At 62.9% G+C, this 43,186-nt stretch carries 31 protein-coding genes; 14 read left to right on the top strand and 17 right to left on the bottom strand.

The features are described 5' to 3' along the window. Positions 1-171: 171 nt before the first annotated feature. The 3 genes from HX869_RS23520 to HX869_RS23530 form a co-directional block, all read right to left on the bottom strand. Positions 172-1,761 (bottom strand): ABC-F family ATPase, encoded by a 1,590-nt coding sequence (locus HX869_RS23520; protein WP_008436174.1) that lies wholly within the window; start codon positions 1,759-1,761, stop codon positions 172-174. A gap of 162 nt (positions 1,762-1,923) precedes the next feature. Continuing rightward, the gene (locus HX869_RS23525; RefSeq protein ID WP_087692676.1) at positions 1,924-3,162 is read right to left on the bottom strand and encodes an MFS transporter; all 1,239 of its coding nucleotides are present in this window, start codon (positions 3,160-3,162) and stop codon (positions 1,924-1,926) included. Between the two features lie 540 nt (positions 3,163-3,702). Next, positions 3,703-4,089, bottom strand: coding sequence for a TIGR03067 domain-containing protein (locus HX869_RS23530; RefSeq protein WP_177042280.1), 387 nt, complete (start codon positions 4,087-4,089; stop codon positions 3,703-3,705). A gap of 400 nt (positions 4,090-4,489) precedes the next feature. On the opposite strand from HX869_RS23530, the gene HX869_RS23535 reads away from it, so the two are divergent. Next, the gene (locus HX869_RS23535) at positions 4,490-5,830 is read left to right on the top strand and encodes an LPS O-antigen chain length determinant protein WzzB (RefSeq protein WP_087692674.1); all 1,341 of its coding nucleotides are present in this window, start codon (positions 4,490-4,492) and stop codon (positions 5,828-5,830) included. Between the two features lie 262 nt (positions 5,831-6,092). Beyond that, complete coding sequence (gene lpxO, locus HX869_RS23540; protein ID WP_008436177.1) at positions 6,093-6,992, top strand: lipid A hydroxylase LpxO; 900 nt, start codon at positions 6,093-6,095, stop codon at positions 6,990-6,992. Between the two features lie 18 nt (positions 6,993-7,010). Here lpxO and ligD read toward each other — a convergent pair whose 3' ends face one another. Then, complete coding sequence (gene ligD / locus HX869_RS23545; protein ID WP_178903721.1) at positions 7,011-9,509, bottom strand: DNA ligase D; 2,499 nt, start codon at positions 9,507-9,509, stop codon at positions 7,011-7,013. A gap of 11 nt (positions 9,510-9,520) precedes the next feature. After that, positions 9,521-10,369 (bottom strand): Ku protein, encoded by an 849-nt coding sequence (locus HX869_RS23550; protein WP_003218456.1) that lies wholly within the window; start codon positions 10,367-10,369, stop codon positions 9,521-9,523. A gap of 196 nt (positions 10,370-10,565) precedes the next feature. On the opposite strand from HX869_RS23550, the gene HX869_RS23555 reads away from it, so the two are divergent. Both HX869_RS23555 and HX869_RS23560 read left to right on the top strand, forming a co-directional pair. Further along, positions 10,566-10,886 carry a hypothetical protein gene (locus tag HX869_RS23555; RefSeq protein ID WP_087692672.1) on the top strand — a complete coding sequence of 107 codons (321 nt, stop codon included), beginning with the start codon at positions 10,566-10,568 and terminating at the stop codon, positions 10,884-10,886. Positions 10,887-10,916: 30 nt separating this feature from the next. Then, entirely contained in the window at positions 10,917-12,077 is a 1,161-nt protein-coding gene (locus HX869_RS23560; RefSeq protein ID WP_178903722.1) for a PQQ-dependent sugar dehydrogenase, read from the top strand. Positions 12,078-12,203: 126 nt separating this feature from the next. Here HX869_RS23560 and HX869_RS23565 read toward each other — a convergent pair whose 3' ends face one another. Both HX869_RS23565 and HX869_RS23570 read right to left on the bottom strand, forming a co-directional pair. Further along, positions 12,204-12,683, bottom strand: a complete 480-nt coding sequence (locus HX869_RS23565) for a nuclear transport factor 2 family protein (protein WP_087692671.1) — start codon at positions 12,681-12,683, stop codon at positions 12,204-12,206. Positions 12,684-12,715: 32 nt separating this feature from the next. Beyond that, positions 12,716-13,267, bottom strand: coding sequence for a TetR/AcrR family transcriptional regulator (locus HX869_RS23570; protein WP_134326690.1), 552 nt, complete (start codon positions 13,265-13,267; stop codon positions 12,716-12,718). A 125-nt stretch (positions 13,268-13,392) separates the two neighbouring features. Here HX869_RS23570 and pssA point away from each other — a divergent pair, with 125 nt between their 5' ends. Beyond that, on the top strand, positions 13,393-14,736 hold the full coding sequence (pssA, locus tag HX869_RS23575; RefSeq protein ID WP_178903723.1) for a CDP-diacylglycerol--serine O-phosphatidyltransferase: 1,344 nt from the start codon (positions 13,393-13,395) through the stop codon (positions 14,734-14,736). Positions 14,737-14,830: 94 nt separating this feature from the next. Here the strand turns inward: pssA and HX869_RS23580 are convergent, their stop codons facing one another. From HX869_RS23580 to HX869_RS23615, 8 genes are all read right to left on the bottom strand, one after another. Then, the gene (locus tag HX869_RS23580; protein WP_178903724.1) at positions 14,831-15,286 is read right to left on the bottom strand and encodes a hypothetical protein; all 456 of its coding nucleotides are present in this window, start codon (positions 15,284-15,286) and stop codon (positions 14,831-14,833) included. Between the two features lie 131 nt (positions 15,287-15,417). Beyond that, a complete protein-coding gene (locus HX869_RS23585) occupies positions 15,418-16,626 on the bottom strand; it encodes an MFS transporter (RefSeq protein WP_178903725.1) in 1,209 nt (402 codons plus the stop codon). Positions 16,627-16,629: 3 nt separating this feature from the next. Continuing rightward, a complete protein-coding gene (locus tag HX869_RS23590) occupies positions 16,630-17,409 on the bottom strand; it encodes an ABC transporter ATP-binding protein (RefSeq protein ID WP_178903726.1) in 780 nt (259 codons plus the stop codon). A 26-nt stretch (positions 17,410-17,435) separates the two neighbouring features. Then, positions 17,436-18,503: an iron ABC transporter permease gene (locus tag HX869_RS23595; RefSeq protein WP_023658859.1), complete on the bottom strand. Its 1,068-nt coding sequence runs from the start codon at positions 18,501-18,503 to the stop codon at positions 17,436-17,438. Continuing rightward, complete coding sequence (locus HX869_RS23600) at positions 18,500-19,615, bottom strand: ABC transporter substrate-binding protein (protein WP_003218435.1); 1,116 nt, start codon at positions 19,613-19,615, stop codon at positions 18,500-18,502. Before HX869_RS23600 ends, HX869_RS23595 begins: the two co-directional genes overlap by 4 nt. Next, positions 19,612-20,463, bottom strand: coding sequence for a PepSY domain-containing protein (locus tag HX869_RS23605; protein WP_003218433.1), 852 nt, complete (start codon positions 20,461-20,463; stop codon positions 19,612-19,614). Before HX869_RS23605 ends, HX869_RS23600 begins: the two co-directional genes overlap by 4 nt. Before the next feature lie 5 nt (positions 20,464-20,468). Next, positions 20,469-22,697, bottom strand: coding sequence for a TonB-dependent siderophore receptor (locus HX869_RS23610; protein WP_003218431.1), 2,229 nt, complete (start codon positions 22,695-22,697; stop codon positions 20,469-20,471). 133 nt (positions 22,698-22,830) lie between these two features. Further along, positions 22,831-23,733 (bottom strand): AraC family transcriptional regulator, encoded by a 903-nt coding sequence (locus tag HX869_RS23615; protein WP_003218429.1) that lies wholly within the window; start codon positions 23,731-23,733, stop codon positions 22,831-22,833. Between the two features lie 352 nt (positions 23,734-24,085). On the opposite strand from HX869_RS23615, the gene HX869_RS23620 reads away from it, so the two are divergent. The 9 genes from HX869_RS23620 to HX869_RS23660 are packed head-to-tail and all read left to right on the top strand — an operon-like array spanning position 24,086 to position 41,640. Then, positions 24,086-25,738, top strand: coding sequence for a (2,3-dihydroxybenzoyl)adenylate synthase (locus HX869_RS23620; protein ID WP_178903727.1), 1,653 nt, complete (start codon positions 24,086-24,088; stop codon positions 25,736-25,738). After that, the gene (locus tag HX869_RS23625; RefSeq protein ID WP_003218426.1) at positions 25,731-27,479 is read left to right on the top strand and encodes an ABC transporter ATP-binding protein; all 1,749 of its coding nucleotides are present in this window, start codon (positions 25,731-25,733) and stop codon (positions 27,477-27,479) included. The genes HX869_RS23620 and HX869_RS23625 overlap by 8 nt, the downstream gene beginning before the upstream one ends. Further along, positions 27,476-29,233, top strand: coding sequence for an ABC transporter ATP-binding protein (locus HX869_RS23630; RefSeq protein WP_003218423.1), 1,758 nt, complete (start codon positions 27,476-27,478; stop codon positions 29,231-29,233). The genes HX869_RS23625 and HX869_RS23630 overlap by 4 nt, the downstream gene beginning before the upstream one ends. Beyond that, positions 29,223-32,630, top strand: a complete 3,408-nt coding sequence (locus tag HX869_RS23635) for a non-ribosomal peptide synthetase (RefSeq protein WP_178903728.1) — start codon at positions 29,223-29,225, stop codon at positions 32,628-32,630. The genes HX869_RS23630 and HX869_RS23635 overlap by 11 nt, the downstream gene beginning before the upstream one ends. After that, entirely contained in the window at positions 32,627-38,050 is a 5,424-nt protein-coding gene (locus HX869_RS23640; protein WP_178903729.1) for a non-ribosomal peptide synthetase, read from the top strand. Before HX869_RS23635 ends, HX869_RS23640 begins: the two co-directional genes overlap by 4 nt. Then, on the top strand, positions 38,047-39,135 hold the full coding sequence (locus tag HX869_RS23645) for a saccharopine dehydrogenase NADP-binding domain-containing protein (protein WP_023658858.1): 1,089 nt from the start codon (positions 38,047-38,049) through the stop codon (positions 39,133-39,135). Before HX869_RS23640 ends, HX869_RS23645 begins: the two co-directional genes overlap by 4 nt. Then, entirely contained in the window at positions 39,132-39,911 is a 780-nt protein-coding gene (locus tag HX869_RS23650; RefSeq protein ID WP_003218418.1) for a thioesterase II family protein, read from the top strand. The genes HX869_RS23645 and HX869_RS23650 overlap by 4 nt, the downstream gene beginning before the upstream one ends. Positions 39,912-39,923: 12 nt before the next feature. Continuing rightward, positions 39,924-40,238, top strand: a complete 315-nt coding sequence (locus tag HX869_RS23655) for an isochorismate lyase (RefSeq protein ID WP_003218417.1) — start codon at positions 39,924-39,926, stop codon at positions 40,236-40,238. Further along, a complete protein-coding gene (locus HX869_RS23660; protein WP_003218416.1) occupies positions 40,231-41,640 on the top strand; it encodes an isochorismate synthase in 1,410 nt (469 codons plus the stop codon). Before HX869_RS23655 ends, HX869_RS23660 begins: the two co-directional genes overlap by 8 nt. A 47-nt stretch (positions 41,641-41,687) precedes the next feature. Here the strand turns inward: HX869_RS23660 and efeO are convergent, their stop codons facing one another. Together efeO and HX869_RS23670 are read right to left on the bottom strand one after the other, a co-directional pair. Next, the gene (efeO, locus tag HX869_RS23665; protein ID WP_003218415.1) at positions 41,688-42,506 is read right to left on the bottom strand and encodes an iron uptake system protein EfeO; all 819 of its coding nucleotides are present in this window, start codon (positions 42,504-42,506) and stop codon (positions 41,688-41,690) included. A gap of 27 nt (positions 42,507-42,533) precedes the next feature. Beyond that, positions 42,534-43,186: Dyp-type peroxidase (locus tag HX869_RS23670; protein WP_178903730.1), on the bottom strand; the 653-nt coding region annotated here is incomplete at its 5' end.

Genomic DNA, 43,186 nt, shown 5'->3' on the forward strand with positions numbered 1-43,186 from the left:
CTTTAGCGAGGCTGCGAAGGCGGCGGCATGGTCAATAAAGATGTTGCCTGGCACACCGCTATCGCGGCCTCGCTAAAGCTCGACGGCTCCCACAGAAAAGCAGAGCCATATCCCAAAAAAAAGCCCCATCACACTGGACGGGGCTTTCGCATTTCAAACTACCGGCGGCTCTTAGAAAACCACACCCTGACTACGCAGGTAATCGTCATAAGTCCCGCTGAAGTCGATCACCCCACTCGGGCTCAGCTCGATGATGCGGGTGGCCAGGGACGACACAAACTCCCGGTCATGGCTGACAAAGATCAGCGTACCCGGGTAGTTCTCCAACGCCAGGTTCAGCGCCTCGATGGACTCCATGTCCAAGTGGTTGGTCGGCTCGTCCATGATCAGCACGTTCGGCTTTTGCAGGATCAGCTTGCCGAACAGCATGCGACCTTGCTCGCCACCGGAAATCACCTTCACCGACTTCAGGATCTCGTCGTTGGAGAACAGCATGCGGCCCAGGGTACCGCGAACCACTTGCTCGCCTTCCTTGGTCCAGCGGCCCATCCAGTCGAACAGGTTGGACTCGTCTTCGAAGTCCGAAGCATGGTCCTGGGCGTAATAGCCCAGTTCAGCCGCGTCGGTCCACTTGACCGTACCGGCATCCGGGGTCAGTTCGTTGACCAGGGTACGCAGCAGGGTGGTCTTGCCGATACCGTTCGGGCCAATGATCGCCACGCGCTCGCCGGCTTCAACCTGGAAGCTGAAGTCCTTGAACAGCGTCTTGCCGTCAAAGCCCTTGGCCATGCGATCGACGATGACCGCCTGGCGGTGCAGCTTCTTGGTCTGGTCGAAGCGGATGAACGGGCTGACGCGGCTCGATGGCTTGACTTCGGCCAGCTGGATCTTGTCGATCGCCTTGGCACGGGAAGTGGCCTGCTTGGCTTTCGAGGCGTTGGCCGAGAAGCGGCTGACGAAGGATTGCAGCTCGGAGATCTGCGCTTTCTTCTTGGCGTTGTCCGACAGCAACTGCTCGCGGGACTGGGTCGCCACGGTCATGTATTCGTCGTAGTTGCCCGGGAACAGGCGCAGCTCGCCGTAGTCCAGGTCGGCCATGTGGGTGCAGACGCTGTTCAGGAAGTGACGGTCGTGAGAGATGATGATCATCAGGCTGTTACGCTGGGTCAGGATGTTTTCCAGCCAGCGGATGGTGTTGATGTCCAGGTGGTTGGTTGGCTCGTCGAGCAGCAACACTTCCGGATCGGAAAACAGCGCCTGGGCCAGCAATACACGCAGCTTCCAGCCTGGTGACACTTCACTCATCGGGCCGTTGTGCTGCTCGATGCCGATACCCAGGCCCAGCAGCAACTCACCGGCGCGGGATTCGGCGGTGTAGCCGTCCATCTCGGCGAAGTCGGTTTCCAGCTCGGCCACGGCCATGCCGTCGTCTTCGGTCATTTCCGGCAGCGAGTAGATGCGGTCGCGCTCGGCCTTGACCTTCCACAGCTCTTCGTGACCCATGATCACGGTGTCGAGTACGGTGAATTCTTCGTAGGCGAACTGGTCCTGGCGCAGTTTACCCAGGCGCACGTTCGGCTCCAGCATGACCTGGCCGCCCGACGGGTCGAGGTCGCCACCGAGGATTTTCATGAAAGTCGACTTGCCGCAACCGTTGGCACCGATCAGGCCATAACGGTTGCCTGCGCCGAACTTGACCGAAACGTTCTCAAATAGCGGCTTGGCGCCGAACTGCATGGTGATGTTAGCTGTGGAGATCAATTACTTTACCTATCAATAGCTTGGAGTGCGCTAATTTGAGCCGGGCCCATTTTGTGGCCCAGGCCAACGGGCATACGTCGGCAGCGACATCAAGGCTTGGGGCCCAGTCGCTGAGCAGAAAAATGGGTGCATGTTGGAATTTGGCGCGCATTGTCGCATATGTCAGGCGGGAGTTGTATGGCGCTGCACGGATGGATTCGCCCGAGTCTCCGGCATTGCCACCCACACCAGCCCCAATGCGACGGCCGCCACGCCGGCCAGGGTCAGGAACGCGGCGTTGTAACCCGCCCACTGCACGACAAAACCTGCCAGGCTGCTGCTCAAGGCCGCGCCGAGGCCGAATGCCGTGGACAGCGCGCCCAGGCTGACATTGAAGCGTCCGGTGCCCTGGGTGAGGTCTTTGACGATCACCGGAAACAGCGCGCCGAACACCCCGGCGCCGACCCCGTCAAGCATCTGCACCGCCACCAGCCAATAAGGATCACTGGACAGCGTATACAACACGCCCCGCAGCGGCAGGATCATGAAACCGGCGAGCAGCAACGGCTTGCGCCCCCACACGTCGGCCTTCACGCCCACCAGCCAGGCCACCGGCACCATCACCAACTGGGCCGCGACGATGCAGGCCGAGGTCAGCGGCGTGGCCATCTGCAGGTTGATCTGCGACAGCTTCTGGCTGACCAGCGGCAGCATGGCCGCATTGGCCAGGTGAAACAGCGCGCAGCAGATGGCAAACAGCATCAAGGGCCTGTTCGCCAGAAGCACGGCCAACCCCGACGGTTGTTCATGGCCGGTGCCATGCGCAGGGTCGAAACCCCGTGCGACTTCGTGGTCGATTGCCTGGGCTGACACGCAGCTGACCGCGATGACACTCGCCGCAGCCATGACTGCCATCAGATAGAACACCGCCACCGGGCCGAACAGGTAGGCAAATCCACCGGCGAGGAGGGCCGCCACCGCGTTGCCGGCGTGGTTGAAGGTTTCATTGCGGCCGGTGCGCCGGGTGAAAGCGCGCGGCCCGGTGATCCCGAGGGAAATCGCCGAGATGGCCGGCGCAAATACCGAGGCCGCCGCTGCACTGGCCGCCTGGGTCAGCGCCACCAGGCTGAAGGAGCTGACGAAGGGCAGGAGCAGGCAACTGGCAGTCACCAGCAGCGCGGCGATCACGATCACTGCCCGTTTGCTGCGGGTTCGGTCAATCAATGCGCCGGCCGGCGTCTGGGTCAGCAGGGCCGCGATGCCGGCCAGGGTCATGACCACGCCGATGCTGGCGGGGTCCCAGTGGTGCACGGCCAGCAGATAAATCGCCAGGTACGGCCCCAGTCCGTCACGCACGTCCGCCAGGAAGAAGTTCAGGCTGTCCAGGGACAGGGTGTTGCGCAGGTCAGAGCGAGTGGCCATGGCACGGTCTTCAGGCAAGAGGTCGGTAGCAGTAGTGACCCATGGCATGAAGGTATAGTTTCTGAAGGCGGCGTTGCACTCGTATGGCAATACAAGCAAAAACATTTACAAAGTGGAGCCATTTGCATCGAAAAATAGCGCTGATCGAGGCTTTTTCAGGGCTTTTTATTGTTAACAGTTGAACATCCAATAAGCCTGGCTTATTTTCCGTCCGTTCGCCCTACAGTGAAGGCTCTTTACCGGTTCAAGGATGGCGAGGCTTTCGGTGTAGGGCGGACTTCTTTTGTCGCAATGACCGGAACATATTGGAGACGCAATGGACATGCTGTCAGCCCAGGTATCAAAACCAGCCCGCTCAACTGCCCCGTGCTACACCCTCACCGCCATCAAGCGCCCGTGCTGATTGGCTGCCGTGCAGGCAAAAAAAGGCCCGTGGGGTAACGGGCCAAGGTGTTCACTGGAGTAGGTAGCCTTCACCCTATAGGTCAACAAGTGAAGGGCATGTGAAAACCATGTCGCAGGAACGGATGTATCTCCGTGTCAGGGTTTGCGCACGAACGTGCGCATGGTTTGCCCTGGGCCGGTACTGAAGCGGGTAGGGCGGGGCATGCCCTCATCTGCCGCAATAAACACGAAGTGATCACCTTCCAGCCGGTAACTCGCGGGTAACTGCTTGCCGGCATCCTCTCCCATCGAGTCAACCCAGGTAATGCTTTTGGGTGCCGTGCTGGCATCGAGCGTGAAGCTGCCTGCCAGTAAAACCTCGCCGTCGACCGTCACCACCTGGAATTGATCGCCCGAGATTGTCGTGATCGCGCCCGGCGCGCTGTGTTCATCCGTGGGATTGAGCACACCATTGTCTTCCAGCGCCGTTTGTTCCCATGCCCCCTGGAGCGCCTGGAAATCCGCATTTGAAGCAGGTGTCATATAAATTCCTTTTTGGTTAAAAAATGAGCAGTCAATACCTTGGTGTGTAGATGCCTGACGGATAAGCTGAATCGATTTTGTGAGAATTGTCTGGTTTCTCATTGTTGCGTACGAATTTTCCCAGTATTCACGGGTATTTAGCGCCATTTTGTGCGTTGATTCGGAAACGGTTCTTTACAAGTTCGTCTACGCTCAGCACCAGGGTAGGGGCTCCTGCGTAATCTGAACGAAAACAATCTACGGTGATGTGGGATTTTTCCATGACCGAGGTGGTCCGATGACCATCGGTAGACCGTTCGTGTCTTGTGTACAGGGCGTTGTCCCTGATTTTCAAGCGGCCATTCAGTATTTGATGAATATGTGTGACCGCTGACTGTCGACTTTTTAAGGTGCATCAGTTTTGAATAAAACTCCTCGGCTCCACGCTCATGCGGCATCGGACGAAATTGATCTGTTTGAACTGTGTCATGGTATCTGGCGGCAAAAGAAGTTGGTGCTGGGCTGTACGATTCTGGCAGGGGTGCTGGGGGCGGGCTACGCTTTTCTGGCCCCGCGGGAGTATCAGGTCAGCAGTGTGCTGCGCCCGGCTGCCATCAATGAGCTGGATGCTCTGAACCGCTCCGAAGTCTATAAGTTGCCGCCGGCCGACGCCCTGAACAAAGTGGGGGCGCAACTGGACTCATACGAAGCGCGCCTGGGGTTTTTCAAGTCCCATGAGGACCTGTTCAAGGCGTTCCAGAAAACCGGGCAAAGCCTCGAGCAGAGTTTCGAAGAATTCAATCGAAACTCCATCAACCTGAGCCTGCCCGATCCCAAGAAGTCCGACTCCCTGAGCAGCTATATCAAGCTTGAGCTGGAATACCCGGCAGACATCGACGGGGTAGCGATTCTCAACGGCTTTGTAGACTACGCAATTGATTCGGAACGTGCCCAAGTCGGTGCTGACCTTAAAGTGATCGTCAATAACCGCTTGAACGAACTCAAGGGCAAAATCGACGCGGCGCGCTCCAATTACGAAACCGACAAGGAATCGAAGATTGCCAAGCTGCTTGAAGCCGACAGGCTCAAACGGGCCAAGCTGGAGGACGAACTGGGTGCCCTGCGCTTACAGATGAAAATGGAGCGCACGGACCGGCTGGCAGAGCTGGCGGAGGCCATTTCCATCGCCAAGTCGATGGGCATCAAGACCCCGACCACTCCTTCTTCCATGGCAGATGCCTCGCGTAGCGGCTCGAATCAAGTAATGCGCACCGAGGTCAACAACCAGAAAATCCCGCTGTACTTCCTCGGTACAGAGGCGCTTGAGGCGGAACGTGCCGCGTTGCAGGCGCGTACCAGCGACGACTTTACCAACAGCCGCATTGCACAGATTGGCAAAGAGTTGCAGATGCTGGAGGTCAACCGTGAAGTGGAGGTGCTGAAAAATCGCGGGAATGAAGACATTTTCTTGCAGGATGTTGAACCGTTACGAGCGGAAGTCGCGCGTTTGCGAGGCCTGAATATCGACATGAGTGGCCTCAAGCTGGTAACCATTGACCGTCGTGCCCAAGAGCCGCTGAGCCCGATCAAGCCCAAGAAAGCCCTGGTTATGATACTGAGCCTGCTGGCAGGGTTGACCGTGGGTGTACTGATTGCGCTGGGCCGCCATCTGCTGGCACGACGCGAAGCCGTACCCTACTCGGAGTTGGATGAATATCGGCTTTCTCTGCGTACACGCAAGGATGACGAACCGAAAAGCTGACGCCTTCAGCAGCGGGCAGGCCGCCCGGCAAGCCCGCTGCTGCTCTTCCTGGCACACTCACTGGACACCTTTTCACAAATCTTGATTAACCTTTGGTTACAAAGTGTGGCTAAAATAGCTGCCAATGGCCACGACCGGATTGTCACCCAGCCGTTCGTGTTGCCGGTTTTGTGAATTGTGATTTCAGGTGCTGCATCTTCAATCCTCGGCCGTTGTGGGCACGCGGGAGCAGCCTGTTCTCTTCTGACTTGTGACGAATACCTTGAAACTCATCATTGTTGCTCTCTACGTTGCCTCTATTGCGTATGTCCACCTGCGTGGCCGGGTGCGCCACAAGCTGGGGCGCCAGCTCAGTGATCACTCGACCTTCCTGGCTCCGGTGAACTGCTTTCTCTACCTCTTTTCCAAACTGCCCAGCCGACCGTACCTGTCCCCCAGCGACTTTCCCGACCTGAGCCCGCTTCAGGAGCATTGGCAAGAGATCCGCGAGGAAGGCCAGAACCTGCTGCGCGCAGGCGAGATCAAGCGCTCCGACCAGTACAATGACGTGGGTTTCAATTCGTTCTTCAAGTCGGGCTGGAAGCGTTTCTATTTGAAGTGGTACGGCGACAGCCATCCTTCGGCGATGAAGCTGTGCCCGCGTACCACCGAGCTGGTGCAAAGCATCGGCTCGATCAAGGCCGCGATGTTTGCCGAGCTGCCACCGGGCTCAAAGCTGGTACGCCATCGTGACCCGTATGCCGGTTCCTACCGTTACCACCTGGGCCTGGACACGCCCAACTCTCCGGGCTGCTACATCAACGTGGACGGTGAAAACTACTACTGGCGCGACGGTGAGCCGGTGATGTTTGACGAGACCTTCATCCACTACGCCGAAAACACCACCGAGCAGAACCGGATCATTCTGTTCTGCGATATCGAACGGCCGATGAAGTACCGCTGGGCGGCCGCGTTCAACCGTTGGTTCAGCCGTAATGTGATGGCTGCGGCCGGTTCGCCCAACGATGCCGGTGACAAGACCGGCGGCCTGAACCGTGCGTTTACCCGCCTGTACAAGATTCGCCTGCGGGGCAAGGAGTTGAAGAAACGCAACCGCACCCGTTACTACCTGGAAAAGTGGGCGATCTTTGCCGGCCTGGCCGCGATCTTCATCCTCATCTGAACCGGGCAGCGGAGCGCATCAGCCTGGCGGATGCGCCCCCAGCTTCTCCCACATCTTCTTGCTGATCTTCTGCCGATTGGCATAACCCGCCCACGGGTCCTTCTTCAAACCCTGCAAACGCTCGTGCAGGTTAGCCACCGTCCATTGTTGGGCGCTGTGCAAACTCTTCAACTCATCACGACTCACCGGTACCGATACCGGCAGGCCGGGCCGCGCCCGCACCGAGTAGGCGGCTACCGTGCTGGCGCCCCGGGCGTTGCGCAGGTAGTCGATGAAGATCTTGCCCACGCGATTCTTCGGGCCCGAAGTCGCGGTAAAGCGTTCAGGCAACTGCAGCGTCATGAACTGGGCGATGGCCTTGGCGAAGGCTTTTACCGAGTCCCAGCCGTCGCGGCGCGCCAGCGGCACCACCAGGTGCAGGCCTTTGCCGCCGCTGGTCTTGACGAACGCTTCAAGCCCCAGTTCATCGAGTACCGACAAGGTCAGTTGCGCCGCTTCAAGCATGCTTTTCCACGGCAGTGCCGGGTCCGGGTCGAGGTCGAGCACAAACAGGTCCGGGGTTTCAATCTTGTCAGCGGTAGCGCCCCAGGTATGCAACTCGACGGTACCCATCTGCACGGCACCGATGAGCGCGGCCGGGCTGTCGATTTCCATCAGCCGCGCATGGCCCGGGTCCAGGGCCTGGTCCAGTTGCTTGATATTCGGGATCGCCAGGCGCTCGGAGTGCTTCTGGAAAAACTGTTCGCCGGCAATGCCTTCCGGTGCCCTGAGCAAGGACACCGGCCGGTTGCGCAGAAAGGGCAGGAGCCATTCGCTGATGCCCTCATAGAACTGTGCCAGTTGCAGTTTCTGTGTAGCGCTCTGGGCATCGATGACTCGGTCCGGATGGGTAATCCTGACCCCAGCCACGGCGCCGGTGCCCGCCGTCTTTTTGCGGGGTTTTTCCTTCAGCGATTTGGCCGTCCGCGGCTGCTCATGCACAATCTGCTCCGCCGGCTTGTCGGTGCGCAGCCCGACAAACGCCGCCTGGCGCACCACACCTTCGCGGGTCCATTCGGCAAATTGCACTTCGCCCACCAGCTGCGGCTCGACCCAGTGCACGCCGCGTGCCTCGGCACTGGTCAGGGGCTTGGCCAGCGGTGAAGTCTGGCGTTCCAGCGTCTTCAACTGTGCACTGATCTTTTTCAGCGCGACCTGATCGAATCCGGTACCTACGCGCCCGGCATACACCAGGCCGCTGTCATCATTGACCGCCAGCAACAGCGCGCCAAACCCGCTGCGCGAACCTTGCGGGCGAGTGAACCCTACGATCACGAATTCCTGGCGCAGCCGGCACTTGAGCTTGATCCAGTCCGGGCTGCGCCTGGAAACGTACGGGCTGCCGGCACGTTTGCCGATCACGCCCTCCAGCGCCAGGTCGCAGGCACTCTCGAAGATATCCCGCTGGTTGGCAGCAAAGGACTCGGAGAAGCGCAGCAGCTTGCTCTTGCTGCGGCTAACCGCGTCCTTCAGTGCGGTGCGGCGCTCTTCGACAGCGGCTTCCCGCTGGTCGCGGCCGTCCAGGAACGGCGCATCGAACAGGTAATAGACAATGTCCAGGCTGCGGCCGATATCAAAGGCGTTCTGCAGCGCCTGGAAATCCGGCAGCCCGTCGGCGTTCAGGCTGACCACCTCACCGTCAAGCCAACTGTCCTTGAGCTTCAGGGCTTCCAGGGCCTTGGCCTGGCGTGGCAGGCGATCGGTCCAGTCATGGCCATTGCGGGTGAACAGCCGAACTTCGCCATCGCGAATCCGCGCGAGGATGCGATAGCCGTCGAATTTGATCTCGTACACCCAATCGCCTTCCGGTGCACGTTCCACCAGTGTCGCCAGCTGTGGCGCGAGTTGATCGGGCAGGGCGGTTGAGGGCTTGCGCCTGGCTTTCTTCGGCGCTGCGGGCTTTTTCGCAACCCCCACCGTTGCGTCGCTCAGCACGCTTTTCGGTTCAGCCTGGACCACATCGTAGTCAGCCACCGGGCGTGCCTGCTGATCGTTCTCCTTGATCAACAACCACTGCTCCTTATCGCCGCTGCCCTTGAGTCGGGTGCGCACCAGCGTCCAGTCGCCTGCCAGTTTTTCGCCGATCAGGCTGAACTTCAGCTTGCCGGCCGCGTAGGCCTTGTGCGGGTCATCGTGGGGCTGCCATACACCGCGATCCCACACGATCACATCGCCAGCGCCGTATTGGCCTGCCGGAATGCTGCCCTCGAAACTGCCGTAGCCCAATGGATGATCTTCCACATGTACCGCGAGGCGCTTCTGGCTCGGGTCGAGGCTTGGGCCCTTGGGCACCGCCCAGCTTTTGAGGACGCCGTCGAGCTCCAGGCGAAAGTCATAATGCAGGTTGCGCGCATCGTGCTTTTGAATCACGAACGACAGGGCATGCGCCCGGTTCCTGGCGCGAGGCGCACTGCCGGCGGGTTCGGCGGTCACATCGAAGTCGCGCTTGGCGTTGTATTCACTCAGGGGCTTGGCCATGGCGGTCTACCTCATGAAGCCTTGCTGGTCTTTTTCGCGGCAGGTTTCTTGGCTGCAGCCTTGGTCGCGGGCTTGCCGGCCAGGCTGCGCTTGAGCAACTCCGTCAGGTCGATCACGTCCGCAGATTTGCGCTCGTCGACACCTTCGCTGGATTCCACGTCTTCGATCTTGCCGGCCTTGGCCTTCTTCGCCACCAGCGCCATGATCTTTTCCTGGAAGCTGTCGCGGTATTCGTCCGGCTGCCAGTCGGCACTCATGTCTTCCACCAGACGCTTGGCCATGTCGAGTTCGCCCTTGGCCAATGTCGGTTTGGTCACGTCGCTGCCCAATTCCAACTCGTCCAGGCCACGCACTTCGGCAGGCCAGCGCAGCATCACCAGCACCAGCGCCGACTCCAGCGGCATCAGTGCCGCCAGGTGCTGCTTGGTGTGCAGCACCACGTTGGCCAGGGCGACCTTGCGGGTTTTCTTCAGGGTTTCGCGCAGCAGGGCATACACCTTGCCGCCGCGCTTGTCGGGGGCCAGGAAGTAGGGCGTGTCGATGTTCTGCAACGGGATCTGGTCGCTGGCCACAAACGCGATGATTTCGATGGTCTGGGTGGACTTGGGGTGGGCCGAGCGGATTTCGTCTTCGCTGAGGATCACGTAGCGACCTTTCTCGTAGGCCACGCCCTTGACGATATTCTCCTTGGTGACTTCCTTGCCGGTGGTCTTGTTGATGCGCTTGTAACCCACCGGGTCCATGCTGCGTTTGTCCAGCCAGTCGAAGTCGACGCCCTGGGAGGACGTGGCCGAGACCAGTGACACGGGGATGTGCACCAAGCCAAAACTGATTGCGCCTTTCCAGATAGCCCGTGGCATGTCGGTATTCCTGAAGTGTGTGGTCTTCAGGTGACAGGGCGGATTCGGCAAAAGTTTCCCTGGCCAGCCGGCTGGCACCAGGGTTTCAGACAGATCGTGTTACACCTGATGAGAAACTATTTAGTTACCAACGCCGAACCCAAGGCGTAGCGTGTTATCGAAAGCACGTATTACTTGCGCCCAGAGAGGCTTTGTCATGAACACCCGTTTGCGCAACCTTGCCGTATTGGCGTTGGGCCTGGCCTTGAGTTCGTTGGCACAGGCGCAAAACCTGCCCGGCAGCAGCAACAACCCCTACAACGGCCCCATCCACCAGGCCAACCCCAACAGCATGCAGGGCACCCAGCCCAACGCACCGGCTGCGCGCGGCACCTACATCCCGCCGGCACAGCGGCCGCCGACCCTGCAAAACGGCGGTATCGGCAACAGCGTCCAGCGCCGTGACGGCGCGCAGACCCCGCCGGCTATCCAGCCCAAGGCTCCCACCCGTGACGCCAATGGCAATCGCGGCGATTGAGTGTGTAAAGACGACAAGGAAACCCACCGTATGCTGTTACGCAAAACCCTTCTAGCGACCTTCTGCGCCGCTGCCTTGCTGCCCCTGGCGCTGCCTGTCTCGGCGGCCGCCACCCAACAGTTTCCCAGCGAGCAAGGGAGTATCACCGTCACCCCGATTGCCAAGGGCCTCGATCACCCGTGGGCGGTGGCGTTCCTGCCGGACAAGCAAGGCTTCCTGGTCACCGAACGTCCCGGCAACCTGCGGTTTGTCAGCCCGGAAGGCAAACTGTCCGCGCCCCTGAGTGGCGTGCCGAAGGTGTTTGCCAAAGGGCAGGGCGGCCTGCTGGACGTGGTGCTGTCGCCGGACTTCAAGGAGGACCGCCTGGTGTACCTGTCCTACGCCGAGGGCGGCGGCACTAATGGCACCGCAGGCACCGCAGTCGGGCGTGGGCGCTTGAGCGATGACCTGAGCGGCCTGCAAGACTTCAAGGTGATCCTGCGTCAGGAGCCCAAGCTGTCCACGGGCAACCACTTCGGCTCGCGGCTGGTGTTTGACCGCGATGGTTACCTGTTTGTGACCCTTGGGGAAAACAACGACCGCCCCACCGCCCAGGACCTCGACAAGCTGCAAGGCAAAGTGGTGCGGATCTTCCCGGACGGTCGTATACCTGAAGACAACCCCTTCGTCGGCCAGGAAGGCGTGAGGCCGGAAATCTGGTCCTACGGCCAGCGTAACCCCCAGGGTGCGGCACTCAACCCGTGGAGCGGCACACTCTGGGAAAACGAACATGGCCCGCGCGGCGGGGATGAAATCAACATCATCGAGCGGGGCAAAAACTACGGCTGGCCCCTGGCAACCCATGGCATCAACTATTCCCTGACGCCGATTCCCGAGGCCAAGGGCAAGACAGTCGGAGGCACCGTTGCACCGCACCACGTCTGGGAAAAATCCCCGGGTGTGAGCGGCATGGCGTTCTACGACGCCGACCGGTTCAAGGCCTGGCAGCACAACGTGTTTATCGGGGCATTGGTCAGCCAGGAGTTGATTCGCTTGCAGTTCGATGGGGACAAGGTCATCCACGAAGAGCGACTGCTGGGCGGCCTGAAAGCGCGGATCCGCGATGTGCGCCAGGGCCCGGATGGTTACCTGTATGTGCTCACGGATGAAGATAACGGCGTGTTGTATCGGGTGGGTTTGAACCAGGACTGACGGATACGGCAAATACCAATGTGGGAGCGGGCTTGCTCGCGAAAGCGGTGGGTCAGTCGCTGGAGATGTTGGCTGAGCCATTGCCTTCGCGAGCAAGCCCGCTCCCACAGTTGTGTAGCGTCGAGCCTACAACCCAAGCTCCGACAACCCCGGATGCTCATCCGGACGCCGCCCCAGCGGCCAGTGGAACTTGCGCTCGCTTTCCTTGATCGGCATGTCGTTGATGCAGGCAAACCGGTTCGCCATCAAGCCGTTCTCGTCAAACTCCCAGTTCTCGTTGCCGTAGGAGCGGAACCAGTTGCCGGAGTCGTCATGCCATTCATAGGCATAGCGCACCGCAATGCGGTTGCCGGTAAACGCCCACAACTCCTTGATCAACCGATAATCCAGCTCTCTGGCCCATTTGCGGGTCAGGAAGGCCTTGGCCTCTTCGCGGTTGTGGGCGAACTCGGCGCGGTTGCGCCATTGGGTATCCAGGGTATAGGCCAGGGATACCCGTTGCGGGTCCCGGGAGTTCCAGCCGTCTTCGGCCAGGCGAACTTTTTCAATCGCCGACTCACGGGTAAACGGCGGCAACGGCGGGCGTATTTCTGCGTTGGATGACATGGGACGGCTCCTTAACAGGTTTAAAAGTCAGGTCAAAGTTGCAATAGGGTTCGCGCCATGGATTGCGCATTATCGGCAGCGGTGGTGTCGCCCATCACCAGGGCAACGGTAATGGCGCCATCAATCAGGATCAGCAGGTGCGCGGCCTGGCGTTCCGGGTCGGGGGTGCCATGTGCTTGACACAGTTCGAGGGCGTACTCGAACAGTTTCTGTTTATGGGCCTTGGCCAGTTGGCGCACCGGGTTGTGCGGGTCGCCGGTCTCGCCGCTGGTGTTGATGAAGGCGCAGCCGCGAAAGTCATCGGAGCCGAACCAGGTTTTCAACGCGCTGAACACACCCAGCAGGCGCTCGCCCGTGGTGGAGTGGTGTTCAACTTCGTTGCGCAGCCACTGCATCCAGCGCTCGTCGCGGCGTTGCAGGGCGGCAATCACCAGTTCGTCCTTGTTGGCGAAGTAGCGGTAGACGCTCTTTCTGGAGACGCCGGCGGTTTTCACCAGAAGATCCATGCCGGTGGCAGCGATGCCATTTCGGTAGATCAACTTTTCGGTGACGTCGAGGATAATGTCGCGAGTGATATCGTTCATGGAGATTACAGTAGAACGATCGTTCTCCTTGGTCAATTAATTATTTTTAACCCTGGGCGGGAAGACCTGAGCCAGCCCATGGTGTAAGCTCTGGAGTCCTTCGGATTCGACCCATTGCGAGCCCTATGCCGTCGTTATTCAAACGCTCCCTGTTGCCCAAGCTGCGCGGTTTTCCCCTCACGCCCGACGCGATCGAGGTGCTGTCCGGCGCCGCCGAGTACCGCCGTTGCCTGCTGGAGAAAATTTCCCAGGCCACCCAGCGCATCTACATCGTAGCGTTGTACCTGCAGCAGGATGAGGCGGGGCAAGAGATCTACGACGCGTTGCACGCTGCCAAGGCCGCCCGGCCCGGGCTGGATATCGTGGTGGTGGTCGACTCGCTGCGGGCCCAGCGCGGTTTGATCGGTGCCGGCAAGCAACCGGGCAACAGCGCCTGGTACCAGGCCATGACCCAGTCCCACAGCACCGAAGTGCCGGTGTACGGCGTGCCGGTGCAAACCCGCGAACTGTTCGGCGTGCTGCACCTCAAGGGCTTTGTAATCGATGACAGCGTGCTGTATAGCGGCGCCAGCCTGAATAACGTGTACCTGCACAAGTTCGACAAGTACCGCTATGACCGTTATCACCTGATCCACAACAAGGCGCTGGCCGACTCGATGCAGCACCTGGTGGAGCACGGCCTGGTGGCCGCCAAGGCGGTGCATCGCCTGGACCTGCCCAACCCGCCGACCACTCGCAGCCTGCGCAACGACATCGGCGACCTGCGCAGCCGCCTCAAACACGCGGTGTATGACACCTCGGCGGGGCAGTTGCCCAACGGCAACCTGACGGTCAGTCCGTTGTTGGGCGTGTGCAAGAACAACCCCCTGAGCCGGGTGATCTGCGAGCTGATTGCCAGCGCCCAGCACCAGCTGACTATCTGTACGCCGTACTTCAACCTGCCGCTGCCGGTGACCCGGGAAATCAACCGCGCCCTGGCGCGCGGGGTGAAGATCGACATCATTGTCGGTGACAAGACCGCCAACGACTTCTACATCCCGCCGAGCGAGCCGTTCAAGGTCATCGCCGCGCTACCGTACCTCTACGAAATCAGCCTGCGTCGCTTCGCCAAGCGCCACCAGCGCATGATCGACAGCGGCCAGTTGAACCTGCACCTGTGGCGCGACGGCGACAATACCTATCACCTCAAGGGCATGTGGGTCGACCAGCGCTACACCTTGCTGACCGGCAACAACATCAACCCACGAGCGTTTCGCCTCGACCTGGAAAACGCCTTGCTGATCGATGATCCCAAGGGTGAGTGGGTAGGGCCACGGCGCACCGAGCTTGCCGAGATTTTCCAGCACACCTCGCGTATTGAGCGCTACCAGCAGCTGGAAACCCTGATGGAGTACCCGGCGGCCGTCGGCAAGTTTTTGCGTCGGGTCAGCCGGGTGCGGATCGAGCGGTTGTTGTATCGGATTTTGTAGGGCCGTTGCAGGCGTTCCGACGTATCCGGGTCGACGCTGGCCATGCTGGTTTGGGTACTGCAGACTGGCTCTCACCGCCTGGATTTGACGGCATCTATTGTTTGGCGCTGTGGTCGACATGCCTGACCAGTAAATTATCAAGGTCAAATTTGTCGGCCTGGTCTGTTTGAGTTTCAAATCGAAAAGTGATTCTCAGATTGAGCCGGTTGCCGTTTTTTTTTGCTGTGGGAAGGGGAATTGTGACGCCAATCCAGTGATTGTTCGGTTGGAAAACACTGGACGATTGCTCAATTTCCGCCAGCCTGACGATGAGGCGAGCGGGTGTTTTTGATCTGAATTGGAAGTTGAGTAAATACTCCTGGCCTTTAATAAAGCCGAATTGCTTTTGTATGCGAATAGCACTGCCAGTTTCGAAGTCGGATGAAAGATAAAACTCCAGCGGATCATTGGGCGATTGCTGCACAAACTTCGTGGTGCCCGGGACGGTCTCGGTCCAGTCGTTCCAGTTTCTATTTTCAAATGTAGTCAGATCGTACAGTTCATTGCTCATGATTTTTGCCTCAAGATTGAGGGGGCTTATTCATCCAAGCCCGGTATTCGATGAGATTCCAATACATTCAGACTGTCTACTGTCAGAAATCACAGGTAGGTTCCCTTGGGTTTTACTGCACCCTGTGAGTGTCAGACCGGTTGCCGTGCCGCCGGCCAGCACGCGATCAACAGCAGCAGCGCCGCCGCCACCAGGTAGGGCAGGCGAGGTTCGATCGCGTAGATCAAGGTCCCGGCCAACGGCCCGACCACCACGCCCAGGCCTTGGGCCGCACCCACCGAACCTGCCGTGGCGCCTTGCTCCGACGCATCCACCGCATTCGCCGCCAGCGCCGCGAAAGACGGGAAGATCCAGCCCATGCCGGCCGCGGACACAAAAAAGCACAGCCACAGGATCCAGGCCGTATCAGCGAACATGCTGCCGGCAAATCCCAGGGCTGACACCACCGCACCGATGCGAATCATCCGCAGCGGCGGCCACTCCAGTTTGCGCACTACCAGTTGCGAACAGATCAACGCCAGCCCGACCATGGTCAGGGCGATACCGGCAGTTTGTGCCGCATCGGCCGGGTTCATCTTCAAGCGATCCAACGCGAAAAAACCCACGGTTATCTGCGCGATCGACACACACAGCATCGCGACAAACGCCACCACCAACGGTCGACGCAGGCGTGGGTCCGAGAGGTTGACCGGCTTGGGCGGCTGCTTGAGGTGCAGCTCCTGGCGCGGCAATTTGGCCAGCAGCAACAAGAATCCCAACAGCGGTAACACCGCCATCGCATAAAACGGCAGGCTCAGGCTGTGACGCGCCAACAGCGCAGCAATCGCCGGGCCCAGCACCAGGCCGCAGGCGTTGGCGGCGCCCAGGGAAGCCATGGCCTTGGCGCGGTGCTCAGGCTCAATGTTGTCGGCCACCAGCGCATAGCCGCCCACCGGTATCGCAGCGTAGAACACGCCGATCAGGCCACGACCCAGAATCAGCCCGATAAACGCCAACATGGCCGATGGCAGCAGTTGCAGGGACGCATCGATAAACACGCACAGCGCCCAGTAGGCCAGGGTGAAACCACCGGTGCCCAGCAGCAGCACACGGCGCCGGCCCAGTCGGTCACTGGCCTGGCCCCATGGACGAGCCAGAAGCATCCAGATCACCCCGGACACGGTGACCGCCGCACCTGCCTGCCAGGTGGCCAGGCCAAGCACCCGAGCGATCGGGCCAATCAGCGAGACAAATGCCATCATCGCCATGGTGCAGGCCATGTTGGCCAACAGCAGCGGCCTCAGGTTGAATGGGCGGTCAGTGTGCAAAGTCGCGAGTGCAGCGTCTTGGGAGCTGTTCATCGGTTATCCAAGGGCAGGAGAAAAGGGCAGTCGTGCATCCACCATCACCAGCGGGCGGCCATGCACCTGTTCCAGGCGGCCACTCACACCATAGACGTTTTTCAGCAACGCCTGATTGATCACCACTTGCGGTGGCCCGGCAGCGGCCAACTGACCGTTGTGCAACACCACCACCTGATCACTGAAGCCCAGGGCGAGGTTGATGTCGTGCACCACCACCAGGGTGATCAGGTTGCGTTCGCGGGTGGCCTGGGTGATGGCTTCCACCACCTGGCACTGGTGATACAGGTCCAGGGCGCTGGTGGGTTCGTCCAGCAGCAACACCCGAGGCTGGCGCACCAGGGCCTGGGCCAGGCCCACCAGTTGGCGCTGGCCACCGGAAAGTGCATCGATCGGGCGGTCGGCGAGGGCGGTCAGGTCGAGGTCGGCGAGGATTTTTTCCACGCCCTTAAGCACCGCCGGGCTCGGCCGCCCAGGCGCAAAACCCGCGCCGCGATGGCCGGCCATGGCCGCACTCAGTACCGCTTCGAAGGCGCACAGGCGCGTACGCTCCGGCAGGCTCTGAGGCAGGTACACCACTTGTTGCGCGCGCTCGACTTGCGGCAGGCGATTGAGATCGACACCCTCCAGCCAGATCTGGCCGTGCGCCTTGTGCAGCCCGGCGATGCCACGCAACAAGGTCGACTTGCCGGCAGCGTTGGGGCCGATCAGCGCGGTGATGGTGCCGGGCAGCAACGCCGGCAGATGAATGTCCTGCAGCACGCTGCGACTGCCGTAGTGCATGCTCAACGCTTGTGTGCTTAATCCGGTCACAGAGCACCTCGGCGGTTACGCATCACAATCGCCATGAAGAACGGAATTCCCACCAGTGCGGTGACAATCCCCACCGGAATCAACACGCCGGGCATCAATGCCTTGCTGGCAATCGACGCCATCGACAGGATCAAGCCACCGCTGAGCACGCTCGCTGGCAGGAACAAGCGGTGATCTTCACCCACCAACAGCCGCGCGATATGCGGAGCAATCAGCCCGATAAAACCGATAGTGCCGACAAACGAAACCGCCAGCGCCGACAGCAGGCTGATGCGCAGCAACGACAGCACCCGCAGGCGGCCGACATCAATCCCGAAACTGCGGGCGCGTTCCTCGCCCAGGGTCAGGGCAGTCAACGCCCAACTCTGACGCAGGGAAAACGGCAGGCACAGCAGCAACGCCGCAGCGAGGATCGCGAGCTTTTCCCAGGACGCCCGGGCCAGGCTGCCCAGGGTCCAGAACACCAGTTGCTGAAGGCTGTCCTGGCTCGCCACAAACTGCAGCAGTGCCACCAGCGCATTGAACGCAAACACCAGGGCAATCCCGAACAGCACCAGGCTCTCCACACCAAACCCACGCCAGCGTGCCAACAGATACAGCAATGCCACCGATGCCAGTGCGAACAGAAAGGCGTTGGCCGAAATCAGGTACTGCGCCGGCACGCCAGGAATGCCCATCCCGAGCACAATGGCCAGGGCTGCACCGAAGGCGGCGGCGGCGGAAACGCCGAGGGTGAACGGGCTGGCCAGCGGGTTATCCAGCACCGTCTGCATTTCGGCGCCGGCCAGGGCCAGTGCCGCGCCCACCAGTACCGCCATCAACGCGTAAGGCAGGCGCACATTCCATACGATCACCGCCTCCACCCGCGGCATCGAAGCCGGGTCCCACAGCACTTGCAACAGGCGCGTCAGGCTCATGCCGGAAGGCCCGGTGGTGATGTCCACCGCCAGGGAAACCACCAATGCCAACGCCAGCGCCGACAACAGCAATACCCGTCGTCCATGGCGGTGGCGATAGCGCTCACCTGCGCCATCGGCGCTCGCACAGGCTTGCACCTGCGTCACGGCACAAGGCTCGTGGTGAATACGCCGCTGGCCGGAATTGGCATAAAGCGCCGGTACAATTCGGCTCGGGTCTGTTCCGGATCCAGGTCGGCGAACAACTCAGGATGCAGCCACTTGGCCAGGGCCTGCACTGCGATCAAGTGTTCCGGCGAGTCATAGAAAATATGCCAGAGGCCATGCACGTTGCCTTCACGTACCGCCCGCAGTTCATTCAGCGGCGCGCGCTGGGACACTTGCTTGAGGCTGTCGTTGGCCTGCTGCGGCGTGGCCGAATAGCCGAGGGTCACACCGCCCTGGCCGTGGCCGAATACGCCGGTGGCGACGTACACATCCGGATCGCTGGACAGAATGTATTCGACGTTCAATGTGCCGATCGGGCCGGGAATGCGCCCGTCGGCGATGTTCCGGCCACCCGCGAGCTTGATCATTTCCCCGAAGTTGCCGGTGCCCGGCGAACCACAGCAATCCTGCAGGCCGGCGAGCATGTCGATGAAGATCTTCGGCCGTTTTACCGTCCCGGCCTTGGCCAGGGTATCGGTGACCTTGGCCAGCGAGGCCTGGTAAAACGCGATGTAGTCCTCGGCTTGTTGATTACGGTCCAGAGCCTTGCCCAGCAGGCGCATGCTCGGCACCGTGTTGCTCAGCGGATGGTCGCTGAAGTCGACGAAAATCACCGCCACGCCGGCCGCTTCCAGCTGCTTGACCGCCTCGCTGTCGGGGCTCGGGCCATGGCCGCCGCTCAAGGCCATGATCGCCAGGTCCGGGTGTACCGCCAGGGCCTTTTCCACACTGAAGGTTTCGGCGGAGGTGCCGCCTACCAACGGTACGTTGTCGGCTTCGGGAAAGTGCTTCTGGAACGCGGCGTAACCCTGCACGTCCAGGCCGCGAAAATCCCCTTGCCAGCCGGCGATGCGGGTAAACGGGTTCTTGCCTTCAAGGAGCGACAGCGAGTAGATCATCCGGCCTTCACCCAGCAGGATATGCGAGACCTTGTCCGGTACGTCGACCTTGCGCCCCGCCAGGTCGGTGACGGTGTGGGCGCAGGCCAGGCCGCTCATTAACAGGCCAAGACCGAGCAGCAGGCCGCGTTGCAACAACAGAGGGTGTTTCATGAACAATTTCCTTGAACAGTTGGGCGCACGTGGCGGACGCGTTTGCGCCACCACAACAACAGCCCGGTGAGATAGAGCAGCGGCAATGCCAGGCCGCAAAGAAAGGCCAGGGCCGCGCCGGGCAACCCGAGCAACAGGTGGCCGTGGGCGGCGGAGAACAGCGGTTTGATCGCGGCGGGGTTGGCGAAGAACCAGTCGGGCCGGGCCAGCCAGGCGCCGCTGCCGGCAATCACCGCCAACGGCAGGCACAGCCAGGCGGCTGCGACGTTGTGCCATTCCCGCAGGCGGCGCAGGCCCTGGCTGCCCGGGCGCAAGCTGGCGGCTTTCCACCAGCTGCGCCGCCCCGGCCACCACAGGTACAGGCCGCTGCCCACCGAGCCCAGCAGCACCAGGCCACAGGCAAACAGGGCGACGGCGCCAATGGGCGGCGGCAACAGCAGTGCCCGGTGCAGCGCCACCAGCTTCGCCAGCCACAGGTCATCGAACACAAAAAATGCCCGTGGCTCGGCACTGTAGGGATCGATCATCGCAATGCCGATGCCGGGCCGATCCTCCAGGGCTCCGAAGACGATCGCGTTGTCCGATTCCAGGAAACCCTGGCGCGGTTTTGCGGCGCCAAAGACTTTCTGAAATTGCGGGTAGGCACCCAGTGCCGCGCTGATCCACTGCGCGTCATCCAGCAGTGCGCCGTGTTCAACCGGAGCCAGGTCCAAGGCCTGGCTGCCGACCTCCCAGCGCAGGATCGGCCCCTTGAGTTCCAGCAGCGCACCGCTCAAGCCAATCAGCGCCAGCAGCAGGCCGACGCTCAGCGCCAGCCATCGATGCACACGAAGCCACCACCCACGCATGGCAGTTACCAGCGATAGCGCAGGCTGGCGATGACACTGCGGTCATACCCGGCACTGCAGCTGGAGAGGGAGCAGCCTTCGTAATAGTGCTTGTCGGTCAGGTTGGTGGCATTCACCGCCAGGCGCAGGCCCTTGGCCGCCGGGATCAGCTTGTCGAAATCGTAGTGCACCGCCGCGTCGAGCAAGGTGTAGGAGGGCACGCTCACAGTGTTGGCAGCATCGGCCTCGGTGGAACCGATATAGCGTACGCCGACGCCAAATCCGAGCCCGGTGAGCGGGCCAAAGGGCAGGGTGTAGTCAGCCCACAACGACGCCATTTTTTCCGGGGTGTCGGTGGGGCGGTTGCCTTTTTCCAGCGGGTTGTTGCTCTTGCTGACTTCGGCGTCGTTGTAGGTCAGGGTTGCCAGCAGGTCCAGGCCCTTGGCGAGGCTGGCCTTGCCTTCCAGCTCCACGCCGCGCACGTTGACCTCACCGGTCTGCACGCTGTTCAGCGGGTTGCTCGGGTCGGTGGTCTTGACGTTCTGCTGGGTCAGGTCGAACAGCGACAGGGTGATGTAGCTGTCGATCCCGGGCGGCTGGTACTTGATGCCGACTTCCGACTGCTTGGCGGTGCTCGGTTTGAAGCTGGTGCCGTAGAAATCAGTGCCGAGCACCGGGTCGAACGAGGTGGCGTAGCTGATGTACGGCGACAGGCCGTTGTCGGCCAGGTAAACGAGGCCTGCACGGTAGGTGAACTTGTTGTCGTCCTGCTTCTGCCCGGTGTCGGTCAGGCGGTTGTCGGTGCGCGCACTCGAATGATCCTGGCGACCGCCGACGGTCAGTACCCAACGGTCGTTGAACGTCATCTGCTGCTGGGCGTAGAGCCCGGTCTGGTCGGCGCGCTGCAAGGTGCTGGCGAACGGGGTGTTCGGCGCGAACACACCCCCGTGCACCGGGTTGTAGATGTCGATCGACGATGCCGCGCCGCCGTTGAGGTAATAGTCTTCACGGGTGCGCCGGTAATCGACCCCCAGCAGCGACACCATCTGCACCTCGCCAAGGTTCCAGCGGGCCTGGGCATTGTTGTCCAGGGAGTACACGTCGCCGACGATGCGGAAGCGGTAGGCCGACCGGTTCAAGGTGCGCAGGTCCGGCGCCAGGGACATGCCGCTGGCGGTGTTGGTCAGCAGGTTGACGTGGCCATAACGTGCGCTGGAATTCAGGCTCCACACATCGTTGATCCGGTGCTCCAACAGGTAGCCCAGCGAGTATTGCGTGCGGCCGTTGTCCAGGCCGGGTTCGTCGAGAAAGACGTTGTGTTTGACCTTGCCATTCGGGTTCGGCTTGAGCGTGCCCACCGTCGGCAGGAACACCCGGGGCGCGCCGAATTCATCCTCCGAGTAATCGGCCAGTACGGTCAGGCTGGTGTCGTCGTTCGGCCGCCAGGTAAACGACGGCGCGATGAAGGTTTTGTCGTCCTTGATGTGATCGAACTGGGTGCCGCTGCTGCGCTCCAGGCCCACCAGCCGATAGAGGAATTGCCTCTGGTCATCCAGTGGCCCGCTGAAGTCGAACTGGCCCTGGGCGCGGTCGAAACTGCCGCCCTGGAGCTGCACTTCATGGAACGACTGGTCCAGTGGCCGCTTGCTGATCTGGTTGACCACACCGCCCGGTGCGTTCTGGCCGAACAACACCGAGGCCGGGCCCTTGAGCACGTCGATGCGTTCCAGGCCATAGGCTTCGGCTTTTGGCCAGGCCTGGGTGGTGGTGCCACGTAAGCCGTCGCGCAACATGCCGGTGCTGGTCACGTCGAAGCCGCGAATCGAGAGGTTGTCGAAGCGCTGGCTGGCGGCGGTAGTGTTGGCCTGCACGCCGGCCGTGTAGCGCAACGCTTCGCTCACCGATTGCACTTGCTGCGCGTCCATCTGGTCGCGGGTCACTACGGAGATCGACTGGGGGATTTCATTGAGCGCGGTGTCGGTCTTGGTCCCGCTGAGGCTACGCTTGGCCACGTAGCCGGCCTGTTGTCCGGTGGGGCTGTCGGCTTGGGTCCCGGTGACCACGCTGCTGTCGAGCACCAGGGCGTGATCGGTGTCCGCCTCGGCGGCCTGCACAAGGTTCATCTGGGTCAGCGACAGGCCCAGGGCAACGCCATGGATCAGGGTTGCCAAGGGCTTGCGACTGGTTTTCAAGTGCGGGACTGCGGTATCGATTGGCAAACCTGGGGTGTCTCGGTACAGAACGCGGGTGCCCATGCTTCACTCCATGATGAGGTGTTCAATGCGAATGCAAACGTATCTCATCCAGGCGTTGTGACGCAGGGCTATTGCTTTGGGTCGAGCGATCATTTCTTTCGTTTGCGGGGCAGGGCGGAACTTTCACAACCCGTCAGCGCAACGCCTTGGGCGAAACCCCGAAACGCTTGCGAAACGCCGTGGAGAAATGCGCCGGGCTGTAACCCACGCGGTACGCGGCGCTGGACACATTGGTCTCACCGCTGGCGAGCAGGCGATAGGCTTCGGCCAGGCGCTGTTCCTGCAAGTACACATAGACACTGGTGCCGAATACCTGACGAAAGCCCGCGGTCAATTTGCGCGGGTTGAGGCCGACTGCGCGAGACAGCTCGGCCAATGACGGCGAAGCCTGCAACGAACCGAGCAACAGGTCGCGGGCGGCATGAATGCGTTCGATGTCCGCTGAGTTGCAATGGGCGTCCTGCACCGGGCGCGACTCGGTTTGCGCGAGAATTCCCTCCACCCCCAGCGCTGTCAGCTCCAGGGCCTTGCCGCCCAGATAGAAGGAGCGGGCAGGGCCCTGCAACGGGCAGGTGAAAATCTGTTGGGCAAGGGCGAGCAACGGTTTGCTCGCGGGCTGGCAGAACATCATCGGCCCGCCGCCGCGTTTATCCAGCAGGCGCTCAGGCTCAAGGCCGACGCTGCGGATCGACGGGAAATCCAGCTGCACGGTGGTGTAGCGCACCGGCACACCACTGGCGAACAGGTGATCGCCACAATGTTCACCCTGGTTGGCCACGGCGCACAGGGTCGGCCCGCGAATCTCCACTTCCTGCTGGCCTTCGACCCGGCAATTGAGCTGGCCGCTGAGCACCAGGATGATCTTCAAACCTTGCCACAGCGGCTCTTGCATCCACATCTGGCTGTCCATCAACACAGTCCCGGCGGACAGGGTGATTTCCGGCACGACGGTGGCGGCACCCGTGTTCAAAGTGTTGGGAAAATTGAGGGTGAAATCCCTTTGGGTCGGTAGCGGCGCAGCGTGTGGGCTGAGCATGGCGGACTCCCTGTGAACCGGAAAAGAGGGGCATACGCTAGCAGGAAATTTCTTACCTGTAATTAAGAATGATTATCCTTTAGCCGAAAGCCCGGACCACGCCTCATCGCTGCAGGCCGCAGAAACTCACGCTGTAGCGCAATCAAAAGAAAAAGCCGCGCAAACGAATGTCCTGCCGGTTGCCGTGCTGCGGCTTTTGCCTATTAATAATCACTCTCATTTCCGCAGCCCTTGGCGACTCATGGATGAACCGCTCAATGACCCATTCTCCCTAGCCCTTTTCACCCTTGCCCCGCAGGCCTTTTGTTCACGGCATCGGCCCCTTATTGCCGAAAAAAACTCTGGAGACCCCATGACTATCATTGACGACTGCCCCGATTGGCCCGAAGCGTTTGCCCAACGCTATCGCGACGCAGGCTATTGGCGCGACGAGACCTTTGGCGACCTGCTGCGCAACGCCGCCCGCACCTTTGGCGAGCGTGAAGCGATCACCGATGGAACGCTGCGGGTGAGCTATCGCCAACTGGATCAACGGGTCGATCAACTGGCCGGCGGGTTCTCCCGGCTGGGGTTGGTGGCAGGGGACAACGTGGTGGTGCAACTGCCGAACTGCGTGGGTTTTGTCGAAGTGTGCTTCGCCCTGTATCGCCTCGGCGTACGGCCAATCTTTGCGTTACCGGCCCATCGTCATCTGGAAATCGGCCGCTTCTGCGAGTTTGCCCAGGCCAGGGCATACCTCTGCGCTGACGTCACGGCAGGTTTTGATTATCGGGGCATGGCCCGTTGCTTGAAGGCGGCCCATGGCGACCTTGCGTGGGTGATCGTGGCCGGTGAGGCTGAAGAATTCATCGCGCTCGAAGACCTTTATCTGGACGACCCGCAGCCAACCTTTTCTGCGCCGCCCGCGGATGCCGTCGCGTGTTTCCAGTTGTCCGGTGGCTCCACCGGCGTGCCGAAACTGATCCCGCGTCGCCACAATGAATACCTCTACAACGTGCGGACCAGCGCCGAACGTTGCGGCCTGACCGACGCCACGGTGTACCTCGCCGCGCTGCCCATGGCCCATAACTTTCCCATGTGCTGCCCGGGGTTCATGGGCACCTTGCTGATGGGCGGCCGTGTGGTGCTGAGCGGCTCGCCAAGCGCCGAAACCTGCTTCGCCCTGATCGAGCATGAACGCGTGACCCATACCGCGCTGGTGCCGCCACTGGTGCTGGTCTGGCTGGATGCCGCCCAGGCGCGCGGGCAGGGCCTGCCAGGATTGCAACTGCTGCAAGTCGGCGGCGCCAAACTGAGCTTCGAGGCTGCCCGCCGCGTGGAACCCACCCTCGGCTGCCGCTTGCAGCAAGTGTTCGGCATGGCCGAGGGGCTGATTTGCTATACCGACCCCAACGACCCACCGCAACGAGTCCTGCACACCCAGGGCAAACCCATGTCCCCGGGCGACGAAATCCGGGTGGTGGACGACAACGAACAGGACGTGATACAGGGCCAGGTCGGCCAATTGCTGACCCGTGGTCCGTACACGATTCGCGGTTACTACCGCCACCCTGCGCACAACGCCCAGGCGTTTACCACTGACGGTTTCTACCGCACCGGCGACCGGGTAATGCTCACCGACGACGGCTACCTGATGGTCGAAGGTCGCGACAAGGACGTGATCAACCGTGGCGGCGAAAAGATCGCCGCCGAAGAAGTCGAAAACCTCCTGCTCAGCCATCCTGCCGTCGCCGATGTGGCCTTGGTGGCGATGCCGGACGCCTACCTCGGCGAACGCACCTGCGCCTTCGTGATTCCCCGTGGCACGGCACCGCGCCCGCCGGAACTGCTGCGCCATCTGCGTGAGCAAGGGTTGGCGGCCTTCAAGCTGCCGGACCGCTTCGAATTTATCCCCGGTTTCCCGCAAACCGGCGTGGGCAAGGTCAGCCGCAAGCACCTGCGGGAGGCTATCCAGCAGCTGTATTTCGGGGCAAAACAACCTGAGGGAAGCGCCGCCTGTGGCTGATCAAGACTCGCTGCGTGAACTGCTCGCGCCTGTACGTGGCCGGTTGATCTGCGCCATGCTGCTGCAAGCCCTGGCGACCCTGATCGGCCTGCTGCCGTTGATCGCGGTGGCGGAGTTGGCGCCGTCGTTGCTGGACGGAAAACTCGATCTGCACGATGGGTTCTGGTGGTTGTTGGCCGGTGCGGGCGCTTTGCTGTTGCGCATGCTCGGGCTGGCTGCCGCCTTGCAGATGACCCACCTGGCCGACAGCGACCTGCAACGCCAGGTTCGCCAACGGCTGGCCGCGCATTTGGCGCGGGTTCCGCTGGCTTGGTTCAGCGCCCGTGGTGGGCAAAAAGTCGACCGTGTTTTGCTCGACGACGTAGGTGCGCTGCATCAACTGGTGGCGCACTTGCCAAACAACCTCGCCGCCGCATTGGTGGCGCCCCTGGCGTGCCTGTTGTACCTGCTGACGGTAAGTGTGCCGATGACCGTTGTGGTGCTGCTGCCTCCAGCGCTGGCGCTGTGGCGACTGCGAGCCTTGCGCTCCCAGGCTTATCGGGATGACCAGAAGGCACTGGGCGCCGCGCTGGGCAACCTGTCCCTGGCCACCCAGCAGTTTGTGCAGAGCATCGCCATGGTCAAGTCATTCGGCCGGGCCGATCGGGTGCAGTCAAAGTTCTTCGGTGCGGTGGAACGTTTCGCCAGTTTCTTTTCCTGCTGGGCCCAACGCTGGGCCGGGCTTGGGGCGAGTGTCGAGGTGCTGCTTTCGCCGTTGCTGGTGCTGGCCCTGGTGCTGTTGGGCGGTGCGTCGCTGGTGGCTGGCGGTTGGCTGATGCCGGTGCAACTGCTGCCGTTCCTGCTGCTGGGGCCGGCCCTGGCAGCGCCGGTCGCGGCCGTCGGGCATGGTGCGGATGCACTGGTGCAGGGCCGCATGGCCGCCAGCCGTATCGCCACCGTGCTCAACAGCGCGACGTTGACGCAACCTCGCGAATCCCGCGAGCCCAAGGGCCGCCAGGTGAGCTTTGAAGGCGTGGACTTTCGCTACCCCGACGGCACGCAGGTGCTGCATGACATTGACCTGGATCTACCGCCCGGCACGCTGACCGCATTGGTGGGCGACTCGGGCGCCGGCAAATCCACCCTGGCCACTTTGCTTGCGCGCTTTGCCGATGTGAGTGCCGGGGCGATCCGCATCGGCGACGTCGACCTGCGGGACATGCACAGCGCCACCTTGTATCGCCAGGTCGCCTTTGTGTTCCAGGATGTGCGCCTGCTGCGCACCAGCGTCCTCGACAACCTGCGCCTGGCGCGCCCCGACGCCACGCAAATCGAGGTGGAAGCCGCCGCCCGGGCCGCGCAGATTCACCAGCGCATCCTCGCGCTGCCCCAGGGGTATCACACCGTCCTCGGAGCCGGCGTGCAACTGTCCGGCGGTGAAGTGCAACGCCTGGGCATTGCCCGGGCGATGCTCAGTGAAGCGCCGATCCTGATTCTCGATGAAGCCACCGCCGCCAGTGATCCTGAATCCGAAGCCGCGATCCAGCAGGCGCTGTCTCGCCTGGCCCGTGCCCGCACGGTGCTGGTAATCGCCCACCGCTTGAGCAGCATCCAGGACGCCGACCAGATCGTCGTGCTGCAAGGCGGGCGGATTGTCGAGCGCGGTACGCATCACGGCTTGCTGGACCAGCAGGGCACTTACGCCGGGCTGTGGGCCGCTGAGCAGTTTTCGGCGGCCGCACTGAAGAGGGCACGGGCATGATTCGCGCGCTGTTACGCAGCCTGCAACCCCGTGAAGCCGGCTTGTTGCGGCGTGCGCTGATGGCGATGGCGTTGAGTGCGTTGGCCCAGGGCGCAGCGTTGGCGTTGTTGCCGATGGCCTTTGCCCAGTGGTTCGGCAACACCACGCCTTGGGCCTGGGCCATCGGTTTCACCGGCATGGCCTTGTTGTGCCTCTGGCTGCGCCGGTATGCCCAGCTGGCGGGCTATCGCGCCGGTGCCGAAGCAGCCCAGGCGTTGAACCGACGCATTGGTGACAAGCTGGTGCAACTGCCGCTGGAATGGTTTGTGGAGCGGCGCAGCGCTGAACTGAATCGCCTGGTGACTCACACCGTGCTGCAAATCATGAGCACCCCGGCGCACCTTTTGCAGCCAATGGCCAATGCGCTGTTGACGCCTTTGGCACTCCTGCTGGCGCTGTTTTTCTACGACCGCTCCATGGCGTTGGCGGCACTGGCCGCGTTGCCGTTGCTGGTGCTGGTGTACCACTGGGGCGTGCGCTGGGGCGGGCAAGCTGAAGCACTGAGCGAAGCCGCAGCCAATGAAGCGGCGGCCCGGGTGATGGAGTTTCTGCGCCAGCAACCGTTGCTGCGCTCCAGCGGGCGCACCGAGCAAGGTTTCGACCTGCTCACCGAGGCCTTGGCCCAGCAGCAACAGGCACAGCGTCACGCCCACTGGCGCACTTTTCCCGCCGCGCTGGGTTTGGCGGTGGTGTTGCAGGCCGGCTACAGCGCCATCCTGTTATGCGGCCTGTATGCCGTGTTGGGTGGCACCCTCGATGCGGCGAAGTTCCTGGCGCTGGCGATTCTCGCCACCTGCCTGGTGGAGCCAATGGGCGCGCTGGTCAACCTCGGTACCACGTTGCGCCAGACCCGCCACGGCTTGAATCGCCTGCGCCACCTGCTGCAGATGCCGGGGTTGCCTGAGCCTCTCGAACCCCAACCTGCCCTGGGTTACGACGTGCAAGTGCGGGACGTAGGACTGGTCCGCCAGGGCCAGGCGATCTTGCAAGGCATCGACTTCACGTTGCAGGAGCGTTCGCTGAACCTGGTGGTGGGGGCGTCCGGCTCCGGCAAGTCCAGCCTGTTGCGCCTGCTGGCGCGCTTCAGCGATGTAAGCAGTGGCGCGATTCACCTCGGCGGTGTCGACCTGCGGCAACTGTCGGCCCTGGCCCGAGATACCCAGGTCGCCTTGATGTTCCAGGACAGCCCGCTGTTGCCGGGCAGCCTGCTGGACAACCTGCTGCTGGGCCGCCCCGACGCCAGCGAAGAGCAATGGCAGCACGCCGCCCGCGCCACCGGCCTCGACCGCCTCGCCGAGCGCCTGCCCCAGGGCTGGCACACCGTGCTGGGCGAGCAGGGTGTCAGCCTGTCCGGCGGCGAGCGCCAATGCCTGGCGTTGTCGCGGGTGTTGCTCAAGGACGCGTCGCTGATCCTGCTGGACGAGCCGACCGCCGCCCTCGATGCCATCAGCGAGGCGCGGGTCAATCGGACCCTGTTGCAACTGGCCCGCCGGCACACGGTGGTGCTGGTCACCCACAAACCGACCTTGGCGCCCCATGCCGACCAGATTCTGCTGCTCGACCACGGCCAGTTGGCCCAGGTCGGCCGCCATGACGCGTTGATGGCCACGCCCGGCCGTTACCGCGAGTTGTTCCACGAGCGCGAAGCGATCAATCGCTGGCGCTTGCGCCCAGACCCTACCGTTCCCCAAAGGACCGTCCCCCATGACCGATAACCCATCACTGGCATGCGTTCATCCTGCACCCGGCGGCCTCGCACACAGCCCCGAGGCGCTGTGCGCCGGTGTCGCGCAGTTGCTCGACTATGCCCCCCAGGACCTGGAGCCCGATGCCTCGCTGATCGAGCAGGGCCTGGACTCGGTGAGCATGATGCGCCTGCCGGCCTTGCTCGCCCGCGAAGGTGTGCAGGTGAGCTTTGCCGAACTGATTGAGCAGCCGACCCTTGAGGCCTGGTGGTTGCTGATCGACCGCCGTCGCGGGCAGGCGACGCACCTCAAGCCCGTCGCCGCCGACAACGATTTCGCCCTCACACCGTTGCAGCAGGCTTATTGGTTTGGTCGCGACCCGGCCATGCCGCTGGGGGGCGTTGGCTGTCACCTGTATCAGGAGCTGGACGGGTATCAGGTCGACGCTCAACGCCTGGAAAGCGCGGTGATGCGCCTGACTCACCGCCATCCCATGCTGCGCGCCTGTTTCCCGAACGCCACTTGCCAGCGCGTGCTGCCGACCAGCCCGTGGCCTGGGTTGACCGTGCATGAACGGCCGGATGAGTTGGCCTTGCGTGAGCGCCTGGCCCACCGCTGCCTGGATGTGCGCCAGGGCGAGGTGTTTGATGTGCAACTCAGCCGCTTGCCCGACGGCCGCAGCCGGGTGCACCTGAACATCGATTTGCTGGTGGCGGACGTCCTGAGTATCAGCGTACTGCTGCGGGACCTGGCGCTGATCTACAGCGGGCAAGAGGCGCAGCTGCCACGTCTGGAATGGGATTTTGCCCACTACCTGGGCGCCACCCGAACCAGCGATGCCGGCGCGCGGGACTACTGGCTGCAACGTCTGGATGACCTGCCCGACGGCCCGCAACTCCCCTTGGCACACGAGCCGCAATCCCTCGGCCCGCCGCGTTTTCGTCGCCTGGCGATGCGCCTCGGCCGCGCGCAGTTGCGAGCCCTGGAAGACCAGGCCCGCCAACACGGCCTGACCCTGGCCAGCGTGCTGTGCTGCGCCTATACCCAAGTGCTGGGCCGCTGGAGCGCCAGCCAGCATTTCCTGTTGAACGTGCCGCTGTTCAACCGCCAGGAGCTGCACCCCTGCGTCCCGCATCTGCTGGCGGATTTTTCCAACCTGGTGCTGCTGGAGATCGACCAGCGCCAGGCGGGTTCTTTCGCGCAGCAGGCGCAAGCCCTGCAACGCCAACTGCACCGCGACATCGCCCACAGCGCCTGGCCTGGTGTGGAAGTGCTGCGTGAGTTGTCCCGCACCCGGCAAGGCGGCGCCCCCGTAGTGTTTGCCTGCAACCTTGGCGAAGCGTTTGTCGACGCCACTTGCCGGCAGCACCTGGGCGAACCGGGCTGGGCCTTGTCGCAAACGCCCCAAGTGTGGCTTGACCACCAGAGCTATCCGCTGCCCGATGGCCTGTTGCTCAACTGGGACGGGGTAGATGCGCTGTTCCCCGAAGGCCTGCTGGACGAAATGTTCACCGCCTATGGCGACCTGCTGGCGTGGCTGTGTACCGGTGACTGGCGCCAACCCGCGCCGCTGCCGTTGCCCCAAGGCCAGCAAGAGGTCCGTGCAGCGGTCAACCACACGCCCTGGGCCTATGACAAAGTCTTGCTGCACGATGGCTTTTTCCAACAGGCGCAGGTGCACCCGCAGCGGGTGGCATTGATCACCGAGGACGCTGAGTTGAGTTACGCCGAGCTGGCGGCCCAGGCCCTGCAAGTGGCAGGTGCCCTGCGCCAGTGGGGGATTGAACCGGGTGATACGGTGGCGATCACCTTGCCCAAAGGCCAGGCGCAAATCGTTGCGGTGCTCGGCATATTGGCGGCGGGCGCGGTGTATGTGCCGGTGGGTATCGAACAGCCGGCAGCCCGTCGCGACATGATCTATCAACGCGCCGGAGCCAAGGTGGTGATCACCGATACGGCCCACCGTGATCGCGGTGTATGGCTGGCGGACTTGCAAGTGGTGGACCTGGCCCAGGCGCGTTCGGCCAGGGCCCTGAAACAACCGATCGAGGTGGCGCCGGACGCACTGGCCTATGTGATTTTTACCTCTGGCACTACCGGCGAACCCAAGGGCGTCGAGGTTTCCCACCAGGCGGCGCTGAACACCGTCGCCGCGATCAACCGGCGTTATCAGGTGGGCGCGGATGACCGTGTGCTCGGGGTTTCCGCCCTCGATTTCGACCTGTCGGTGTACGACCTGTTTGGCCTGCTGAGTGTCGGTGGCGCCGTGGTGCTGCCAGCGGATGCGCGGCGCAAGGAGCCGTCCGAATGGTTGCGGCTGATCCGCCAGCAGCGCGTGACCCTGTGGAACTCGGTACCGGCGTTGCTCGACATGCTGACCCTCAAGGCCCGCGAGCCGAATGCCCTGAGCGGATTACGCCTGGCGATGGTCTCGGGTGACTGGGTCGGGCTGGACCTGCCACGCCGCCTGCGATTGGCAGCCGGCGAAAGCGCCCGGTTCGCCGCTCTCGGCGGCGCCACTGAAGCGGCCATCTGGTCCAACGTCCAGGACGTCGACGAAGTGCCGGCTCACTGGCTCTCGATTCCCTACGGCAAACCCCTGGATAACCAAAGCTTTCGAGTCGTCGACAGCCAGGGCCGCGATTGCCCGGACTGGGTGGCGGGGGAGTTGTGGATCGGCGGCGCCGGGGTTGCCCAGGGCTATCGTGGCCTGCCGCATCTCAGCGCCCAACGCTTCGTCGAGCACGCCGGGCAACGCTGGTACCGCACCGGCGATCAGGGCCGTTATTGGCCCGACGGCAGCCTCGAATTTCTCGGGCGTATGGACCAGCAGGTCAAGGTCCGTGGCTTCCGCATCGAACTCAGTGAGATCGACGTGGCCCTGGAACGCCATCCGGCCGTCAGTCGTGCCGTCACCCTGGTGTTGCCCGGGGCCAACCCGCAGTTGGCAGCAACCCTGATGGGCGACGCGCTGCCGGATGCCGAAGCCATGCGCCAGTGGCTCTGCCAATGGTTGCCGGAACACATGTTGCCGGACCACTGGCTGAACCTCACCGAACTGCCCCTGAGCGCCAACGGCAAGGTCGACCGCGCCGCACTGCTGTGGCTGGTGCAGGAGCAACGCCAGGGCGCCAGACCCGAGCATGAAGACGCGCCTCAAGGCGAAGCCGAACAACTGTTGGCCGGGCTCTGGCGCGAATTGCTCGACATTCCCCTGGTGGGACGCAACCAGGGCTTTTTCGCCCTCGGCGGCAACAGTCTGTTGGCCGCTCGCCTGATCGAACGTATCGCCCGACAGTTCGACGTCGAACTGTCGCTGAAGGACTTTTTCAACGCGGCCACCGTCGCCCGCCAGGCCCAATGGCTTGTCGCCCGACGAGAACAGGACCACGTCAACCGGAACGCAATGGTGGAGGGTGCGCTATGACACTGCAGCAACTGCAACAGGACCTCGAAGCACTGGGTGTGGAACTCTGGGAAGAGCAGGGCCGCCTGCGCTACCGGGCGCCCGCCGGGGTGATGGATGAAGGCCGCCTGCAACAATTGCGCGAACACAAGGACGCGTTGTTGCAGCAATTGATGGAACCGGTGATGCCCACCGTCTCGGCCGACCTGGCTGCCCGCAGCGAACCGTTTCCGCTGACCGACGTGCAGGCCGCTTACCTGATGGGCCGCACCCAGGCATTCAGCTACGGCGGGGTGGCGTGCCACGGTTACCTGGAATTTGAACTCAGGGAACTGGACCCGGCGCGCCTGGAGCAGGCATGGAACCATCTGATTGCGCGTCACGACATGCTGCGGGCGGTGGTGCTGGAAGACGGCTACCAACAAATCCTGCCCCAGGTGCCACATTACCTGATCGCCCGGCATGACCTGCGCGAAGACGACGGCCGTGCACTGGCCGCTCTGCGCGAACGCATGGAAATTCGCCTGGCGTCGCCCCAGCAGTGGCCGCTGATCGAGTTGTGCGTCAGCCAGGGCCGTGAACATGCGCGCCTGCATCTCTCAGTGGATCTGCTGGTGTGCGACTACCAGAGCGTGCGCATGCTGTTGGCCGAGTTGCAGCAGGTCTATCGTGGCGAAGCCTTGCCGCCGGCGGCGCCCATCAGTTTTCGCGACTACGTACTGGGCGAGCGCCGGTTGCGGGAACAGCCGCGTTACCAGCGTGACCGCCAGTACTGGTGGGCGCGGGTCGACAGCCTGCCCGGTGCTCCGGAATTGCCCATGCAGGGCGCTCCCAGCGGACCGCGTTTCGAGCGCCGCGCCCTGAACCTGGAGGCCCGGGATTTCAACGCCCTGCGCCTGAATGCAGCGGCGGCCGGCGTGGGTGCGTCGGCGGCGATTCTTTCCTGCTATGCCGAAACCCTGGGGCGCTGGAGCCGCAAGGGGCATTTCTGCTTGAGCCTGACCTTGCTCAATCGCCTGTCGCTGCACCCGCAGGTCGATCGGCTGGTGGGGGATTTCAGCTCGGTGGAATTGCTGGAAGTCCAGACCCTGCAAGGCGGCAGCTTTGGTGAACGCAGCCAGCAGTTGCAGGAGCGACTGTGGCAAGACATGGACCACCGCCTGTGTTCCGGCATTGAAGTACTGCGCGAACTGGCGCGGCGCAAAGGCCGTGATGCGGCCTTGATGCCCTATGCCTTCACCAGCACCCTGGGCGCCGGTGGCGAAAGTGGCGGCGGGGCATTTATGCCCGGCGCAGAACTGGTGCACGGCATCAGCCAGACCCCGCAAGTGTTGATTGATTGCCAGGTCAGTGAGCGCGACAACGGCCTGTTCATCAATTGGGACATTCGCCAGGGCGTGTTCAATGAGGCCATGCTGGAAGCGATGTTCGACACCTTCGAACGTCTGCTCAAGCGCTTGGCGCGGGAGCCTTCGGCCTGGACCCTGGACGATTGCCTTGAACTGCCGGCACCCCAGCGACTGGTGCGGGAGTTGATCAACCAGACGGCGCAGCCGATTCCCCCAGGCTTGCTGCATGAACCGTTCTTTCGCCAGGCCCGGGCGCAACCCCAACGTGTCGCCCTGATCCAGGGCGCGCGACAGCTCACTTACGCGCAACTCGCCGCCCGTGCCGAGGCGATTGCCGAGCAGTTACTGGATGGCGGTTGCCAGCCCGGCGAGCGGGTCGCGGTATGCATGGAAAAAGGCATCGACCAGGTGGTCGGTGTACTCGGGATCTTGCGGGCCGGCGCGGCGTACCTGCCGCTGGACACTAATCAGCCGATGGCGCGGCGCGCGTTGATTCTTGAGAACGCCGAGGTCAGCCGGGTGCTCAGCCAGTCGTGGTTGAGCGAGGACGTGGCCTGGCCCGCCCAGGTGACCCAGTGCATACCCGTTGATCAGGCCGCAGCCAGTGCCGGACGTGAACTGCCGGCGCCGCAGGTGACACCGCAACAACTTGCCTACGTGATCTACACCTCCGGCTCCACCGGGATTCCGAAGGGTGTGATGATCAGTCACCAGGCGGCCCTCAACACGGTGGTGGATATCAATCAGCGCTTCGCCATCGGCGCCGAAGACCGGGTACTCGCCTTGGCCAGCCTGGGCTTCGACCTCTCGGTGTACGACATCTTCGGCCTGCTGGCCGTAGGTGGCGCCCTGGTGTTGCCCGACGCCGGACGCCGCGCCGACCCGTCCCACTGGGCCGAATGCGCCCGCGAGCACGGTGTGACCCTGTGGAACTCGGTGCCCGCGCAGTTGCAGATGCTTGCCCATTACCTGCAAGCCGTGCCGGCCGCGGCACCTCAGAGCCTGCGCCTGGCCTTGCTGTCCGGCGACTGGATCCCGCTGAACCTGCCCGCCGAAATTGCTGCGTTGTTGCCTGAGCTCCAACTGATCAGCCTGGGCGGCGCCACAGAAGCGGCGATCTGGTCGATTGCCTATCCAATCACCGAGGTGGACGCACAATGGCGCAGCATTCCCTACGGCGCGCCGCTGGCCAATCAACGCTTCATGGTGCTCGACGAACAAGGCCGCGATCGCCCGCAAGGCGTTGCCGGTGAGCTGTTCATCGCCGGCACGGGGTTGGCGATGGGGTACCTGGGGGACGCGGAGAAAACCGCCGAGCGTTTTATCGAGCATGCCCACAGCGGCGAGCGGCTGTACCGCACCGGCGACCTGGGGCGCTACCTTGAAAGCGGGTTGATTGAGTTCCTTGGCCGTGAGGATTTCCAGGTCAAGGTTCGCGGGCATCGCATCGAGTTGGCGGAAGTCGAAAGTGCCTTGCTCAGTCATCCTCATGTCGAATCGGCCGTGGTGGTCGCTGCGGGCGAGGGCGCGTTCGAGCGGCGTTTGCAGGCCTGCGTGCGCGGGACTTTGCGTGATACTCCATTGCCTTGGCCGACCCGGTTGGCACCCAACGCCTTGGCGGCGGCCAACGGCGTGAAAGGCCAACTGACGGAAGCGCTGATTACGCAGATGTCCGATTGCGTCGAGCGTGCCGCGTTGCTCTCCATGGGCCTGGCCCTGCAACGCCCGGGGCTGTTTGATCAACCGGGCGTCGAGCACGACCTGGCCCAGATCATGAGCCTGTGCGAAGTGGCGCCACGCAACGAACGGCTGATCCGCCGCTGGCTGCAAGCGCTGCATCGCGAACAACTGGTAGACCGCAACCCAGGCACCGGCGCCTATTCGTCACTGCGGGTCTCGGGTGCTGAATACCGTCAGCTGTGGCAGCGCATCGAGGCGCTGGAACCGAGTGTGGGCTGGGGCGGTGAAGTGCTGCGCTACCTGCGGGAAAGCCAGGAGCAATTGCCTGCCCTGATGAGCGACCGGCTCGACCCGTTGCACTTGCTGTTTCCCGAAGGCCGTACCGACACCGCCGAAGGCGCCTATCGCAAGAACCTGATCAGCCAGTACCTGAACCAGGCGGTGTGTGCGGCGGTGCAGGAAATCGCCGCACTGCAACCGGCGGGCTGGCGTCTGCAGTTGCTGGAAATCGGCGCAGGCGTGGGCGGCACCAGTGCCGACCTGATTCCGGCCCTGGACGGCTTGGCGGTGGACTACCAGTTCACCGACCTGTCGCAGTTTTTCCTCAACGAAGCGCGGGAGCATTTCGTCGAGTTTCCGTGGGTCAGCTACGGGCTGTTTGACCTGAACCTCGACCACTGGGCCCAAGGCATCGCCGCCAACTCCCTGGATGTGATTCTGTGTGCCAACGTGCTGCACAACTCGCGGCATGCCAGCCAGGTACTCGCCCGGCTGCGGGAAATGCTCGCCCCCGGCGGCTGGCTGATCTTTATCGAAGCCACCCGCGACACCTACCAGATCATGGCGTCCATGGAGTTCAAGGAGGGCCTGACCGCGTTCGAGGATTTCCGCGCCGAGCAGGACACCACGTTCATCCGCCGCGAGCAGTGGCAGCAACTGTTGCAGGAAGCCGGCGCGCAGACGCCGCTGTGCATGCCGGCAGCTGACGATGCGATGTCACAGATCGGCCAGCACCTGTTCATCACGCGCTTCAAGACCGAGCGCCAGACCCTTGAGCCGGAGGCGTTGCGCGCGCATCTGGGCCAGCGCCTGCCGGATTACATGGTACCCACCGAGTGGCGGGTACTGGATGAAATGCCGCTGACGGTCAACGGCAAAGTCGACCGCCAGGCGTTGACCAACCTCGGCATGGCCCAGGCCACGCAACAGGCCAACAGCGGGGCTGCACCGCTGGATGCGCTGGAGCGCAGTATCGCAGAGGTCTGGCAAACCCTGTTGCGGGTGCCCAGTGTGGGCCGTGAACAGGGCTTCTTTGAGTTGGGCGGTGATTCATTGCTGGTGGCGCAGGTGGTTGGTCGCCTGCGGGAAAGCCTGCCCCAGGCCCGTAACGTGCCCTGGGGGGATTTGCTGCGCCAGTTGATCAACCAGCCCACCGTTGCGGCCCTGGCGGATTACCTGCGGGGGCAGGGCAGCGAGAGCCTGTCGCCGCTGGTGCGGATTCGTGAGGAGGCGCAAGGCCCGGCGCGGATCTTTGTCCATGATGGCAGCGGCACCCTGGCACCGTATCGCGCGCTGTTTGCTGCACTCGGGGAAGAAGCGCCACTGGAGGGGCTGGTGCTCAATGATGTACCGGGTTACCTGGCTCTGGCACCGGCTACGGCGATTCGTGAACTGGCCGAGCGTTATGCCGACACCTTGCACGCCGAAGGCCGGCGCCAGGTGAGCATCGTCGGTTATTGCCTCGGCGGGTTGCTGGCGACGGAGCTGGCATCATGCCTCGCGGCGAGGGACATCGAGGTGCTGCAACTGACAGTGATCAGCAGCTACCGCGTGCCGTTCATGATCGAGGATGACCTGCTGGCGGAGTACGTGTTCGCCCGCGTGATGCAGGCCGACCCGCACACCCTGGGTTACCCGGTGGATGAACAGGCGATGGAGCGGGCGATTGCCAAGGTGCTGCGCCAAACTCCGGGCCGCGTGCCCCAAGGTGCGTTGCTGGCGCTGCAGGATGAGCCCGACTGTGCCACGGCCCTGGCCTGCCTGCGGGCCCTGGCATCCAAGTCGGCAGATGAGCGCTTGCAGGCAATTGCAGACGCGATGCGCCACGCCGGCTCGCAACTGAGCGACCTGGACTGGCTGCGCGAGCAACTGCAGGTGCTGCGCCACAGCCTGGCCGCCGTCGCCTTGCATCAGGCCACGCCTTACGACGGTGACATGGTGTTTATCCGCCAGTGCGGTGAAGTCCAGGTACTGCCCGGCATGCACCGCGACATGAGCCAATACTGGCAGGCCCTGTGCCTTGGCGAATTGCAGGTGGTGGACGTGCCGGGCGACCACTTCAGCTGCATGCAGAGCCCCCAGGTCGAAGCCGTGGCCCGCGCGTTCGAACGGCTGGCGCAGGTGGCGGCGTGAGAGTCGGGATTGTAGGCGGCTATGGGCATGTCGGTCGGCAGGTTGCGCGGGTGCTGGTCGGTCATTGCCGCTTGCGCCTGGGCGGTCGCGACCCTGGGCAAGGGCAGCGTTTTAACGACGGCGAGTTGAACGGGCAGGCCGAGATCCGTGAAGTGGACCTGTGGGACGCCCAAAGCCTGGCGGCGTTTTGCAGCGGCTGCGACCTGCTGATCAATTGCGCGGGCCCCAGCTACCAGGTGCTCGACCGGGTGGCGCTGGCCGCTTTGGCCAGTGGCGCCGATTACATCGATGTCGGCGGCGATGATCCGCTGCATCAGCTGCTGCCCGCTCAGTTGCCGCCGGGTCGTCGTGTGGTGTTATCAGCCGGCATGTTGCCCGGGCTGTCGGGGTTGTTTCCCAAGGTGCTTGCGGCGTCGTTCGAGCGCGTCGATGCCGTGCATTGCTATGCCGTCGGACTTGGGCGGTTGTCGACAACGGCGGCCGAGGACTTTCTATTGAGCCTCGGCAACGGCTATGGCCAGGCCTCGATGGGCTGGTGCGATGGCCGTGCAATCAAGTCCGCCGTACTCGTCGATGAACACTTCGAGCGGCCCTGGCTGGTGGGCGGTCCCGTAACGGCCCACCCGTATCTAACCACTGAGCAACAGCGCTTGTTTACTGACTTGCGGGTGCGCGAAGCCCAGGCCTACAACCTGTTCGACGGCGGCCACCTGCGGGCCGCACTCGGGCGCATTCAGGGCTCGCCACCGGCTCTGCGACACACGGCAGAGAACATTGCCGCCCTGGTACAGGCCAGTGCGCTGGACCTGGCAGGGCGCACGCCTTACCAGTTGCTCGCAGTCGAAATGGCAGGCCTGCAACACGGCGAACCGCAGCAGGCCACCGCCTGGTTGCGTGCCGCCGACGGCTCGGCGTTGACCGGCACAGTGGCGGCAATCTGCGCCCTGCAACTGGCCAAACTGCCCGAAGGCACGCACTACGCTGCCCAGGTGATGGACGCCGATGACTGCTTGCGCCAGGTGCTGCGCTGGTTGCCGCAGACCCGGATCCACGTCACCACTGAACTGGAGGAGGGCGTGTTATGAAGAAAATCCCCAGCCCATGGCTGCGACGTTACCCGCAGCATCAAACGCCGCGTTGCCGATTGGTCTGCCTGCCCCACGCCGGCGGCAGCGCGGGATTTTTCAGCGGTTGGCAGGCACTGTTGCCGGCTGACATCGAACTGGTCAGCGTGCAATACCCCGGCCGCGAAGAGCGCCTGAGTGAAACCTGGCCCGGCAGCCTGGAATGGATGGCGGGCACTATTACCCGGGCGCTGTGGGACCTGTCCGACCGGCCGCTGGTGCTGTTCGGCCACAGCATGGGTGCGGCGCTGGCCTATGAGGTGACGCGGCGCCTGAACCGCCAGGGCAAGGACCTGCAACGGCTGATCGTCTCCGCCCATCCGGCCCCTCACCGGCAACGTCACAGCCAATTGCACCAGGGCCCGGATGCCGGTCTGCTGGCGGATGTGCGGCGCCTGTCGGGTGGTGCGCCATCACCCCTGGACGAACCCGAGATGCAGGCACTTTACCTGCCCGCATTGCGCAATGATTACCGCCTGATCGAAAACTACTGCGGCGATATCAGCGAGCTGCTGGACGTGCCCGTGAGCGTATGCCTGGGCAGCACCGACCGCGAAGTCGATCGGGAGGAAGCCCATGCCTGGTCGGAAGTGACGCGCCAGGTCACCGACTTTCGAACCTTCAACGGCGGGCATTTTTACCTGCGCGACAGCCAGGCCGACCTGATCGAGCACCTGGAACTGTTGCTGGGCAGCCCCGCCGAACCGGCGTGGCAGTGCTGGCCGTCGACCCCATGACCGGAGAATCCTATGAAAACACCTGAGCAGTGCAGCGGGCTGGAAGACGTCCGCCTGGGTATCGACACGTTGGACGAACAGATCATCCGCGCTCTCGGCCAGCGGTTGGCCTATGTGAAAGCTGCGGCGCAGTTCAAGCCTGACGAAGCCAGCATCGCCGCCCCCGAGCGGGTGGCCGCCATGCTGCCCCATCGCCGCCGCTGGGCCGAGCGCGAAGGGTTGGACCCGATGTTCGTGGTCCCGCTGTTTGCGCAGATCATCCAATGGAATATCGACCAGCAAGTGCGCCACTGGCGCCAGCAGCATCAAGGAGCGGAGCATGAGTGAACGTCTGCCGGGATTGCTTCAGGCGCTGACCGAGGGCGAACGCCTGGCGCGCGAGAAGGGCGGCGCAGTGCTGGTGGTGTTCAGCCTGGCCTCGGAGCGCCTGGACCCGCTGCGGTTATTTGCCGCCAACCGCCAGGTACTCGGGCAAAGCCTGTTCTGGTCAAGTGACCGGGGCGCACTGGCCATGGCCGGCTTTGGTTGTACCGAGGAAATCAGCCCCGGGGCCGATGACCGCTTCAACGCCAGTGCCCTGGCGTGGCAGGCGTTGCTCAGCCAGGCCCATCAGGTGGGGCCGCGCCAGCCGTTGCTGTGTGGCGGCTTTGCGTTTGACCCGAAGGGCCCACGCTCGCTCAAATGGCAGTCATTCGCCGCCACCTCCCTGGTGCTGCCGCGCATCCTGCTGCTGCGGGAAGCCGAGCAACATCATGTGATCTTCAGCCAGTGGCTGGAGCCCGGGGCGGACGCGGTGCGTTGCGCCCAGAGCCTGGAAACCCAGTGGACGTTGCTTCTGTCCCGCTACGCCAGTGCGCCACGCCAGGAGATTCCCCTCGGCACACCGAGCGACGAAAACACCATCAGCGCGCAGCAATGGCAAGACACCGTGGCGACGGCCGTGCAGCGCATCAACGCCGGCGACCTGCGCAAGGTGGTGCTGGCCCGCGAAGTGCGGTTGACCACCTCACGGACGATCCCCTGTGGCCCGCTGCTGGAAAACCTCAAGGCGGCCTATCCCCAGGCGTACCTGTTTGCGTTCAGCCGTGGTGACAGCTGCTTTCTCGGCGCAACGCCGGAGCGGCTGGTGCGGGTGACTCGTGGCACGCTGAACACGGTGGCGTTGGCCGGTACTTGCCCGCGTGGTCGTCACGAGCAGCACGATGCCGAACTTGGCCAGGCCTTGATGGACAGCCCCAAGGACCGCCACGAACACACCCTGGTGGTTCAAACCCTGCGCGAAGCATTGCAGCCCTATTGCGCGATGCTCGACATTGCCAGCCAGCCGCAGTTGCACCGGCTGGCCAACGTGCAGCACCTGTTGACGCCGGTGATGGGCCGCTTGCATCCCCAGGTGCAATTGCTGCAACTGGTGCAGGCCCTGCACCCGACGCCGGCGGTGGGTGGCTTGCCGCGACGTGAGGCGATGGCCTATATCCGAGAGCACGAGCAGCTCGACCGTGGCTGGTACGCAGCGCCAGTGGGCTGGATGAATGCGCAGGGTGATGGTGAATTTGCCGTGGCGTTGCGCTCGGCGTTGATCAGAGGCTGTGAGGCGCACCTGTTCGCCGGCTGCGGCATTGTCGCCGAGTCGGATCCCGGGAGTGAGTACGAGGAAACGTGCTTGAAGCTGCGGACTATCCGCGATGCCTTGCGGCCTTCGGACGGAGTGCAGGTGGCGTCAGCCTGAGGAAGGCTCTCGCCCGGCAGGCCGGGCGAGAGCATGCAGCGTCTGGATCAGTTCAAGCCAAGCTTGCCACGCAGTGTGGACAGGTCTTCCGCCAGGGTATTGACCGGGCCAACCAGGGCTTTGCGGTCGGCTTCCTTGACCTTGTCGTAGGTCTCGAAACCGCCATCCTTGGTTTTGTACTTGGCCAGGATCTTGTCCACGGTGGCGAAGTTCTTGTCGACTTTGGCAACGAAGGCCTTGTCTTGCTTCTCGATCTGCGGACGGAACAGGTCGACGATTTTCTTCGCGCCGTCGATGTTGCCCTGGAAGTCATACAGGTCGGTGTGGCTGTAGCGGTCTTCTTCACCGGAGATCTTGGTCGCGGCGACTTCTTCCAGCAGAGCAGCAGCACCACCGACGACTTTTTCCGGCGGGAAGGTCAGGCCGTCCACGCGGGTTTTCAGGTCCAGTACGTCGCTGTTGAGCTTGTCCGCCAGGGCGTCGAGGCCTTTGGTGGTGTTCTCGGAGAACAGGCTGTACTCGATGCGGTGGAAGCCGGTGAAGTCTTCGGCTTTCACGCCTTTCTCGTGGTCGTCCACGCGGGAGTCGATGGAGGCGTCGAGGTCGCTGAACAGTTCGGCGATCGGCTCGATCGACTCATAGTGCACGCGGGTTGGCGCGTACAGCTTCTTGGCGGTCGCCAGGTCGCCTTTTTTCACGGCGTCGGTGAACGCCTGGGTCTGGGTGACCAGCTCGCCGATTTCTTCGGTGACATAGATCTTGTAGTCCGACACCGGCCCTACCAGGTCCAGCGGCGCGGTGGCGGCGAAGGCGGCCAGCGGCGAAAGGCTCATTAACAACGACAATGCGAGAGACGACTTCTTCATGGGACGATTTCCGCTCTGGGGTTTGTTTTAGGTTTTGGCAGTGGTTTGTGGATGTGTCGCATCAAGCAGCGTGCGCCCGATGAAATCCTGGGCCCCGGTGACGCCTGGCAAGGTGAAGAAGTAACCGCCGCCAACCGGCTTCAGGTATTCCTCCAGAGGCTCGCCGTTGAGCCGGGTTTGCACGCTGATAAAGCCTTTCTCCAGGTCAGCCTGGTAGCAGATGAACAACAGCCCCATGTCCAGCTGACCGTTTTTGTTGACGCCGTTGGAGTAGTTGAACGGCCGGCGCAGGATCAGGTTGGCCTGGGTCTGTGCAGTACGCGGGTTGGCCAGGCGGATGTGGGCATCGAGCTTGGTCAACTTGCCTTCCGGGTCCTTGCTGTAGTCCGGGACCTGGGTTTCTTTCTGGCCATCCATGGGCGCGCCACTGGTCTTGATCCGGCCAATGATGCTTTCTTGCTCTTGCAGCGGGGTGCGGTCCCAGCGTTCGACGAAGTTGCGGATGATCCGCACCGCCTGGTAGCTGCCGTTGGCGGCCCAGGCCGGTTCGTCGCTGCCTGGCTGGACCCACACAATCTGATCCATCGCCTTGTTGTCGTTGGAGTTCGGGTTGGCCGAACCGTCGCGAAAACCGAGGAAGTTGCGCGCGCTTTGTGCCGGCTCGCCGGGGCGGGCTGGGG

The organism is Pseudomonas sp. P7779, from assembly GCF_013386315.1.
GTDB lineage: Bacteria > Pseudomonadota > Gammaproteobacteria > Pseudomonadales > Pseudomonadaceae > Aquipseudomonas.

Excerpts from the sequence above, each read along its gene's own strand:
- HX869_RS23525 (WP_087692676.1), bottom strand. The coding sequence starts at position 3,162 with ATGGCCACTCGCTCTGACCTGCGCAACACCCTGTCCCTGGACAGCCTG.
- HX869_RS23530 (WP_177042280.1), bottom strand. The coding sequence starts at position 4,089 with ATGACACCTGCTTCAAATGCGGATTTCCAGGCGCTCCAGGGGGCATGG.
- ligD (WP_178903721.1), bottom strand. The coding sequence starts at position 9,509 with ATGGCCAAGCCCCTGAGTGAATACAACGCCAAGCGCGACTTCGATGTG.
- HX869_RS23550 (WP_003218456.1), bottom strand. The coding sequence starts at position 10,369 with ATGCCACGGGCTATCTGGAAAGGCGCAATCAGTTTTGGCTTGGTGCAC.
- HX869_RS23555 (WP_087692672.1), top strand. The coding sequence starts at position 10,566 with ATGAACACCCGTTTGCGCAACCTTGCCGTATTGGCGTTGGGCCTGGCC.
- HX869_RS23560 (WP_178903722.1), top strand. The coding sequence starts at position 10,917 with ATGCTGTTACGCAAAACCCTTCTAGCGACCTTCTGCGCCGCTGCCTTG.
- HX869_RS23565 (WP_087692671.1), bottom strand. The coding sequence starts at position 12,683 with ATGTCATCCAACGCAGAAATACGCCCGCCGTTGCCGCCGTTTACCCGT.
- HX869_RS23570 (WP_134326690.1), bottom strand. The coding sequence starts at position 13,267 with ATGAACGATATCACTCGCGACATTATCCTCGACGTCACCGAAAAGTTG.
- pssA (WP_178903723.1), top strand. The coding sequence starts at position 13,393 with ATGCCGTCGTTATTCAAACGCTCCCTGTTGCCCAAGCTGCGCGGTTTT.
- HX869_RS23580 (WP_178903724.1), bottom strand. The coding sequence starts at position 15,286 with ATGAGCAATGAACTGTACGATCTGACTACATTTGAAAATAGAAACTGG.
- HX869_RS23585 (WP_178903725.1), bottom strand. The coding sequence starts at position 16,626 with ATGAACAGCTCCCAAGACGCTGCACTCGCGACTTTGCACACTGACCGC.
- HX869_RS23590 (WP_178903726.1), bottom strand. The coding sequence starts at position 17,409 with ATGCACTACGGCAGTCGCAGCGTGCTGCAGGACATTCATCTGCCGGCG.
- HX869_RS23600 (WP_003218435.1), bottom strand. The coding sequence starts at position 19,615 with ATGAAACACCCTCTGTTGTTGCAACGCGGCCTGCTGCTCGGTCTTGGC.
- HX869_RS23605 (WP_003218433.1), bottom strand. The coding sequence starts at position 20,463 with ATGCGTGGGTGGTGGCTTCGTGTGCATCGATGGCTGGCGCTGAGCGTC.
- HX869_RS23610 (WP_003218431.1), bottom strand. The coding sequence starts at position 22,697 with ATGGGCACCCGCGTTCTGTACCGAGACACCCCAGGTTTGCCAATCGAT.
- HX869_RS23615 (WP_003218429.1), bottom strand. The coding sequence starts at position 23,733 with ATGCTCAGCCCACACGCTGCGCCGCTACCGACCCAAAGGGATTTCACC.
- HX869_RS23620 (WP_178903727.1), top strand. The coding sequence starts at position 24,086 with ATGACTATCATTGACGACTGCCCCGATTGGCCCGAAGCGTTTGCCCAA.
- HX869_RS23630 (WP_003218423.1), top strand. The coding sequence starts at position 27,476 with ATGATTCGCGCGCTGTTACGCAGCCTGCAACCCCGTGAAGCCGGCTTG.
- HX869_RS23635 (WP_178903728.1), top strand. The coding sequence starts at position 29,223 with ATGACCGATAACCCATCACTGGCATGCGTTCATCCTGCACCCGGCGGC.
- HX869_RS23640 (WP_178903729.1), top strand. The coding sequence starts at position 32,627 with ATGACACTGCAGCAACTGCAACAGGACCTCGAAGCACTGGGTGTGGAA.
- HX869_RS23650 (WP_003218418.1), top strand. The coding sequence starts at position 39,132 with ATGAAGAAAATCCCCAGCCCATGGCTGCGACGTTACCCGCAGCATCAA.
- HX869_RS23655 (WP_003218417.1), top strand. The coding sequence starts at position 39,924 with ATGAAAACACCTGAGCAGTGCAGCGGGCTGGAAGACGTCCGCCTGGGT.
- HX869_RS23660 (WP_003218416.1), top strand. The coding sequence starts at position 40,231 with ATGAGTGAACGTCTGCCGGGATTGCTTCAGGCGCTGACCGAGGGCGAA.
- efeO (WP_003218415.1), bottom strand. The coding sequence starts at position 42,506 with ATGAAGAAGTCGTCTCTCGCATTGTCGTTGTTAATGAGCCTTTCGCCG.